Origin of the sequence: Thermorhabdus hydrogeniformans, from assembly GCF_049310025.1 — a bacterium.
Taxonomy (GTDB): Bacteria; Bacillota; Thermosediminibacteria; order Thermosediminibacterales; family Tepidanaerobacteraceae; genus JBJYKD01.
In genome coordinates this window covers 57672-115342 of sequence record NZ_JBJYKD010000005.1, presented here as the reverse complement: position 1 = coordinate 115342, position 57671 = coordinate 57672, and the positions used below count along the sequence as shown (strand labels likewise).

Annotated in this window: 56 protein-coding genes (1 of these 56 only partly in view); 42 read left to right on the top strand and 14 right to left on the bottom strand. The window is 44.4% G+C overall.

The window, feature by feature from the left end; genetic code table 11:
• The 9 genes from ACKX14_RS04000 to ACKX14_RS03960 all read left to right on the top strand — a co-directional run.
• On the top strand, window positions 1-283 hold the 3' end of the coding sequence (locus ACKX14_RS04000) for a CpaE/TadZ family protein (protein ID WP_422444887.1). It extends 797 nt beyond the left edge of the window; the window shows 283 of its 1080 coding nt (coding positions 798-1080); its start codon lies off the left edge, out of view; the stop codon is at window positions 281-283.
• 12 nt (window positions 284-295) lie between these two features.
• Complete coding sequence (locus ACKX14_RS03995; RefSeq protein ID WP_422444885.1) at window positions 296-427, top strand: hypothetical protein; 132 nt, start codon at window positions 296-298, stop codon at window positions 425-427.
• 17 nt (window positions 428-444) lie between these two features.
• Complete coding sequence (locus ACKX14_RS03990) at window positions 445-1806, top strand: TadA family conjugal transfer-associated ATPase (RefSeq protein ID WP_422444883.1); 1362 nt, start codon at window positions 445-447, stop codon at window positions 1804-1806.
• A gap of 13 nt (window positions 1807-1819) precedes the next feature.
• Entirely contained in the window at window positions 1820-2779 is a 960-nt protein-coding gene (locus tag ACKX14_RS03985; RefSeq protein WP_422444881.1) for a type II secretion system F family protein, read from the top strand.
• A 13-nt stretch (window positions 2780-2792) separates the two neighbouring features.
• Window positions 2793-3716: a type II secretion system F family protein gene (locus ACKX14_RS03980; protein ID WP_422444879.1), complete on the top strand. Its 924-nt coding sequence runs from the start codon at window positions 2793-2795 to the stop codon at window positions 3714-3716.
• 12 nt (window positions 3717-3728) lie between these two features.
• Entirely contained in the window at window positions 3729-4079 is a 351-nt protein-coding gene (locus ACKX14_RS03975) for a DUF192 domain-containing protein (protein WP_422444877.1), read from the top strand.
• Window positions 4080-4086: 7 nt separating this feature from the next.
• Window positions 4087-5064 carry a HAMP domain-containing protein gene (locus ACKX14_RS03970; protein WP_422444875.1) on the top strand — a complete coding sequence of 326 codons (978 nt, stop codon included), beginning with the start codon at window positions 4087-4089 and terminating at the stop codon, window positions 5062-5064.
• A 62-nt stretch (window positions 5065-5126) separates the two neighbouring features.
• Window positions 5127-6314 (top strand): sensor histidine kinase, encoded by a 1188-nt coding sequence (locus tag ACKX14_RS03965; RefSeq protein WP_422444873.1) that lies wholly within the window; start codon window positions 5127-5129, stop codon window positions 6312-6314.
• The gene (locus ACKX14_RS03960; RefSeq protein WP_422444871.1) at window positions 6298-6969 is read left to right on the top strand and encodes a response regulator; all 672 of its coding nucleotides are present in this window, start codon (window positions 6298-6300) and stop codon (window positions 6967-6969) included. Before ACKX14_RS03965 ends, ACKX14_RS03960 begins: the two co-directional genes overlap by 17 nt.
• A gap of 81 nt (window positions 6970-7050) precedes the next feature.
• Here ACKX14_RS03960 and ACKX14_RS03955 read toward each other — a convergent pair whose 3' ends face one another.
• Both ACKX14_RS03955 and ACKX14_RS03950 read right to left on the bottom strand, forming a co-directional pair.
• The gene (locus tag ACKX14_RS03955) at window positions 7051-7443 is read right to left on the bottom strand and encodes a type II toxin-antitoxin system VapC family toxin (RefSeq protein ID WP_422444869.1); all 393 of its coding nucleotides are present in this window, start codon (window positions 7441-7443) and stop codon (window positions 7051-7053) included.
• 7 nt (window positions 7444-7450) lie between these two features.
• Complete coding sequence (locus ACKX14_RS03950) at window positions 7451-7741, bottom strand: YlcI/YnfO family protein (protein ID WP_422444867.1); 291 nt, start codon at window positions 7739-7741, stop codon at window positions 7451-7453.
• Between the two features lie 437 nt (window positions 7742-8178).
• On the opposite strand from ACKX14_RS03950, the gene mntA reads away from it, so the two are divergent.
• The gene (mntA, locus tag ACKX14_RS03945; RefSeq protein WP_422444865.1) at window positions 8179-8625 is read left to right on the top strand and encodes a type VII toxin-antitoxin system MntA family adenylyltransferase antitoxin; all 447 of its coding nucleotides are present in this window, start codon (window positions 8179-8181) and stop codon (window positions 8623-8625) included.
• Window positions 8622-9059: a type VII toxin-antitoxin system HepT family RNase toxin gene (gene hepT / locus ACKX14_RS03940; protein WP_422444863.1), complete on the top strand. Its 438-nt coding sequence runs from the start codon at window positions 8622-8624 to the stop codon at window positions 9057-9059. Before mntA ends, hepT begins: the two co-directional genes overlap by 4 nt.
• Window positions 9060-9116: 57 nt before the next feature.
• Here hepT and ACKX14_RS03935 read toward each other — a convergent pair whose 3' ends face one another.
• Window positions 9117-10106 (bottom strand): D-alanine--D-alanine ligase family protein, encoded by a 990-nt coding sequence (locus ACKX14_RS03935; protein WP_422444861.1) that lies wholly within the window; start codon window positions 10104-10106, stop codon window positions 9117-9119.
• 211 nt (window positions 10107-10317) lie between these two features.
• Here ACKX14_RS03935 and ACKX14_RS03930 point away from each other — a divergent pair, with 211 nt between their 5' ends.
• Window positions 10318-11253 carry a prenyltransferase gene (locus ACKX14_RS03930; RefSeq protein WP_422444859.1) on the top strand — a complete coding sequence of 312 codons (936 nt, stop codon included), beginning with the start codon at window positions 10318-10320 and terminating at the stop codon, window positions 11251-11253.
• Window positions 11254-11431: 178 nt separating this feature from the next.
• On the top strand, window positions 11432-12043 hold the full coding sequence (locus ACKX14_RS03925) for a TetR/AcrR family transcriptional regulator (RefSeq protein ID WP_422444857.1): 612 nt from the start codon (window positions 11432-11434) through the stop codon (window positions 12041-12043).
• Here the strand turns inward: ACKX14_RS03925 and ACKX14_RS03920 are convergent.
• Complete coding sequence (locus tag ACKX14_RS03920; RefSeq protein WP_422444855.1) at window positions 12040-12288, bottom strand: hypothetical protein; 249 nt, start codon at window positions 12286-12288, stop codon at window positions 12040-12042. The genes ACKX14_RS03925 and ACKX14_RS03920 overlap by 4 nt on opposite strands.
• A gap of 428 nt (window positions 12289-12716) precedes the next feature.
• On the opposite strand from ACKX14_RS03920, the gene ACKX14_RS03915 reads away from it, so the two are divergent.
• From ACKX14_RS03915 to ACKX14_RS03885, 7 genes are all read left to right on the top strand, one after another.
• Window positions 12717-16562 (top strand): S-layer homology domain-containing protein, encoded by a 3846-nt coding sequence (locus ACKX14_RS03915; protein ID WP_422444854.1) that lies wholly within the window; start codon window positions 12717-12719, stop codon window positions 16560-16562.
• 676 nt (window positions 16563-17238) lie between these two features.
• Entirely contained in the window at window positions 17239-17505 is a 267-nt protein-coding gene (locus ACKX14_RS03910) for a DUF4160 domain-containing protein (protein ID WP_422444852.1), read from the top strand.
• 13 nt (window positions 17506-17518) lie between these two features.
• Window positions 17519-17758 (top strand): DUF2442 domain-containing protein, encoded by a 240-nt coding sequence (locus tag ACKX14_RS03905; protein ID WP_422444850.1) that lies wholly within the window; start codon window positions 17519-17521, stop codon window positions 17756-17758.
• A gap of 664 nt (window positions 17759-18422) precedes the next feature.
• The gene (locus tag ACKX14_RS03900) at window positions 18423-19670 is read left to right on the top strand and encodes an efflux RND transporter periplasmic adaptor subunit (protein ID WP_422444848.1); all 1248 of its coding nucleotides are present in this window, start codon (window positions 18423-18425) and stop codon (window positions 19668-19670) included.
• A gap of 20 nt (window positions 19671-19690) precedes the next feature.
• The gene (locus tag ACKX14_RS03895) at window positions 19691-22813 is read left to right on the top strand and encodes an efflux RND transporter permease subunit (protein ID WP_422444846.1); all 3123 of its coding nucleotides are present in this window, start codon (window positions 19691-19693) and stop codon (window positions 22811-22813) included.
• Between the two features lie 76 nt (window positions 22814-22889).
• Window positions 22890-24089: a TolC family protein gene (locus ACKX14_RS03890; protein ID WP_422444844.1), complete on the top strand. Its 1200-nt coding sequence runs from the start codon at window positions 22890-22892 to the stop codon at window positions 24087-24089.
• A gap of 27 nt (window positions 24090-24116) precedes the next feature.
• Window positions 24117-24704: a TetR/AcrR family transcriptional regulator gene (locus tag ACKX14_RS03885; protein WP_422444842.1), complete on the top strand. Its 588-nt coding sequence runs from the start codon at window positions 24117-24119 to the stop codon at window positions 24702-24704.
• A 76-nt stretch (window positions 24705-24780) separates the two neighbouring features.
• Here ACKX14_RS03885 and ACKX14_RS03880 read toward each other — a convergent pair whose 3' ends face one another.
• The 3 genes from ACKX14_RS03880 to ACKX14_RS03870 all read right to left on the bottom strand — a co-directional run bounded on the left by ACKX14_RS03880 (window position 24781) and on the right by ACKX14_RS03870 (window position 26315).
• Window positions 24781-25209 carry a HEPN domain-containing protein gene (locus ACKX14_RS03880; protein ID WP_422444840.1) on the bottom strand — a complete coding sequence of 143 codons (429 nt, stop codon included), beginning with the start codon at window positions 25207-25209 and terminating at the stop codon, window positions 24781-24783.
• Window positions 25206-25862, bottom strand: a complete 657-nt coding sequence (locus tag ACKX14_RS03875) for a nucleotidyltransferase domain-containing protein (protein ID WP_422444838.1) — start codon at window positions 25860-25862, stop codon at window positions 25206-25208. Before ACKX14_RS03875 ends, ACKX14_RS03880 begins: the two co-directional genes overlap by 4 nt.
• 123 nt (window positions 25863-25985) lie before the next feature.
• Window positions 25986-26315 (bottom strand): cupin domain-containing protein, encoded by a 330-nt coding sequence (locus tag ACKX14_RS03870; RefSeq protein ID WP_422444836.1) that lies wholly within the window; start codon window positions 26313-26315, stop codon window positions 25986-25988.
• 167 nt (window positions 26316-26482) lie between these two features.
• On the opposite strand from ACKX14_RS03870, the gene ACKX14_RS03865 reads away from it, so the two are divergent.
• The 5 genes from ACKX14_RS03865 to ACKX14_RS03845 all read left to right on the top strand — a co-directional run bounded on the left by ACKX14_RS03865 (window position 26483) and on the right by ACKX14_RS03845 (window position 31517).
• Window positions 26483-27706 (top strand): HlyD family secretion protein, encoded by a 1224-nt coding sequence (locus ACKX14_RS03865; RefSeq protein ID WP_422444834.1) that lies wholly within the window; start codon window positions 26483-26485, stop codon window positions 27704-27706.
• 9 nt (window positions 27707-27715) lie between these two features.
• Entirely contained in the window at window positions 27716-28666 is a 951-nt protein-coding gene (locus ACKX14_RS03860) for an ABC transporter ATP-binding protein (RefSeq protein WP_422444832.1), read from the top strand.
• On the top strand, window positions 28659-29612 hold the full coding sequence (locus ACKX14_RS03855; protein ID WP_422444830.1) for an ABC transporter ATP-binding protein: 954 nt from the start codon (window positions 28659-28661) through the stop codon (window positions 29610-29612). Before ACKX14_RS03860 ends, ACKX14_RS03855 begins: the two co-directional genes overlap by 8 nt.
• Before the next feature lie 24 nt (window positions 29613-29636).
• Window positions 29637-30776, top strand: coding sequence for an ABC transporter permease (locus ACKX14_RS03850; protein ID WP_422444828.1), 1140 nt, complete (start codon window positions 29637-29639; stop codon window positions 30774-30776).
• A 144-nt stretch (window positions 30777-30920) separates the two neighbouring features.
• Entirely contained in the window at window positions 30921-31517 is a 597-nt protein-coding gene (locus tag ACKX14_RS03845; RefSeq protein WP_422444826.1) for a TetR/AcrR family transcriptional regulator, read from the top strand.
• A gap of 245 nt (window positions 31518-31762) precedes the next feature.
• Here the strand turns inward: ACKX14_RS03845 and ACKX14_RS03840 are convergent, their stop codons facing one another.
• Window positions 31763-31939, bottom strand: coding sequence for a SelT/SelW/SelH family protein (locus ACKX14_RS03840; protein WP_422444921.1), 177 nt, complete (start codon window positions 31937-31939; stop codon window positions 31763-31765).
• A 386-nt stretch (window positions 31940-32325) separates the two neighbouring features.
• On the opposite strand from ACKX14_RS03840, the gene ACKX14_RS03835 reads away from it, so the two are divergent.
• The 14 genes from ACKX14_RS03835 (at window position 32326) to ACKX14_RS03770 (ending at window position 49398) form a co-directional block, all read left to right on the top strand.
• Complete coding sequence (locus ACKX14_RS03835) at window positions 32326-34206, top strand: sigma 54-interacting transcriptional regulator (RefSeq protein ID WP_422444824.1); 1881 nt, start codon at window positions 32326-32328, stop codon at window positions 34204-34206.
• Between the two features lie 216 nt (window positions 34207-34422).
• On the top strand, window positions 34423-35436 hold the full coding sequence (locus tag ACKX14_RS03830; RefSeq protein ID WP_422444822.1) for a zinc-dependent alcohol dehydrogenase: 1014 nt from the start codon (window positions 34423-34425) through the stop codon (window positions 35434-35436).
• A gap of 147 nt (window positions 35437-35583) precedes the next feature.
• The gene (locus ACKX14_RS03825; protein WP_422444820.1) at window positions 35584-36627 is read left to right on the top strand and encodes a DctP family TRAP transporter solute-binding subunit; all 1044 of its coding nucleotides are present in this window, start codon (window positions 35584-35586) and stop codon (window positions 36625-36627) included.
• A 79-nt stretch (window positions 36628-36706) separates the two neighbouring features.
• Window positions 36707-37204, top strand: a complete 498-nt coding sequence (locus tag ACKX14_RS03820) for a TRAP transporter small permease (RefSeq protein WP_422444818.1) — start codon at window positions 36707-36709, stop codon at window positions 37202-37204.
• Window positions 37205-37206: 2 nt separating this feature from the next.
• Window positions 37207-38496, top strand: coding sequence for a TRAP transporter large permease (locus tag ACKX14_RS03815; protein WP_422444816.1), 1290 nt, complete (start codon window positions 37207-37209; stop codon window positions 38494-38496).
• Between the two features lie 482 nt (window positions 38497-38978).
• On the top strand, window positions 38979-40580 hold the full coding sequence (gene murJ, locus ACKX14_RS03810) for a murein biosynthesis integral membrane protein MurJ (protein ID WP_422444814.1): 1602 nt from the start codon (window positions 38979-38981) through the stop codon (window positions 40578-40580).
• 29 nt (window positions 40581-40609) lie between these two features.
• A complete protein-coding gene (locus tag ACKX14_RS03805) occupies window positions 40610-41017 on the top strand; it encodes a putative ABC transporter permease (RefSeq protein WP_422444812.1) in 408 nt (135 codons plus the stop codon).
• A 251-nt stretch (window positions 41018-41268) separates the two neighbouring features.
• Complete coding sequence (locus ACKX14_RS03800; RefSeq protein WP_422444810.1) at window positions 41269-44205, top strand: sigma 54-interacting transcriptional regulator; 2937 nt, start codon at window positions 41269-41271, stop codon at window positions 44203-44205.
• Window positions 44206-44296: 91 nt separating this feature from the next.
• Window positions 44297-44743, top strand: coding sequence for a PTS sugar transporter subunit IIA (locus tag ACKX14_RS03795; RefSeq protein WP_422444919.1), 447 nt, complete (start codon window positions 44297-44299; stop codon window positions 44741-44743).
• Between the two features lie 55 nt (window positions 44744-44798).
• Window positions 44799-45098 carry a PTS sugar transporter subunit IIB gene (locus ACKX14_RS03790; protein ID WP_422444808.1) on the top strand — a complete coding sequence of 100 codons (300 nt, stop codon included), beginning with the start codon at window positions 44799-44801 and terminating at the stop codon, window positions 45096-45098.
• Window positions 45099-45130: 32 nt separating this feature from the next.
• On the top strand, window positions 45131-46555 hold the full coding sequence (locus ACKX14_RS03785; protein ID WP_422444806.1) for a PTS galactitol transporter subunit IIC: 1425 nt from the start codon (window positions 45131-45133) through the stop codon (window positions 46553-46555).
• Window positions 46556-46618: 63 nt separating this feature from the next.
• A complete protein-coding gene (locus ACKX14_RS03780; RefSeq protein WP_422444804.1) occupies window positions 46619-47668 on the top strand; it encodes a 2-hydroxyacid dehydrogenase in 1050 nt (349 codons plus the stop codon).
• A gap of 22 nt (window positions 47669-47690) precedes the next feature.
• Window positions 47691-48380 carry an L-fuculose-phosphate aldolase gene (locus tag ACKX14_RS03775; protein WP_422444802.1) on the top strand — a complete coding sequence of 230 codons (690 nt, stop codon included), beginning with the start codon at window positions 47691-47693 and terminating at the stop codon, window positions 48378-48380.
• Complete coding sequence (locus ACKX14_RS03770; RefSeq protein ID WP_422444800.1) at window positions 48352-49398, top strand: zinc-binding dehydrogenase; 1047 nt, start codon at window positions 48352-48354, stop codon at window positions 49396-49398. Before ACKX14_RS03775 ends, ACKX14_RS03770 begins: the two co-directional genes overlap by 29 nt.
• A 153-nt stretch (window positions 49399-49551) precedes the next feature.
• Here ACKX14_RS03770 and ACKX14_RS03765 read toward each other — a convergent pair whose 3' ends face one another.
• The gene (locus ACKX14_RS03765; RefSeq protein WP_422444798.1) at window positions 49552-49710 is read right to left on the bottom strand and encodes a helix-turn-helix domain-containing protein; all 159 of its coding nucleotides are present in this window, start codon (window positions 49708-49710) and stop codon (window positions 49552-49554) included.
• A 292-nt stretch (window positions 49711-50002) separates the two neighbouring features.
• Between ACKX14_RS03765 and ACKX14_RS03760 the strand changes: the two genes are divergently transcribed.
• On the top strand, window positions 50003-50641 hold the full coding sequence (locus tag ACKX14_RS03760) for a phosphoribosyltransferase (protein WP_422444796.1): 639 nt from the start codon (window positions 50003-50005) through the stop codon (window positions 50639-50641).
• Between the two features lie 34 nt (window positions 50642-50675).
• Window positions 50676-51758: a mannose-1-phosphate guanylyltransferase gene (locus ACKX14_RS03755; protein ID WP_422444794.1), complete on the top strand. Its 1083-nt coding sequence runs from the start codon at window positions 50676-50678 to the stop codon at window positions 51756-51758.
• A 36-nt stretch (window positions 51759-51794) separates the two neighbouring features.
• Here ACKX14_RS03755 and ACKX14_RS03750 read toward each other — a convergent pair whose 3' ends face one another.
• Window positions 51795-51971, bottom strand: a complete 177-nt coding sequence (locus tag ACKX14_RS03750; RefSeq protein ID WP_422444792.1) for a hypothetical protein — start codon at window positions 51969-51971, stop codon at window positions 51795-51797.
• A gap of 394 nt (window positions 51972-52365) precedes the next feature.
• Between ACKX14_RS03750 and ACKX14_RS03745 the strand changes: the two genes are divergently transcribed.
• Entirely contained in the window at window positions 52366-53802 is a 1437-nt protein-coding gene (locus ACKX14_RS03745) for an MFS transporter (protein WP_422444790.1), read from the top strand.
• Window positions 53803-53841: 39 nt separating this feature from the next.
• On the opposite strand, the gene ACKX14_RS03740 is transcribed toward ACKX14_RS03745, so the two are convergent.
• The 4 genes from ACKX14_RS03740 to ACKX14_RS03725 form a co-directional block, all read right to left on the bottom strand.
• Window positions 53842-55020, bottom strand: coding sequence for a dicarboxylate/amino acid:cation symporter (locus ACKX14_RS03740; protein ID WP_422444788.1), 1179 nt, complete (start codon window positions 55018-55020; stop codon window positions 53842-53844).
• A gap of 52 nt (window positions 55021-55072) precedes the next feature.
• Window positions 55073-56281, bottom strand: coding sequence for a threonine ammonia-lyase (ilvA, locus tag ACKX14_RS03735; RefSeq protein ID WP_422444786.1), 1209 nt, complete (start codon window positions 56279-56281; stop codon window positions 55073-55075).
• A 59-nt stretch (window positions 56282-56340) separates the two neighbouring features.
• Window positions 56341-56718, bottom strand: coding sequence for a RidA family protein (locus tag ACKX14_RS03730; protein WP_422444784.1), 378 nt, complete (start codon window positions 56716-56718; stop codon window positions 56341-56343).
• An 82-nt stretch (window positions 56719-56800) separates the two neighbouring features.
• Window positions 56801-57478, bottom strand: a complete 678-nt coding sequence (locus ACKX14_RS03725; protein WP_422444782.1) for a helix-turn-helix transcriptional regulator — start codon at window positions 57476-57478, stop codon at window positions 56801-56803.
• Window positions 57479-57671 lie beyond the last annotated feature (193 nt).

The following is a 57671-nucleotide window of genomic DNA, read 5'->3' as shown; positions in this document are numbered from 1 at the left end:
CGTGGATACTGCCCCGCTTTACAGCGACATAAACCTGGGAGTCCTGGAAGCTAGTGACAGGATAGTGCTGGTTTTGAACCAGGATTTAACTACGTTAAAACACGTCAAAACCGCCCTGGACATCATGAAAGCCCTGAACTGCGAATCAAAGGTGAGGTTAATCTTAAACCAGCAAAACAACGAAGGCATCAAAGTCAGGGAACTGGAAAAAACGCTGAACACCTCCATTACGGCATCGGTGCCCGATGACGGCAAAACGGTTAGAAACTCCATAAATAAGTGAGTGCCTTTCGTAATGGGTCAGCCTTTCTCGAAAGTTTCATCAGCCGTAAAAAATTTGATCGACCTGCTGGACCTGGCCAAAGAAAATGAGACCCGGGAAACGACTTCCGTAAAATCTTTTGTAACGAGAATTCTAAGTTTTTAAATCCGGAGTGATACAGCGTGTCTTTACTCAAAAAGCTCGAAAGCAAAAAGGTGCCGGAAGATTTGAACCGCGAAGAACGAAAGATGCCGCAAAACCACTTGAGATGTGACCCTTACGCCGACTTGAAGGTCAGCCTGCACAAAAAGGTGGTGGACGAACTTAAAGACTTACAATCCCCGGAAAAACAGGAAAGCGAATTCATGGCAAAGCGAATTGAACAGCTGATCGAACAGTACTTAACATCTGACGGCGACAACCGGATCCCCCGCGTGGATAGACTCAAAATAGCAGCTGAAATAGTTGATGAAATTCTCGGTTACGGCCCCATAACTCCACTCCTCAATGACCCGGATATAAGCGAAATAATGGTAAACGGTCCCAATCAGGTGTATGTGGAAAAAAACGGCAGGCTGGAACTTACGGAAGTGGTTTTCAGGGATAATGACCATGTTATGAATATAATCGACAGAATTGTTTCACCCATCGGAAGGCGTATTGACGAAAGCATGCCGATGGTGGATGCAAGGCTTCCGGACGGTTCCCGCGTAAATGCAATCATACCTCCCCTTTCTTTAAACGGACCGGTTATAACAATCCGGAAGTTCTCCCGGGACCCCTTTACGGTGGAAGACCTGATTAACTTCGGAACGCTTACACCGCAAATGGCTGAGTTCCTGGAGGCCTGCGTCAGGGCAAGGCTGAATATCGTGGTCTCCGGCGGGACCGGCAGCGGCAAGACAACCACGCTCAACGTTCTGTCTTCATTTATTCCCCCTACGGAAAGAATAATCACCATCGAAGATGCTGCGGAACTGCAGCTTCGCCAGCCTCATGTAATAACACTGGAAAGCCGCCCCCCGAACATTGAGGGCAAAGGGGCCGTAACCATCCGGGACCTGGTTCGAAATGCGCTTCGCATGAGGCCGGACAGAATTATAGTCGGTGAGGTGCGCAGCGGCGAAGCGCTGGACATGCTGCAGGCGATGAACACGGGCCACGACGGATCTCTCACCACGGGCCATGCCAATTCCCCCAGAGATATGCTGTCGCGCCTGGAGACTATGGTTCTGATGGCCGGGATGGATCTGCCGGTACGGGCCATACGGGAGCAGATATCGTCGGCTATTGATTTGATCATACAGCAGAGCCGCCTGCGGGATGGTTCCCGCCGCATTACGCACATCACCGAAGTGCTGGGGATGGAAGGTGATGTAATTGTCCTGCAGGATTTATATACTTTCCGCCAGACCGGCGTGGACCAGGACGGCACGGTAAAGGGGTATTTTGCGGCCAGCGGCATCCGACCCAAATTCATGGACCGCATTGAAGCCAGCGGGATAAAGCTCTCGCCCGGTATATTTAAACCGGAGGCCTTTTGAGGGGGTGAAAGGCATGCAAACCCTGTACATATTGATATTTACAGCGGTATTTTTGACGGTGCTGGGGGTCGGCGAACTGAAATCTTCGGACATGCAGAGAGTGATAACCCGCATAAAAAAGATTGCGGCTCAGGATGTAAGAGATAAGATAACGACCAAAGGTTCGGAGCACGGGGAATTGCTACGCAGGTTGCTGACAAGGGCGGGGAATTTTTCCATGACCCGGCGCCTGGGAAGGTTCGTGGATAAAAAACTGGAAGAAGCGGATGTGCTGCTGCGCGGCGGGGAGTTTATTGTAATAGTGCTATCCTGCGCCCTGGGCGCATCACTGTTTGCACTTGCAATTACTTTAAATCCTGCCGCAATTCTACTTTTGGGACTTGCGGCGGGGGCTGTCCCTTTTGTGATGCTGAACGCCGCTCGGGCAAAAAGGCTTTCCAGTTTCAATTCCCAGATCGGAGACGCCCTGACCATCATGGCCAATTGTCTCCGCTCAGGCTTCAGTTTCCTGCAGAGCATGGACATGGTGAGGAAGGAACTGCCGGACCCTATAAAAAAGGAATTTACCAGAACCATCAAGGAAATAAACCTGGGCACATCCACCGAAGAGGCCCTTGAAAACATGGCAAAACGCGTGAACAGCGACGACCTGGACCTGGTGGTCACGGCGGTGCTTATCCAGCGGCAGGTGGGGGGTAATCTTTCGGAGGTCCTGGACAATATTGCCGGGACCATCCGGGACCGCATCCGCATCAAGCGGGAAATAAGGACCCTTACAGCCCAGGGCCGAATCTCGGGTCTCATTATCGGCCTTTTGCCCTTGCTTCTTGGAAGTTTTATGCTGGTGGCAAGACCTTCTTATATTATGGAACTTTTTTCATCCAGGCTGGGTCTTCTCATGCTCCTCTTTGCCGTTGCGGGTGAGATTACAGGCATGCTGATTATAAAAAAGATTGTGGACATAAAGTTTTAAGGAGGCCGTGTGAGTGGCAGTGGTTCTGATTTTAACGGGCGTTTTCGGCGGAGTATTTACATGCACGCTGCTGATATACCTGTGGATTTTCGGTGAAAGCATAAAAATGAGCAGGCGGGTGACGGCCGTGGTAGGGGCGGCCCCGATTCCCATACGGCAGCAGGAATTGTCCTCGCCCTTATTTCAAAGGTTTATAAGGCCCATACTGGCGGGCCTGGCAGGGGTATTTGCACGCTATGTTCCGGCCGCAAGGGAAGAGATTTTGGAAAAGAGAGTGATAGAAGCGGGCAGGCCGTTCAACCTTTCACCACGTGAATTTATGGTGATAAAATACATGCTTGCCGGCCTTTCCGCCCTCGCACTGAAAACATTGTGGCAGTTTACAGGGCAGACAACCGTACAGTCCGCCGTCATGGCCGTTGCCGGAGGTGCCTTCGGCTGGCTGCTGCCTGATGCGGGGATAAACTCAAAAATAAGGCGGCGAAAGGAACAGGTGGAAAAGCAGCTGCCCGATATCCTGGACCTCATCACCGTCTGCGTGGAAGCGGGCCTTGGTTTTGACGCAGCACTTATGAAGGTGACAGAGAAATATAAAGGCGTGCTGGCCGAAGAGCTGTCGCTGGTGCTGCAGGAAGTGAGAATGGGTAAGCCAAGGAGAGAAGCCCTCCGGGAAATGGCCGAAAGGCTGGCGGTTGACGACCTGTCAAACTTTGTAGGGTCGATTATCATGGCGGAACAGCTGGGGATCGGCATAGGAAAAGTGCTGCGCTTGCAGTCGAAAGAATCACGTCAAAAACGCCGCCAAAGGGTAGAAGAAATGGCCATGAAGGCACCGGTAAAAATGCTGATACCCATGGTGATGTTTATATTTCCCGCAGTGTTCATCGTCCTGCTGGGGCCGGCGGTCATCCAGATAATGCGGGCTTTTGGTTTTTAGGGAGGAGAAATTATGAAGGCGATTAACTCCACCAGGAAAACGGTCCTGGCCGATAGAGTTGAAACGGCGTTCGATTTTGCAAAAAGGCTGGTGGGCTTGATTTTAACACCGGATTTTAAAACCGGCATGGCCCTGCTTATCATGCCGTGTTCATCTATACATACCTGGTTCATGAGATATCCCATCGATGTGATTTTCCTGGACGGCGACAACAGGGTCTTGAAGGTGGCGCAATCCATCCCGCCGTTCCGGTTTGGACCGGTGGTAAGAAAGGCCGTAAAAGCTCTGGAACTGCCCGCCGGGGTGTGCAGGGCCACCGGCACGGAAATTGGCGATGTGATTGAATTTACTTTCGAGGAGTGATAAAAGTATGGCAAAAAGCTCGTACAAAGGCGGAGGTTTTTCTCTTACCTTCCGGCTGAGCCTTGGCTTTACGCTGCTCATCACCCTTTTAATGGGGGCGGTGGGTTTTTCCACATATATGAGGGAGCGCAATGTCCTCATAAAATGGGTTGTAGACCGGGGGTGGGCCACGGTGCGCCTTCTCAATACGGTGGCGTTCGAGGCGGCAAGGTCCGGAAATTATGCCGTGCTTGATGAGGTAATGAAGGATTTGCATGCCGACGGCTCTATCATGGAAGCTGTAATTCTAAATGAAAACGGCGATGTCATGGCATCCTGCGGCATTGCGAGCGAAGTTTCGGCCAAAGCAAAGGCCGAATATATGGCAGCCGGGGCGGACGGCAAAAAGCTTACTCCGGTAAGAGACGGCAACGGGAAGGTGACCGCCGTCGCTTTTACATCGCCCATCTTGGACGGCGGCGGCAAATCCGTCGGCCGTATTTACATCACGACGGATTTCAGGTTTATTGAAAATTACCTCCAACAGACGGCCTATAACATTATTTTTAATTTTGTTCTGGCGATACTGGCCGGGCTCCTGCTGGCCCGCCTGATAATCATCAGGGCCGTGGGCCGCCCGATAAAAGAGCTGCTCCTGGCCACCGAAAAGGTTGCCGTCGGCGATTTTTCATATAAGCTGCCCGTTGCCACGGGGGATGAACTGGGGCGTCTGGCCGGGGCTTTTAATGCCATGAGCGGGCAGCTGGGAGTGCTGTTTAACTCTATAAAAAACATTGTGGGCGACATGTGCTCCACCTCAAACCTTATAGCAAAGCGCTCGGAATTATTTGAAAATGGCGCCGGAAAAATGGACGCCGCCCGGCAGTCCGAATTGATGAAGGAAATTGGCTCAAGCGCCAGGCGCCTTGCGCGCATGAGCGACCAGCTCAACTCCCTCGCACTGCAGTTTAAAACGGAAGGCTACACATTCGCAGATTTATATTAAAATATTTATTATAGAAGAATTTTTGCCGATTAAAATAATTTGGTTTAGAAGGATGAACAGCCTTGGTCAATATAGCCAACCTCGAGAGGATAATACAAAAGACGCGAAAGGTTGTCGAAAAGAGCAAAGAAGAACTCTACCAGCTGGGCGAAAGCGCGAGGCTGGAGTATGAGAGGACAAAGCAGGAGCTCGAATCGGTAAAAAAGGAGATTGCGAGTATTATCAAAGAGGTTGACGACCTGGAGAAGACTTACACCCAGTCGAGAATTCATTTGATGGAAGTCAGCCGGGATTTTAAACGCTACACCGAAGAACAGATTAAAGAAGCTTACGAAGAAGCCAATAAAAGACAGATAGAGCTTTTGAGCAAGCGAGAAAAGGAAAAATTGCTCCGGCTGCAGAGGGATCACCTGGAGCGCAATCTAAAAAATTTAGAAGTCACCATAAGGCGTTCGGAAGAATTGATTGCAAACGTGGGAATGGTGCTAAAGATATTAAGCAATGATCTTGAGACCATCAGCAATCAGATAGGCGAGATGCAGCAGATGCAGGCCCTGGGCCTTTCGGTGATTATGGCCCAGGAAGAGGAGCGCAAGCGGGTGGCGAGGGAGATTCACGACGGGCCCGCCCAGAGCCTGGCAAATATAGTAATGAGGGCCGAATTTTGTTTGAAGCTGATGGAGGTTAATCCGGCGATGTTAAAGGAAGAACTTTACGGTTTGATGGATCTGGTGCGCAGGAGCCTCCAGGACGTGCGGAAAATAATTTTCGACCTGCGCCCCATGGCCCTCGACGATCTGGGCCTTGTGCCCGCCCTCAAGCGCTACGTTGAACAGTATATGAACGACTACGGTATCTATGTCGAGATAATAGTAATGGGCAAGGAATACGAGCTTTCTTCTTCCCTCGTGGTGGCCATTTTCCGGGTTATCCAGGAATCCATGACAAATATAAGGAAATATGCCAGGGCCACGGAAGTGCTGATAAAAATAGAATTCTTGAAAAACAGGATAAATGTGGTTGTCCGGGACAACGGCTGCGGTTTCGACGTGGAAAAAGTAATGGCCGAAAAGAGCGGCATGGCCTTCGGGCTTATCGGAATGAGGGAGCGCATACAGTTATTAAAGGGCAAATTTGAAGTAAAATCTTCACCGGGCCAGGGAACGGAAGTGATTTTAAGCGTGCCGACGGCCCATGAGGAAAATGGCCTGGCCGGAGTACGGAGGGGTGAGCATGTCACAGGCCGGTAAAAAACAAATTAAAGTAATTATTGCCGATGACCATGCCCTTCTTCGGGAAGGCATAATAAAAATCCTTTCGCTGGAACCGGATATTACTGTGGTGGGGGAGGCCGAAGACGGCGATCAGGTGATAGAACTGGCCAGAAATACCGATGCCGACATCATACTGATGGACATCAATATGCCCAATGTTAACGGTATAAAAGCCACGCAAATAATAAAAGCGGAAAAGCCGGGGATAAATATAATAGCCCTCACAATCCACGATCAGGAAGAGTATTTGTTCGAGCTTATAAGGAGCGGCATTTCCGGCTATGTTTTAAAGGACATCAGACCCCACGAGCTAGTGAAGACCATCCGGTGCGTTGCGGAAGGGCAGGCTTTTATCCCTCCTTCACTTACCCCAAAAGTTTTCAAAGAGCTCAACCGGCTGTCTAAAAAAAGGGAAGAGGAGTCCCGATATCATTTTGATCTGACAGAGAGAGAACTGGAGGTGCTGCAGCAGATTTCCATGGGGCTTTCCAACAGGGAGATAGCGGAAAAACTTTTTATAAGCGAAAAGACGGTTAAAAATCACCTGACGAATATATTCCAAAAGCTGGGTGTAAGCGACCGGACCCAGGCGGTGCTGTTTGCAATCAAGCACAATCTGGTGGAAACCTGATGCCGCACAATTTTTGAACCACTACATTATAGATGAGGAAGACCCGCTAGAATACGGATTTTCTTTGAGATAAGTGAAGGTTCAGTGCTTATAAATCTGATTCTGTTCCAGCATTGGATAATGTTTTACATTAGCAGTGACAAGTATGCATTTATTAATATATGCCGTAGCGCCTATTAGAGCATCAAAACCGCTAATCGTAATGCCTTTTTTCCGGTAGCACATAGTCCAATCACCGGCTAGTTTTGCGATGGATGGGGTTAAATTGCAACATGAAAAACCTTCAAAAAAAGCTTTGACGCCATTTTCTTCCCCTTCCCGCATGCCGCTATATACCTCATAAACTGATAATATCGAATAGTGTATATTATTACCTTCGTCAAGCCAGCGCTCAATGAGTTTTTTTATGTTTTTATTTCCCCGCAGTATTTCAATAATAGCGGTGGTGTCAAGAAGATAGTTTTTATACAGCATAATTAAATTATTCTCCTTTGGTATTCCGCAAATAATCATAAGTAGTTCTTTTTTCCGCCACCCATTTGGCAATCGCATCGGAGTCCTTTAGGTCGGGGTGGTTTTCATCGCTCCATGTTCCGAAAGATTTTTCCAGTGCCATCTTTGCGTTTATACGCTTTAGCTCGTTTTCAGTAGCCGAAATGATAAAATCGCTCCTGCAACCATTTTCCACCAGAGCATCTATCTTTTTAAGCAGCGCCAGAGGGAATCTTATCGAGATCAATTTAGTCTTGTTATCATCCCGATTTACATACATATTTCATCAACACCTCCAGTTTATAATCATTAGATTGTAATACATTATTGTATATATATTGTAATACATTATTGTATATATATCAACACTTTTTTTTTACTCATTTTCGGCATTAAACAAAATCCTATCCCTAAAGAACTCGAAATGAAAAAATAATACCATATTTAAGACAACGTTATGTGGAATTGAAACCCATAAAACTGCCAAATCAAACCCTGTATAAAGAAAGACAAAAAATCAAGAAGTTAAAGCAAGCAGCATTAGAGACCATAGCTAATCTGCCCGTATTATCGATCAGGCATGAAGGGCGGTTTGATTTTATTTCCAGGCCGTGCTATAATTTAATGGAATTAAAGTTTCTGATTTTAAAAAAAATATGCCAATTAAAAAACAGGCTTATCATTAACTATAAATTACCGGATTTGGGAGATTTTTTTATGATAAAATTTGGTTCAAAATTGCCCAAAGACATTCTGGTAAAGGCTGTCGAAAAGCTCCCGGAGGTTTTTGAAAAAAGACCCGATATTGTGGCAGGATATATTTACGGTTCTCACGCCACGGGTAAGACTACCGATTTAAGCGACATAGATATAGCTGTGTTATTGCAAGGCGAAACTTCCTTTGAGGCGGAACTTGAACTCATCGGAGACATATCCGAAGCCCTTCACACCGATGATTTCGACCTGGTCATACTTAACAATTGCCCTCCATATTTGCAGTATGAGGTCATTTCATCGGGCAGATTAATTTATGAAAAAGATCGGGAATTAAGATGCGACTTCCAGGTCAAAGCTTTACAGCGTTATTTCGATGTCAAACATATATACGACGAATACAATTATTATCTGAAAAAAAGGATAAGAGAGGGCAGGATGATAAATTGAACGAAGAAAAGATATTACGCCAGCTAGGCCTTCTGAATAATTATTTGAGTCGATTGAACAAACTTAAAAATATTTCAATAGATGAGTTTAAAAAGGATTCTATAAGTCAAGCGGCGACTGAAAGATTACTCCAGGTGGCGATAGAAACTACCCTGAATATCGGAAATCATATAATTGCCAGCAGGGGATACAGGAGCCCTAAAGACTATGCGGATGTCTTTAAAGTCCTTGAAGAAGAAAAAATTATACCCCCCGAATTTTCAAGCGAGTTGCAGCAGATGGCTAAATTCAGAAACAGGTTGGTCCATATATACTGGGATATTGATATAGATATGTTATACGATATACTTCAAAATAAATTAAGCGACTTTGAAAAATTTGCTCAGGTTGTCCTGCTGGAAATGGAAAAAAGTAAAGCTAAAGAAGAACAATAAATATCTCAGTATGGATAATATTTTTCAGCAAAGAGCACCCCATGAGGGGTGCTTTTTTCATGATATCATCATGTTTTTCTCACTCAAGGGCAGCCGGTATCTCTTTAAAGCGCTGTCGATAATGGAACCTATGAATTTTGCCGCATTCATGCCGGCTGCTTCCGCCATATAGCCCATGTAGCCGTGATGGGCTTTGCCCGACGACATGGTGAGGCCGGCAAAGGTGTTGAGCTCCAGGAAGTAGGGTGTGCCGTCTTCGCTCAAAATCATGTCTATCCTGCCGTAATCCCTGGCGTTGAGTATCGTGTATATTTTTTTTGCCGCGTCTTTTATCCTGCTTTCTTCCTCCGGTGAAAGTTTTGCCGGGCAGTGGATAATCTCGTTGTCCAGCATCTTGTGCTCGAAAGTATTGGTGGCCGCGGAGTTGTATTCTATTTCCAGAACCGGCAGGACCCGTGGGTCTTCATATCCGATGAGGCCCACCGTGATCTCCCGGCCTTTAATGTACTCCTCCACCAGCGCCGGCTGTCCGATTTTTTCGGTTATCTTGGCCACCACCTTCGGAAGGTCTTCAGGGCGCCGCACTATGTTTTCCTCGCTGATGCCGGCGCTGCCCCTGCCCCTGAGCGGCTTTACAAAAAGGGGATATTTTAACCGGTGCTCCGGAATCCTGTCAGGGCCGTAAGCCACGAAGAAGCTGGGTGTAGGCAGCCGGTGGTAAGCTACGATTTTTTTGCGTGTGGCTTTGCTGGTGGCCACCAGGTCCAGCCCCGAACCCACGAAGGGGATGCCGAAAGTCTCCAGGAACGCCACCTCCTGCAGGGATGAGGCGTTAAAAACAATATCCACCTTCTCGCTCGTGAGATTTTGGAGGGTTTCTCTGGGGTCCTTTTTCCACTCCACCAGGACAGCGTCAAATCCCGCTTCCCTGATGGCGGTGTAATGCTGGAAGGCCTCATCGTAAGCGTCATCGAAGATTTTATCCTGTGTGAGCTTTCTCTGGAGCTCCACATTTCTGAATCTCCTCCATAATACTCCTACCTTCAACGCAATTCCCCCTTTATTAAATTTTTAATTTTTTCGCGGCTTAAAAATAACGGACTGAGAATTATTAGAATTGCCGCATAATAATTATACAATATAATGATAATGTGTTGCAACAATGTACTGGACAACACTTGCCGGCTTTTAAAATTGCCATTTGCTGCCGCGTCTGATAAAATTAAATTAAAAAAGAGTTTTCAAGGAGGAACATTTCATGACGGGGGATTTTGCAAGATTGTGGAGAGGATTCTGGCAGCTGGCGGACCCCAAAATCTGGATCGCCTCCACGATTCCCATGGTGGTGGGGGCCGCCCTGGCTTACGGATTAGAGGGCGTTTTTAACCTGTACTGGTTCATATGCAGTCTTGTCGGCGTTTACCTTATCGAGATCGGGAAAAACGCCATCAACGAATTTGTGGATTATGAATCCGGCGTGGACCGTTTTGTGACACCGGACAGAAGGACGCCCTTCAGCGGCGGGAAAAAAACCATAGTTGACGGGCTTTTGACCGTAAAAGAGACACGGGCGATAGCCGTCTTCACCATGCTTGGAGGAGCCGCGGTAGGCCTTTATATAACTTTTTTCCGTGAACATATAGTATTCTGGTTGGGGATTGCGGGTTTTTTGCTGGCAACCTTTTACAGCCTTCCGCCATTCAAATTTTGCTACAGGGGCCTTGGAGAATTTGTGGTGGGCTTAGCTTTCGGCCCGCTGATCCTGTCGGGGAGTTACCTGGTACAGGCCCACAAACTGAAAACCGAGGCCGTTATAGCTTCCATGGCCATAGGTTTTCTGATAACCAATGTGCTCTGGATAAACCAGTATCCCGACTATGAAGCGGACAGTCTTGGAAACAAAAAGAACTGGGTAGTGAGACTTGGAAGAAAAAGCGGGGTCAGAGTTTACACCCTGCTGTATGTCCTGGCCTATCTGTCGCTGGCGGTTTTAATCATTTTCACGCGAAATCCGCTGTGGTTACTGGCATGTTTGGGCGTCCCCTTTGCCCGCCGGTCCGTGGCCGTAGCAAGGCGGTACTACGATGATATACCCAGGCTGGTGGAGGCCAATGCAAAAACAGTCCAGGTCTACCAGCTGACGGGTCTCGGTCTGGCTGCGGCGGCAGTTTTATCTAAAGTGACCCTTGTATGAATCTTTTTTTGACAAATTGTGTAAAGCCGGAATAGTAGAGACCCCGAAGGGGGTTTACCCTCTCGGGGCCTTTTTTACACTCTGATGGTATTTACCTGGCGTTTGGAGCTGATTTGACCCGTTTGAAATAATATTTTATAATGTAAAATAGTGAAACTATTGAAAAGGAGCGGGAAAAGTGAGAAGGAAGAAAAGAAGGAAAAGTGAGGACTTAATCGATAAACGTAGACATCAGATACTGGAAGCCGCTGTAAAAGTATTTTCAGAAAAAGGATTTGAAGGTTCTACCACAAAGGAAATCGCCAAAAAGGCCCGGGTCTCGGAAGGAACAATTTTCAGATATTTTAAAACAAAAAAAGACATACTCCTGAATTTGATAAACATCCTGACTGAAAAATCGCTGTTTCAGTTCATAGAAGATGTAGAACAGGGACTCGATACGAGACAAGCATTGAAAAATTTATTAAAGCTGCACTACAGGCTGATAATACAGAACTTCGAACTTTTAAAAATCATTTTTTATGAGATACAGTTTCACAAAGAGTTAAGGGAAGAATTTTATAAAAACGTGGTATCCAGGGTGCTGTCCATACTTGAGAAAAACATTGCCGAACAGAAGATAAGAACCGATGTAGACCCGCAACTGGCAGCACAGACGCTCCTGGGAATATTTATCGGGATAATCATGGTGCGAACAATGGTAGAAGAGCACGAAGGTCGGCAGGACGAGGATAAAATTATATCCAATATTTTAGACATCCTGTTCAACGGCATAAAGAAGCGGGATTAAGATTTGAATTCATTAAAAAGAAAATCCACCATGCCGTCGATTTCACTTTCTCCTGCTTTAAAATCTTTTACATTTCCAGAAAGCAGCGCCCTGAACAATGTACTGAAGTATGACAGTGCCAGCAAATTGGACAATATTTCAGGCTTTACTTTAAAATTTTCGCCTTTTTTTTCCTTTCTTTTAAGGCATATCCTGATGCTCCTTTCAACCTGTCTGTACTGTTCCTCAACAAAATTGCTCTTCATTTTATAACCCCCTTGATGAGTGATTAATCACTATCAATAAAATTATACCATATATAATTAAGAACCGATATTAAATTTTAAATGTAAAAATAAAAAGTGATTAAATACTCAAAATATAATTATGTGGTGATTCCCGCAGACCGCTTATAAACGAGGGTTAAAGATTTATTACAATTTTATTACAAACACAAATTATGTGTTGACAAAACAAACCGCCGTCTCTATACTATAAATGTAAGCAATCACTCATTTATATTGACCTCTCTCAAAGAGAGGTATACTCAAATCCTCTTTTTGATTTACCCTCCCTTCATCTTTTGCCGAAGGGAGGGGTTTTAGAAAAATTACCTATATCATGGCCAGGAGGTGGGATAAAAAGTTTTTTTAAAATCAAATTAAAATAAATTAATTTAAAAGGGGGTTTATAAATGTACAATCTAAAGCGCATGAAGAAACTGTTTGCCATCCTCACGGTATTGGTATTTCTGGCGGGGATAGCAAGCACCGGCTTGCCGAAGACCGCATTGGCGGCGAGCAATGACAATGAGGCAGGTACGGTCGATGTAAAGAAGCTGACATCCGACATAACCGACAAAGACGTAAAAGATGCAGTGTTAAGGCTTGCTGCATTCGGAATAGTAAACGGCATGGAAGACGGCAAGTACCATCCGGATGAAGTTGTGACGAGAGAACAGTTTGCAAAAATCCTTGTCACTTCACTGAAGATGGATGCCGCCGCAAAAGCAGCCATGGGCCGCAGCAGCTTTAAAGATGTGGAGGCCAGCAGGTGGTCCGCGGGATACATAAACGTAGCTGCAGGCCAGGGTCTCGTCAAGGGCTATCCAGATGGGACCTTCAAGCCCGATGCCAAGGTGAGCTACGCCGAGGCCATCACCATGCTGGTAAGGGCACTGGGCTATAAAGATTCCTTCTTACCGGGAGCCTGGCCGGGCAATTACCTGGCGAAAGCCGCTGAAAAGGAAATTACAAAGTACGTCAAATTCAGCGACCCCACAGGAGGAGCCACCAGGGGCGATGTGGCCATCCTTGTGAACAATACTCTTGACGCCAAAGTGGTTAAAGTCGATACCTATGAGGCAGGCGGCACGAAGTATTATGAGTCTGACAAGACCCTCCTGGAGGATAAGCTGAACATAACGAAATACGAAGATGTAAGGATTATCGCCAACAGGAGAATCGACGACGGCCTTGACGAAGAGGAGGTCAGAGTAAAATTCCTGAAGGATTCCGAAGACGACAAATACGATGAAGGCGAAGAAAAAGAATTTGACATGATCTACGGTCTGAACGTCGAAAATGTCCTGGGCGAGGAAGTGACCATTTACCTCAATGACGATGATGAAGTCGTATACGCCGAAAGAGAATATGACGACAAGCCCTACTTCGACTACATCGAAGGCGTGGTCTTTAAGAGCGATAAGAAGACCGTCGACAAGCTCAGCCTTGTAAAGGCCGATGATGATTACGCCTTTGAAAAGGATGCTGTAATCTATGTGATGGACGGTGATGAGTACAAGACCGTTGAATACGACGAAGTCACCGATGCCAGCAAGCTGGTAGGCAAAGTCGGTAAGTTTGTTCTGAAGAACCGCAAGATCGTGTGGGCAGAAATCATGTCTTCCGGAGAGACACAGCCCTGGATGATCGTAACCAAGAATGATAACGGGATGCTGTATGGTATAGTTGCCGACGATGACGAATATGATATTGACCTCAGGGAAGGCGAGGATTACGACGGAGTTATAGTCCTTGACCTGGAAGGCAATATACTCAGTGTTGACGACATCGAAGAAGGCAACCTCGTATACATTCAGAAACAGGATATCGGCGGCGACGACTATGCTGTAGTAAGGGTAGTAAAGGACAACATCGTTGAAGGTAAACTCTCCAGCGTAAAGGACGACAGGATCAAAATAGACGACAAAGAGATCAAGGTAGTTAAATATAACCTAGATGGCACGACCTATGAAGCCTACTACAGTGTAAACGACGGCGAAGACATCTATCAGTATATCCTGGAGAACTCGGATGTATCCGATGACATGGAAGACGCCGATGAGGAAACTATCGTTGCCTATACAGACGCGGTTGGCAGAATCGCCTACTTCGTGACCAAAGCCGAAGCCACTTCTGGATACATGTACGGTATAGTTACGAAAGTATATGCTGATGGCGACAAATTGAAGATATTCACTGTTACTAACGATGGAACCGGCGACGAGATAACCTATAATATGGAAGACGACGACAATTTAACTGAAAATGGTGCTTTCGCCCTCAATCAATATGGGCAGAAGACAAAAGATAAGGCTACTGTTGTAGAAGGTGCTATCGTCAAATTCAAACTCAACAAAGACGGCGAAATTGCCGAAGATGAAATCTATGTAATGGATCCCAAGAATGTATGGAGGATTAACTCTACTAACGATTTTGGAAAAGATTACTTACCAAAAGCACAAAGATACGAAGCCTATACGTATGATAAAGATGATCCTTCCGGAGCGAACATTAAACCCTCGGGCACTGCAAAAGAGACCTATACTTTCTCCGTCGATGACAATGTAAAAATAATCGACGCAGAAGGATATGTATTTAACACTACCGGCAAAAAGTATAAGATCGCAGATAATATATGTGCATATTGGGACGATACTGACGACTTCTCCGAAGCCAAATGGGAAGATCTAAAGGATGCCAATGGTATTGACGGCTATTTCTACGTATTCACCGATGATGACAACAAGACAGAGGCCAAAGGAGTAATATTCATCGGTAAAGGTTCTGGTGCCGCTGCAAATGATGAGATGGGCATCTATGTCATCGACACCTGGATGAAGGGCGGCGACAGGTATGTTGAATACCAGTCTTACGATGGCGATGTGGAAGAAAGAAAACTCGACGACGAAGACATGCTCTATGCCAATGATGAACATCCATACATCGGCAAAGTAAAATCCGACGGTACACTTGAGATAATCGAACCGGGTAAATCAGAAGACGAGTTCGATATCTACTACGGCAAGGTTATCGACAGAGACGCTTCCAGCCTTGAAGTAGGACCTGTAGTCAAGGTAGCCGGTCTTGACAGCAATGACAATTTCATAGCGGGTGAAAAATCCAATGATACCACGTTTAGAATATCCAGCAAGACAATAGTTTACGAAGAAGATAACAAGAAATCCACATCTAACATCAGAAAAGGTGACGTAATAATCTTCGTAGTAGAAAAAGGCTCCAATGTCAGGGTGATTGAGAGGCTCATCGACAGCGAAAAGGCCGAGTTTGATAAGAAGCTAGAAGAAACTACAGGAACTACACCTGAAGAAGAAACAACAACAACAGACATAGTAACTTATATTAATACTACAGTTAAAGCAGGAACTGACAAGATAGTTAAAATTACATTACCCGCAGATAACACAGATGTATACAAAGTTGTAGCATTTAAGGCTGATGGATCACCAGCAAATAGTGGAGTATCAACATTAGTAAGCAAAGAAATAACAGCAACTGAACTTGGAATAGCTAATCCAGGTGCAGAAGAAGCAACATATGTAGTAAGAGTATACAAACTTGTTGGTGCTAACGAGGTTGAAATCTCAAGTAAAGTTGTTAAGAATACAGATGTTACAAAGCCAGATGTAATTTCTGCTCAATTAACCCAACCTAATGTAGTAGGTGCCACTGCAACTGCAACTATAAATAATCAAATAGAAGTTGTTGCCGTTCAAGCAGGAACTGCTGGAAACAATTATACAGTAGAGTTAGTTAATGACAGTGCTAGTCAGAGCCTTTCTGTAGCATTTAACAGTGGTACAAAGACTGTTACAGTTAAATTAGCTACAGATGAAGGTAATATTACATCAACATTGGAAGATGTAGTAGATGCAGTAAATGCTGACCCATTCGCAAGCACGGTAGTTAAATTGTCAGTTAGCGAAGGAGTAGACGCATCAAAAATAGCAAATGTAGGAACCGGTACAACTAGCGGTGGCCAAGATGCTAAAGATGCAAAAATAACTTTAGTATTTAGCGAAACTATGAAAGCTGACACTACAGCGACGATAAAAATAGAAGGTAAAACATACATTGGTAGTGTATCATGGTCATCAGATTCTAAAACAGCTGTAATAACAATTTCAGCAGATCAATTTAATACTGCATTAACTAGTGGTGATGAAGTAGAATCTATTAGCTTAACTGACTTAGCAGGAAATATAGTAAATTTAACAACACCCGTTGAATTACAATAAGCTTAAAATGAAAATTCATTGAGAACCCACAAAGTTCTCAACTAAAAAAGGACCCCGGCGGAGAAATCCAAAGGGGTTCTTTTTTACCCTTACGGCCTTGGGAGCAATCCTGAGTGCCAGGGATCTTTTTTTCTATGCAGGGAAAACAAGGGGGACGGTTATTATGGTTGACAAGGGTGCAAAAAGAGAAAGCACTGGAAACCAATATAAAGAAACAGTAAGAATAAATTTTGAAAAATTTTTTTTAGAAGTAGACGGAGCAATATCTCGCTCTGATAAGTAATCCACGGAGTAATACCAGGATGGTGCTTTGCTCAGGGAATGACCACATATTTATGCAAACGACATAAAAATATTTGATTATCCCCGGTTTGAAAAACCATTAATAAACTAATCAGGGAAAATGCAGAAAAAATAGCAAAAGAAAATGGCCTGCAGATTGAATTTATCTGAAAGGCGGGTGCCTTTGGCATACTCAAGGCAGCCAACCGAAGGTATCTGAAGTTTTATTTCTACATTTGACGATCCAGGTGAGGACCTGAATGAGAACGAGAGGAACGGTTTTTGTGGTTTATGGGGACATAATTTCCATTATCGGAATGAAGCAAGCTATTCTGGATTTCTGAGACTCATATGGTATAATAGAAGTGTAAAAAAGAGATTAACAGGTGATAAAATGCCGACGATTAGTATGTTTTTTGGAATAATTATTAGAATGTATTGCGCGCCAGATGAACATAACCCACCACACTTTCATGCCTACTACCAAGATTACAAAGCGGTTATCGATATCAACTCTTGTGAGGTCAGGGAGGGCAATTTGCCTAAGAAGCAGCTCAAATTAGTGCTAGCCTGGGCAGAGTTAAGAAAGGAAGAATTATTAGCCAACTGGAGATTGGTCATGAATGGTGAGCCGCCGTTTAAAATTGAACCATTAAAATAGGGGGTGATAATCTATGTACTTATCCGTTATTGACGTAAAACCTTTACAGGATTATAAGCTTCTTCTGACTTTTGAAAACGGGGAAAAGAGAGTATTTGATATGAAGCCTTATCTGGATAAAGGCATTTTTCAAGAATTAAAGGATGAGAAAATCTTCAGATCAGTACGGGTCAGTTTTGATAGCATTGAATGGAGCAATCAGGCAGACGTTGATCCAGAGGTGCTTTATGAAAAAAGCAAGGTTTATCAGTAAAACAAACCATAGGACACAAAAAAACAAAAACAGAAACAAGTACGTATTATAGCCAAACAAAAGCCCCACAGGGTATAAGCTAATCATCAAGCCTCCCTGCGGGGCTTTTTTTGTGGTGTGAGAAGAATATGGCCGACAACGAGGAAAGTTTCTTGTGGTTGACAAGGTTAAAACAAGAGGGACGGTTCTTATGGTTGACAGTGTGGCGTAAAGAGAAACCACCGGAAACCAATATGAAGAGGCAGTAAGAACAACTTTTGAAAAATTTTCTTTTAGAAATAGAAAGGGTAGGCTATCAAAAAGTACAGATTATTGACACGCTTCTTCTAAATGATTATTATATTAAGTGAGCACTCACTAAAATTAAAGGTTATAATATATTTTCTTAATCTCCTCTCGAAGCGATTTATAAATAATGAGGCAAGCCGGGGGTGTATATCCCCTCGGTCCATTTTTGCAATAATAATTAATTTATTATTTATTTATTATTTATGCAACCAAAGGGGGGATATTTTTTACAAGGTCAAAGTGACCGAACGGTCGGTACTATTATAGAGTTTTCATTCTCTATAAATAAGGAGATGAATTGCGGTCGATAAATGATCAGTTATGTGGGTGGTAGTTTCCCAATATCAATTACAGCAAGGTAAAAGGGGTGTATTTTATGGAGTTTTGCAGAAAAAACAAAATAACAGCTTCGCTATTGCTGTTCTTCTTTATAGCATCAATATTCTTTCTTGCCGGATGTTCCAAAAAAAAGCAGGAGGAAATAAAAAAAGAATCTGCGGTGCCGGTAAAAGTGATGGAAACAAAAAGGGATAGAATCGAGGATGTGGGGATTTATACCGGCCAGATTGATGCGGAGGATGAAGTAAAAGTCGTAAGCAAGCTGTCGGGAAGAGTAAAGGAAGTAAATTTTGAGGTGGGGGATTATGTAAAAAAAGGAGATGCTCTGGTAATACTCGAAACTGACGAATTATACGACCAGCTCTCCCAGGCGGAGGCGACTTTGGCGCTGGCCAGGGCCAATCTCGCCGCCAATGAGTCGGGGACGCTGCCTCAGCAGCTGGAGCAGGCAAAGTCGGCATTTGAGCAGGCGGAAGATAATTATTTGAATACAAAGGCAGACTACGAGAGGATGAAGGCTCTGTATGAAGCTAATGCGATTTCCAGGCAGTCCTTTGATGGCATGGAACTAAAGTACAGAGTAGCAAAGAGCCAGTATGAAAGCGCGAAGGAACAATTGAGGCTGACCCAGGAGCGCCTGCCCAAAAATATTGAAGCACTGAGGGCTCAGGTGGCTCAGGCCCAGGCTCAGGTAGAGCTGATAAAGACAAGTATAGAAAATTCGGTGGTGAGGGCGCCGGTATCGGGCAAGATTTCATCAAAACAGATAAATCCGGGAGAGATGTGCCAGGCAGGAATGCCGCTGGGGACAATAGTTAATATAGACAGGGTCAAAGCCGTTATAGAAGTGCCGGAAGAGGATATTAACAGGTTAAATATAGGACGGGAAGCCACAGTGAGTGTAGATGCTCTCGGTAATAAAGGTGCCATCAAAGGCAAAATAAGTGTCATATCACCCGCATCGGGGGCCAACGGGCTGTTTCGGGTGGAAATTGAGATAGAAAATAAGGATTACGGGTTAAAGCCCGGAATGTTTGCAAAAGTGAATGTGGTCAGAGGCGTAAAAGAAAATGTGATTACCGTGCCCAAGGACGCCGTACTTATTAAGAAAAACGGTTATACAGTGTATGTTGTGAAGCAGGGCAAAGCGGAAGAACGCCTTGTCAGGATCGGGATCACAAACGGAGACAGGGTGGAGATTACGGAAGGTCTGAAGGAAGGAGAGACTGTCGTCACAAGCGGCCAGAACATGCTTACGGAAGGGTCTGCGGTGAAAATTCTGTGAAGCTATAGCGGGGTGAAATCATGAAAATTATAGATGGGGTGTTAAAAAGGCCCGTAGCCACATTCATGGCAGTGCTCGTCATCCTTATCCTCGGCTTTGTTTCGCTGAGCAGGATGCAGGTGGACTTGCTGCCCGATATACAGCTTCCGACGGCTGTTATCATAACCACCTACCCCGGGGCAAGCTCCGAAGAAATAGAGACAATGGTGACAAAGCCGATAGAAAAAGAAATAGCGGGTGTGGAAAATATAAAGAGCATATCTTCATCCAGTGAATCCAATGTTTCCATGATTACAGTGAGTTTCAACTGGGGGACGGACCTTGACACCGCTACAACGGATATAAGAGAAAAAATAGATATGGTTAAAGGTACTCTGCCGGATGATGCAGACGATCCCATGGTAATTAAATATGACCCGTCCATGTTGCCTGTGCTCATTTACGGCATGACCGGCGACAGAGACCCGCTTTTAATGAAGCAGATAGCTGAGGATTTGATAGAAAAAAGGCTTGAGAGGGTAGAGGGCGTGGCAGGCGTTCAGGTGGTGGGCGGGCTGGACCGCCAGATAAGGGTCTTGCTCTCACCTCATAAGATGAATGGGTACGGAGTAAGTATCGGTCAGGTTATGCAGGCTCTTGCAGCCAATAACCTGAACGTGCCCGGCGGGACGGTGGACTACGGCAGCAGAGAGTTTATAGTGAGGACAACGGGCGAATTTGAAAGCATTGATGAAATAAAAGACCTTGTGGTGGCCAACAGGCAGGGAGCCATAGTTAAGCTGAGCGATATAGCCGAGATTAAGGATGCTACGGAAGACAAAAAGACGTATTCCAGAATAAACGACCGTGAAGGCCTGAGGATCCTTATACAGAAATCCAGTGATGCCAACACGGTGGCGGTGGCAGATGGAGTAAAAAAAGAGCTTGAAGCCATCAAAAAAGATCTGCCCACTGGGATAAAACTTTATCAGATCATGGACCAGTCGGACTTTATAAAAAGGTCCATAAGCAATGTGATATCAAACGCCATACAGGGCGGTTTGCTGGCGGTAATAGTTCTTTATCTTTTTTTACATAATTTCAGGTCGACACTGGTTATCGCCATTTCTATTCCCATTTCAATTATAACCACATTTGTCGTTATGTACTTCAGCGGCATTACGCTGAATCTCATATCCCTCGGCGGCCTTGCCATGGGAGTAGGTATGCTGGTGGACAACTCCATAGTCGTGCTTGAGAATATATATTATCACCGACAGCAGGGTATGAATGGCATGGAAGCAGCTTCCGCGGGCGCCGGTGAGGTCATGCTTGCTATAGCGGCGTCGACGCTGACCACGGTGGCGGTGTTTTTGCCGATTGTTTTTGTAAAAGGTCTTGCGGGAATAGTTTTCAAGGAAATGAGCCTCACCATCACATTCTCTCTTTTGTCTTCCCTGCTAGTCGCAATTACAATAGTGCCATTGCTGAGCTCGCGTCTGGTCAAAGTCACCGGTGTAAGCGAGAAAAAACGGGGCTTTCTTGCCGGAATATTCGATGGAATGGACAGATTTTACCAGAGTATTGAGGAAAAATACGGGAAGCTCCTTGCGTGGGCCCTTAGCCATAGAATGACTGTAATATTTACCATCGTCGTTCTTCTTATCATCAGCGTGGCAGCTGTGCCTCTTGTGGGTACAGAATTTTTCCCGGAGACCGATGAAGGCAGGATATCAATCAATGTGGAATACCCTCTTGGCACAAAAGTGGAAAAGACCGATGAACTGGTTAAATCCATAGAGCGCATAGTGGCTTCGATACCGGAAGTTCAAATGTATTCATCACAGGTTGGGACAAACACAATGAAGAGCTTCCTCGGAGCAGGAGGGAGCGGCGAAATAGCCAGCATGGATGTGCGCCTGGTTCCGGTTAGTGAGAGGAAGAGATCTACAAAGGACGTGGTGGAAGAAATCAGGCAAAGAATTGGAGAGGTCCCGGGAGCAAAAATCGAGTTAAATAGCTCCACCACCATGAGCATGGCAAGCTCTGCTGCGTCAGGAAGCAATAAGCCGGTTCAGGTGGCCATAAAGGGGGACGACTTTGCCACCCTTGAGAATCTTGCCAAAAAAATTGAGGCTGTGGTCAAAAAAGTGCCGGGCACCCGGGATGTGGAAACGTCTATGGATGAAGGAAGACCCGAGGTCCAGATAAAGGTAGATAAGGACAGGGCTTCGTACTACGGGCTGGATGCCAGCCAGGTGGCACAGGCTGTAAGGATTGCAATAAACGGTGCTGAGGCGACCAAATACAGGGTGGCCGGAACGGAAGTGGAAGTGAACGTTCAGCTCAATGAGCTTTCAAGGAAAACCCTTGAGGACCTTGAGGGGATGACATTGATGTCACCGTCGGGCGTCAGCGTGCCGCTCAGAAATATAGCCAGATTTAAAATCACTGCAGGCCCAAATACAATCAATCGTGAAGATCAGCAGCGAGTGGTGTATGTGACGTCCGATATTTATAAAAGGAGCCTGGGAGAGGTGATAAACGACATCAGGTCAGCGATTTCTACGGTCAATTTACCTGAAGGCTACAGCGTGAGTTTCGAAGGTCAGAACAAAGAAATGGAAGAATCGTTTGCGGACCTGTTCCAGGCGATGCTACTGGCGGTGTTCCTTGTCTATGCGGTGATGGCGGCGCAGTTTGAATCGCTGCTTCATCCCTTCACCATAATGTTTGCAATTCCGTTCTGCACTACGGGCGTCGTTTTTGGACTCCTGCTGAGCGGAAGGGCTTTCAGTGTGCCCGCATACATCGGCATAATAATGCTGGCGGGCATTGCGGTCAACAACGCCATTGTGCTGGTGGATTACATTAACCAGTTGCGGGCAAAGGGTAAGACGGTCAGAGAAGCGATAGTTGAAGCCGGTCCAAGGAGGCTCAGGCCCATCATGATGACCACCCTCACCACGGTTCTCGGCCTTTTACCCCTTGCCCTCGGTATCGGCGAAGGCGGTGAAATTCAGGCGCCCCTTGCTGTTACAGTCATGGGGGGATTGACTGTCTCAACCCTTTTGACACTCGTGGTTGTGCCTGTCCTTTACTCCATATTTGAAGATATTTATGCAGGGGTGATGGGGAGAATAAGGATTAAAAAATGCGCTTGACGCGGTATAAGGCCCATTATATAATAAAAACAAATAAAAATATGAGTGAATACTCACTCATATAGGAGGTAAGAAAGTGCAATATAGAAAAATTATATCCTTCCTGGTGGTTTCTATGTGTGTTTTAATGCCGCTGGCGGTTTTTGCGGAATCCACAGCTGCGGGAGATGTTTCCGCTGATACGGCCGAAATCGCAAACAGTGTGTCTGCAAGTCCTGACGCTGAAGAAAAAACAAGCTTTTCACTTGAAGAAAGCGTAAATACCGCTCTTCAAAACAATGTAAGCTTAAAAATTTCACGGCAGGAATACGAAAAAGCAAAGGTGGAACGGGAAGAAGCCAAATACGAGTCAAAGCAGATGGAGGAGATTCGAGACGACAAAATACTTAGAGATTATGTGCCGCAGGCCTTTAGTTTTGAGGGAGCGCAGGTCAAAGACCTGTCCCCCAGGCTTAAAGAAGCCAATGAACTGATAGCTAAAAAGAGCCTTGCGCTTGATGAGCAGAACCTGAGGATAGAGGTGGAAAAAGCCTATTTCAATGTGCTGAAAGCTCAGGACAACCTTAAAAATGCAGAAATCCAGCTTCAACGTGCCAACGAACAGTTAAAGAACGCTCAGGTGAGTTATAAACACGGCGTTGTTGCAAAAGATTCGGTGCTGATGGCGGAATCCGCCGTGGCCGGCGCCGAAGCGAGCAGGGTCTCCGCTGAAAACAATCTAAAACTGGCCAAAATGAATCTCAATAAAATTATGGGCCGCAGCCTTACGGCTCCTCTGGAACTCACTACATCTTTCACCTACACGCCTGAAGAGCTTCCCGATGTGGAGGAAATGGTCAAAAGCGCCCTGGCGCTCAGGCCGGAGGTTATAAGCGTGAGGGAAATGAAGGAAGTGGCGGAGCTCAACTGCAGGCTCGCCCTGAAATACTATGCGGAAAATACTTTTACATACCGGAAGGCGAAGATAGATCTGGAGAAAGCCGTTTTGGGAGTGAAAGAAGCGGAAGATCAGGTCTCCCTTGCTGTAAGGTCGGCGCATTACGCGGTGATAGAGGCTGCGGAAAAACTAAAGTCAGCGGAAAAGGCTAAGGAGACGGCGCAGGAAGTGTACAGGACAACGGAGCTGAAGTATAAATCCCAGGTGGCCACCATGGCAGACGTGCTTTCCGCCATGGAAAACTTGAGGCAGGCCGAGCTTGCATATACATCCGCGGTGTTCGATTACAATGTGGCAAGGGCGCAGCTCGACAACTGGGCGGGCAAAGGCCTGGAATAGGCCTGCATTTTGCTGGGGTGAAGTCCTTTGAATAAAGATAAACAGATGGAAAAGCGTTCGTCAATACTTGAGGCCGCCGTTTCCATATTTTCGCGCGAAGGCTATCCCAATGCCAGGATGCAGGAGATTGCGACAAAGGCCGGAATAGGCAAGGGCACCATTTACCAGTATTTTAAAAGCAAGAAGCACCTTTTCCAGCAGATTATAAAGGAAGGAATAGACCTTTACGCAATTAGCCTGAAAAACGAGATAAAAGGTTATGCCGGGCTTGAAGAAATTCTGAAAAAAATTGTGAGATTCAGCTTTTCATTTATGGAAAAGCACGGCGATGTCTTGAGGATGATAGCAAGCCACCGCATCCTGGTTGACGAAAGCATGATGAAATGGATATATGACAGGAAAAACAAAGTGATAAACCTGCTTTCGAAAATAATCGATGAAAACACTGAAAAAACCCCCCGAAACTTCCAGGATACAAATCTTGCAGCCCATTGTTTTTTCGGAATGATGATTTCCGTGATTCAGGAGAAGGTGTTCCACAACAGGGAATTCAATGTGGAAGAGGTCTCGGACCGGCTCGTCAGCATATTTCTGCATGGTTATGAGCAGTTATGAAAATTTTCCTGACTGTCGACAAAATTAGTTCGACAGTCTTTTTTTAATAACCTCCATTTCTACCCTTCCATTAATGTCAAAACTGGGAATCTTTACTGCTTTTAAATATTTCTTCAACGGTTTTTAAAATAAATTCCGCATCTTTAATGGCCATTTCTGCGTCTTCGGGGCCGTATTCTTCGGTAGGTATAAAATCTTCGGCACCGTAAAAGCTCAGTTCTCTTTCCTTGCGCAGACGCTTTGAAATCATTTTAATTTTATCAATGCGCTCTCGCAGGATGGGAGGGAGAGATTCCTTATGCTTTTCCAGCACGCGACCCACGTCGTGTATTTTAGGCACTTCCACACCTATAGCTCGCAGCACGGCCTTTAATAATAATTCTACCATTTCTTGAGCTTCTCTGACTACATCGGAATAAGAACAGTGTTCATTATAAAAACCCAGTGCCTTAAATCGAATTCTAGCTTTTTCCAGATAAGCTAAACTTAAGGCATCAATTTTCACAGTTGAGTACCCCCTAAAAATTCTCCTTTTTCCGTTTCCCACTCCCAGAAGTTGCCGTATTCAACCTTTTTTGCACCATTCCGGACCATTAAATTCTTTGTGGATTCAATAATATGAGATATTATACCTTCCGGGTCATACACAACTTTGTTGTACTCAACCAAATCAAAATAAATGGGGTGAAATTTTAGTGATTCTTCTTTTGAGAGAATATAAGGGGAAAGCTCGCACAGGATGTCCTCTTCTTCGTATAATTTTTGGGCTAAAGATTCGAGTTCGAGTTCTACATTGTCGACAAATTCCCGGATGCGCTGGCTGAAACCCGGGACTTTTTTCAAAATAATCAACAGGTCCAGGTCTGAATTTTTCCGGTTTTCTCTCCGAGCATAGGAACCAAAAATTGAAAGGCCCAGGAGCAAATCTCCATAATACTCATGTATACGCTTTAAAACACCATTTAGATACTGCCGATGGAGTGACGAGAAGGTATTAAGCTGGGAAACGCATTCTTCAATATTTTTATTGTATACCATGTAATCACCATCATTTATATTAATCTCGTTTTTATTATACCAATCAAAAAAACACAGAGCAACTTTTAATGGGCCGATACCGCCCAGCCACTCCTGCACCTCACCAACCTGGCCTACCATTCACTACTCCTCCTAATAGAGCTTTACCTGGACTTCACCTTTTTGGTCCTGGCTATGCCACAGGTTAGGATGTGCCCCGGTAAATCGAAAAGTTTACCGGGGCGCACATATATACTGCGTAAATTATTGATTTAAACTCTGGGGGTTGGGGGCCTTCAACACCAGAACGGCAGCCCTGTCGCCGGAACGGTTCATGATGGCGTGGGGGATATTTGCCGGGCTTAGAACGATGTTGCCGGCGGCCACTTCTCTTGTCTCTTCACCTATAGTGATCTCGACTGCACCTTTTACTACCTCGAAGAATACGTCCACCGGGGTTTTATGCGCAGGCACTCCCTGCCCCGGCTCGAAGGCCAGCAATACCACCTGCACTTCCTTTTTTTCGATGAGCTTGCTGGGGGAGAATTTTTCGGCTGAGAAATTTGCGCTTTTTTCCAGATTGATAATATCCATTTGTTTTCACCCTCCGAATTTTTTGTTAATTTTATTATACAAGATGAGGGGAAACAGTCTGTGATTATAGTCACTTTTTACTATCACGTTCAACTTGACAATGCGTAAGGATCAGTATAAAATTATTCATAAATGAATGAGCATTCACTCACATAGGAGGGTAGAAAATGAAATTTCTTATGCCAGGACCGAAAAAAATTAAAAATCTCATCCTGCCGATTATTATCCTTATTTTATTTTTTTCGCTTCTCTATGTAAACCTCTTCGGCAAAGAAGAGACTTCCATAAAGCGTACGGCGGAGGGAACTTTTCTCGAGGCTTCAGGTATTGTGGAGAACAACACAGTGGTGGTGAGCAGCGAGGTTCCGGGCATTTTGGCCAAGCTTTATGTTAAAGAAGGAGACAGGGTGGTAAAAGGGCAGATCATAGCTAAAATCGACGATACAGTGCTTCAAAAGCAGTACCTCCAGGCGCAGGACAACGTAAAGCTTGCTGAAACGAAATTAAATGCCGTAAAAGTGGCCATTGAAAATTTGAAAGTACAGAATCAAAACCAGATAAGTCAGGCATATAACGCCTATATAGCGGCAAAAGCCCAGTATGAAAAAATAGAATCCGGCCCGAGGCCCCAGGAAATCCGGCAGGCCGAAGAAGCGGTGGCTCAGGCGGAAACGGTTTTTGAAAACGCCCGTGAAAATCTCACCAGAATGGAGAATTTGCTGAACGAAGGAGCGGTGGCAAGACAGAAGTATGATGAGGTCAAGACGGCCTATGATGTGGCAAAAGCCCAGCTGGAAGCGGCTAAGGAAAAATTGAGCCTGCTTAAAGAAGGAGCTTCCATTGAAGAAAGGGATGTGGCCCGTGCCCAGGCGTCATCCGCCGAGGCGGCTTACCACCTGACGGTATCCTCCGCGGAGGCCCAGATGGACGCAAAGGAGAAAGAGTTGGAGATGGCAAAAACACAGCTGGAGCAGGCGGTGACTGCCATGCAGCAGGCCAGTGCCCAGTTGGAAAAGACTGTAATTAAATCCCCGGTGGACGGAGTGGTCTATGTAAAATCTCTAAACGAGGGAGAGATGGCGCCTGTCGGCGCACCCATAGTGGAACTCCTCGATACAAGCGACACCCGCCTTGACGTATATGTGGCGGAATCGGATATAGGGCTTGTCAAACTTCATCAGAAAGCCAGGATTTACGTAGACTCTTTTCCAGATAAAGTCTTTGAGGGCGAAGTAATCGAAATAAGTTCCAGGGCCGAATTTACACCAAAAAACATCCAGACCAAAAAAGAAAGGGTAAATACTGTGTTTAAAGTCACGATCAAAATAGCGGACACATCGGGTGCCATAAAGCCAGGGATGCCGGCGGATGCGCAGATAAAAATAAAATGAGGTGATAGCATGGATGAAGCCATAAGGACTTCTAGGCTGACGAAGCGTTTCGGGGACGTTACGGCAGTTAGAGGTATGAACCTTTCGGTAAAAAAAGGGACCATTTTCGGGCTGGTGGGCCCGGACGGGGCGGGCAAGACCACCACTATCAGGATGCTGTGCGGCATCCTTTTACCGGACGAAGGGGAAGCCTTTGTAGGAGGATACAATACTGCTGCGCAGGGGGAACAGCTTAAAGAATATATAGGTTACATGCCTCAGCGTTTCAGCCTTTACGGAGACCTTACAGTCATGGAAAACCTGGAGTTTTACGCCGAAATATATCAGGTGCCGCGGCGGGAGAGGAGGGAGAGGATAAAAGAGCTCCTGGCCTTCAGCAATTTGACGGAGCATGTCGGGAAACTGGCGGACCAGCTTTCAGGCGGCATGAAACAGAAACTGGCGCTTTCCTGCAATCTAATTCATACCCCGGAATACCTTTTCCTGGACGAACCCACGACGGGGGTGGACCCGGTGGCCCGGCGGGAGTTCTGGAAAATCCTGTTTGGCCTGAAAAACCAGGGCACCACCATATTTGTGAGTACACCTTACATGGATGAAGCGGAAAGGTGCGACGAGGTGGGGCTCATGTATAACGGAGACATAATCCGGCTGGATAAGCCTGAAAACATGATAAAGGGTTTTGAAAGAGAATTGCTTTCGGTATCCGTTGACAACATTTTTAAAGCCAGGGATTATGCAGGCGAGCTGCCGTACGTCGAAGATGTTTACATATACGGCGAGGAACTTCACATAATCGTAAGCGATTTTAATTACGCCAGAGACAGACTGGCACTGGATTTTGGAGATAAAAATATAAAAACGCTTGACATAAAAAAGATTAGCCCCAGCCTCGAAGACGTTTTTATAACAAGTGTCAGGGAAATGAAAAAAGATATGGAGGTGAGGCGGGGTGCCTAATGCAGTAGAGATAAGGAATCTCACAAAAAAGTTCGGGAATTTTACGGCGGTCAACAATGTGAGTTTTGACATAAGGGAAGGCGAGATTTTCGGATTTCTGGGCCCTAACGGCTCGGGCAAGACGACGGTAATCCGGATGCTTATCGGTTTGATTGCTCCCACTTCGGGTTCGGGTAAGGTGCTGGGCTACGACATTGTGAAAGATTCGGAAAAGATAAGGTTGAACGTAGGCTACATGTCCCAAAAATTCAGCCTCTATGAGGAACTGACGGTGGAAGAAAACCTGGATTTTTACGCCGGGGTATATCTTGTGCCGAAGGATGTCTTGAGGCAAAGAAAAAAGGAAATCCTTGAAATGGCGGACCTGGTGGGCAGGGAGGATTACATAACCTCCACATTATCCGGTGGCTGGAAACAGAGGCTGGCCCTTGGGTGCGCCATTATCCACAACCCCCGATTTTTATTCCTGGACGAACCCACCGGAGGAGTAGATCCCGTGGCCCGGAGGCAGTTCTGGGACCTGATATACAGGCTGTCGGAAAAGGGCGTGACAATTATGGTGACAACGCACTACATGGACGAGGCGGAGCACTGCAATACCATAGGGTTCATACATTACGGCAATCTCCTGGCGCTGGATACGCCCGGCAATCTGAAAAGAAAGAAAATGAAGGGCCACATTGTAGAGATAAAATGCGACAGGCTCATGGATTCCCTTGAGTTGTTAAAATCGGCCCCTTTTGTAATTGATGCGGCCGTATACGGTGCCGGACTTCATGCGGTGGTGGAAGACGCGAGGCGTTATCTGGGGGACATAAGACGGCTGCTGGAAGGCGCCGGTATAAATGTGCACAGCGCCGAACACGTGACACCTTCACTGGAGGATGTGTTTGTCTTCCTGGTGGAGGAAAAGAGCCGGGATAAGGTGTCAACAGAGATAAAATAATAGCGGATGGAAGGGAGTATTACAATGAAACTCAATGCCAGAAGAATACTGGCCATTATTAATAAAGAATTCATCCAGATACGCCGCGACCCGAGGACGGTGGCCTTAATACTTCTAATGCCGATAATGCAGCTTTTGCTTTTCGGCTATGGGGTTTCCAGCAATGTAGACCATGTGTCCACAGCGGTGTTGAACCTGGACATCGGCAGGCAAAGCCGTGAGTTGCTGGAAAGATTCTCCAACTCTCAGTATTTCGATCTGAACTATTTTGCAAAGAGCATAGACGAAGTTAGAATGCTTGTCGATAAGGGAAGCGCAAAGGCGGGTATTATCATCCCGCCCGACTACTCCAAGAACATCAGCAAGGGCAAGACTGCTCAAATACAGCTGGTGGTGGACGGCACGGACCCTACCACGGCCCAGGTGATATTGTCAAGCGCCGGTTCTGTGGCCCAGATGTTTTCAACGGAAATTGCCTCGGAGCGTATCATGAAGATGACGCAGGGCAGAAATATGCCGGGCGTGCTTGACTTGAGACCCAGAGTATGGTATAACCCGGATATGGACAGCGTCTGGTTCAACATACCGGGGCTGATAGGGATAATACTCCAGAACATCACGCTTATGCTCACATCGTTTGCTCTGGTGAGAGAAAGGGAAAGAGGCACCCTTGAACAGCTGATTGTCACACCCATCACCAGAATGGAGCTGATGGTGGGCAAGATTATTCCCTATGTTATCATCGGCTTTGTAGACCTCATACTGGCGGTGGGCATGGGGACCCTCTGGTTTAAAGTCCCGATAAAAGGCAATATCCTGCTGCTTTTTGGTATTTCCGTCATGTTTCTTTTAGGAGCGCTTGGAATAGGGCTTTTCATATCCACCATCTCCCATACACAGCTGCAGGCCATGCAGCTTTCGATGTTCCTTATAATGCCGAATATACTTTTGTCCGGCTTTATGTTTCCACGGGATGCCATGCCGAAATTTGTATATCTTATCAGCAATTTTATTCCTCTCACGTACTTTTTGAAAGTACTCAGAGGCATAATACTTAAAGGCATAGGCCTGCGCTATTTGCTGACGGAGTCCATGATTCTGGCACTCTTTGGAATGGGTTTGCTGGTGCTGGCTGCAAATAAATTCCAGAAGCGCATCGGGTAAAAAGAAAGATTAGAGCGAGAAAGAAGCGCCAGCCGGAAAACGTTCCGGGAAAGGAGAAAATGGAGCGTATTGATGAGGAATTTCTTTGAACATACCGGAAATCTGTAAACGTTTCAGTGGATTGTTAAAATTTGCCGGGAAGAGGTGGTTAAAATTAAGAAAGAATTGATCAGGAAAGCCGCCATAGACGTGATAGCGGAAAACGGTTTTTTCAACGCTACAGTGGACAGGATCGCCGCCAGGGCCGGGGTGGCGGTAGGTACCGTATACAACTATTTTGAAAAAAAAGAAGACATACTTGACTACATTTTTCAGGTAGAGTATGAAAAGAGGGTGAGTTTTCTTGAAGATTTGAAAAAAAGAGACACAGGTCCGGTGGAAAAGATTCGGGAAATCATGAATATGCATTTTTCGGAGATGAAGAAAAATCCAAACCTGGCAAAAGTCCTTTTGAACGAGCGGGGTTTTGCGGAGCATGACAGGATGGTCCATGTGAAAAAATTTGAAGAGCTTCCGGCACGCATTAAAGACATCATACAGGAAGGCGTTGATAAAGGGTTTATAAGAAAGTGCAACCCGGAAATTCTTTCGGTGATCATTTTCGGCGCTGTGGAGGCTTTGATGACAAAATTTATTCTTGAAAGTAAAAGCGGTGGAATACCTGACATCTTTGATGCAGCCCTGGAAGAAATGTCAAACCTCCTGGAAAAGGGTTTGGTCCAGAGCCCCGGTGAATCCTGATATAAATCTCAAGTTGACACTACAGATCCAGCTTCCTGAACAGCAGTACTCCTCACCTAAAGCCATGGCCCGGGTTCAGGGAATTTCAATGGCGGAGCTAATCAGGAAAAGCATATATCAGGAAAAACATATATAACATGATAAATTCATCAGTTAAAAAAAGACAGAATTACAAGAGCCATGAATGCTGCCGGGCGGTTCCGTTCCGGTTTAAAAGCTTCACCCGGTTCGGGAAATCTACCTGTCTATTTGTTGGAAAAAATCAGTTTCCCGTCCAATGTTACCTCAAAAACGCCGCCGCTGGAGGGAATAAGCTCCAGCGACTTAACATCGTTTTTAAACCGTTTAAGTATGCCTTCCGTCAGACTGACGGCTTTGGGAAGGTACCCTCATGCCGTGCAATATTCAATGGAGATTCTCATGTCCTTGGCCATTTTAAAAACCCCTTTCGCAAAAATGTTTGTTTAAATAATGTGCCTCTTTTCACGGCCTAATAAGTCCATCAGCATCAATCGGGCCCGGGGGGCGACCGTAGATAAGAGGCCATATATTAACGGAGTCTCAGGCGTTTATTGTCATATTTGGTTATGAATAACTTGATAAGATCCGGAGTTAATGAAGCTCCCGTCAAAAATTGGGGGCTTTTAGAATCTATAATAAAGTATATAAGGGTTTTTCAGGAACTAGAGTGATGGCTTCGTTTATGAAGGATTTTCATAAAGTTTGTCAAATTATTTCGTGTGTTAATTTCTTCAATAGTAATAAAAAAATTACTGAAAAACGAAGATGATGGTCGAGGGTGATATTTATGAGCAAAATATTGCTGGTGGCACCGTACAAAAATATCGCTGAATCAGCTTATAAAGTGGCCAAAAATATGGGTATCAATACACCGATAATTATCGAAATCGGAAATATGGAAGAAGGGCTGAAAGCTGTCAAAAAGCATCAGGGTATTGACGTAGTTATAAGCAGAGGCGGTACAGCCGAGATGATAAGCAGCAGCTTTCAAGAAATATCAGTTGTAGAAATTAAGGTTTCTATTAATGATTTCATGAAGGCCATTTCTAATGTCGCAAAAAGAGGGGTTAATAAAATAGGCGTAGTGAACAGGGCTAACATATTAATTGAAAAAAACATTAATTACGAAATGTTTGGAGTCAAAATATACATGCGTCCGTGTGAAAATGTAAAGAAAATATCCGATGAAATAAAAAATTTGTATAATCAAGGTATCCAGGCTGTGGTGGGCGATAAACTGGCGGTGGATTTTGCCGAAAGGTACAACCTTGTTACCGAATTGCTGGATTCAGGAGAAATATCAATTATGACGGCTATCAAAGAGGCCGTGAATATAGTAAAGGCTAAAGAACATGAGCGCCTAAGATCGGCACAGCTAAATGCTATTATTGATAACATCGAGGAAGGCGTAATTTCAATTACAAATGATAAACGAATAAATTTTTGCAATAGAGTTGCAAAAGCGATTTATAATCAAAAACAAAACTTAGGATATAGTGATATAGAAACATTAATTAATACAGACAGAAGTGAAATGATTACGGATATAAATGGTATAGAAATTTTTGCTAAAGTTATTCCCGTTTATTCTGGAGAAAAGCATGAAGGAAATATTATTACTTTACAAAAAGTCAGCAATATACAGGATTTTGAAAGGAAAATAAGATCATCACTATATAAAAAAGGCCTTTATGCTAAACACCATTTTGAGGATATTATAGGGGAGTCTGAAAGTATTAAGTCAATAATTGATAAAGCTAAAAAGTATGCGTGCACAAATTCAAATGTACTCATAGTTGGTGAAACAGGCACAGGAAAAGAAATATTTGCTCAAAGTATGCATAATTACAGTGAAAGGAAAAGTGGTCCTTTTGTGTCCATTAATTGTGCCTCGCTTCCTCCAAGTATAATCGAAAGCGAATTGTTCGGCTATGCGGAGGGGGCTTTTACAGGCGCTCGAAAAGGTGGGAAACCGGGTCTTTTTGAGTTAGCTCATCAGGGGACCCTTTTTTTGGATGAAATCGGCGAGCTGCCTTTAGAAATTCAGGGAAGATTGCTAAGAGTCCTTCAAGAAAAAGAAATTATGAGACTTGGAGACGATAAAATTATACCCATCGATGTCCGAATAATATGCGCTACAAACAGGAATCTGTTGGAAATGGTCAAACAGGGAAAATTCAGAGAAGACCTTTACTATCGTATCAATGTATTAAAATTAAATCTGCCTCCCCTGCGAGAGAGAGTAAAAGATATATTGCCTATTTTGAAATATTATATTAAAAAATACAGTAAAAAAAAGAACGGAGAAATTATTTTTAAAGACGAAGCAGTACATATTCTTGAAAACTATAAATGGCCCGGGAATATAAGAGAATTGAGGAATTTTGCCGAAAAGCTGGTAGTGCTTTGCGAAGATTCTATTGTAGATTCAAATCTGGTATCATCTTTACTAAATGAAGAGGCTGCCACATTCGAACCAAAAAAAATCATCGAAATAATAGAAATAAATAAAATAAAAAGTTTAAAGGAAATTGAAGCACAGATAATAAGACAGCTGAGCGAACATTATACACCTGATGAGCTGTGCAGTAAGTTAGGTATCAGCAGGGTTACATTATGGAGGAAATTAAATTATTACAAAAATGAAAAGAAAGAAATTCATAATTGAAATAAATAGCAATTATTTTGTTAAGAATTGCGTGTTTTCAATTGGCATGATTATTGCTTGTAAAATATTAATGAAGTTACAGAATAATAATTTTGTTTTCAAAATCACTTGTATACCTGGTAAAAAGCGGAAATGCCTTTTAACAAGCATGCTTGTTTAAGGAGAAATCCCAGAGGTATCTGTCTTAAAACGAAGCTCTATATCGAGGTGAATAAAATGAAGGCATTGGTATTAAAAAAACCAAGGTATCTTACTATTGAACAATGTGAAATTCCGGAGTACAAAGACAAGGCACTGATTAAAATTGTTTCAGCAGGAATTTGCGGATCTGATTTATCTGCTTACAAAGGAACTTCGCCTTTGGGGGTATATCCAAGAATACTCGGCCATGAAGCCGCAGGGACGATAGTGAATATACCGGATAACGAATACGGGCTGAAAGTTGGAGACACTGTAGCCATTGAACCATATCGCTACTGTGGTCAATGTTATCCCTGCTCAATCGGTAGAACAAACTGCTGTGAAAATCTCAGCGTTCTCGGTGTCCATCAAAATGGTGCGTTTGCTGAATATTTAGTCCATGATATTCATCTTTTACACAAAGTTCCGGAGAATATGACATGGGAGCAAATAGTCATGGTTGAGCCCCTTACCATATCGATGCATGGGGTTCAGAGAGCAAATATCAAGGAGAATAAATATGTAGTGGTTACCGGGGCCGGCACTATCGGGATACTGGCTGCACTGTATATAAGATATCTAAAAGCTATACCGATTTTAGTGGATCCGATTGATAGCAGGTTAAAAATTGCAAAGAAGTTAGGAATAGATTATGTGATCAATCCAACAACCTGTGATGCTAATGAAGCTATAAAATCCATCACAAACGGGAGAATGGCTGAGGTAATTGTTGAAGCATCCGGATCCGAGAAGGCGGTTAGAAGCATTATTGATTACGCAGGATACACTGCCAGAATTTCTCTTGTAGGTTATCCTCATGAGGAGGTACCGCTGCCCACTTTTACAATTACAAAAAAGGAATTGGTTATTAAGGGATCAAGAAATAGTGCTAAACTTTTCCCGGAAGCAATTGAGCTTATTTCAAAGGGTCATATTAATGTAGATCCTATTATATCGGCCGTTATCGACTTTGATCAGCTGCCTGAATACTTCGAGCGTATTGTCAATAACCCCGTTAATTATTTAAAAGTGATTGCGTCAGTTAATTAGCAATAAGCGGAATGCAGCAAGATTAATCAACGGCATTTCTCTAATTGTAGATGGAGGGGCATTGATAGGATTTCTGATATTGATCAGAGCCTTAAATTGTGCCGATGGCACAGTTCAATTAAAATTTAAAATATGGGGGGAAAAACTATGAAAAAATTTATCGCCGTTTTGCTGGTGAGCTTAATTGCACTGTCTTTACTTACTGCATGCGGATCTTCTTCAACATCAAAAGAAAATAACCAATCGGGGACATCTCAGTCTGCAGAAGAAACTAAACCGGTGGTTATTCAGATAGGTTATGAAAATAACCCTGGTGAGCCGGTGGACCTTGCATGTAAAGAGTGGAAAAGGTTATTGGAAGAAAAAAGTAATGGAAGTATTAAAGTCGAACTGTTCCCTTCAAGCCAGCTTGGGTCCAAAAATGATCTTATAGACCAAATGCTGGCAGGTTCTTCAGTTATTACACTGGCTGACGGAGCATTCTATGCCGACCGTGGGGTGCCGGATTTCGGTATTACGTTTGGGCCATATCTTTTCGATAGCTGGGAGCAGTGCTGGAAATTGGTGAATAGTGATTGGTGGAAAGGGCAATCTACCATCCTTGAAAGAAAGGGTCTGAAGCTGCTGACGGCTAACTGGATTTACGGGGAACGCCACTTGCTTACAAAAAAGCCTGTAAAAACCGTAGCAGACCTTAAAGGCATGAAGATTCGTGTTCCTAACAATACAATTCAAATTAAAGGTTTTGAAGTATTAGGTGCCACGCCGACCCCCATGCCGCTGGGTGAAGTTTATACAGCTCTTCAACAGGGTACAATTGATGGATTGGAAAATCCGTTACCGGTTCTTTATAACGGTAAATTCCATGAAGTTGCTAAATATTTGACATTAACTGGACATGTTAAAAACTTTACTACCTGGATTTGCGGGGTCAAATTCTTTGATTCACTCTCGCCAGAACAGCAAAAGCTTTTAATTGAAACGGGCAATGAGGCGGGTGTGTATAACAATAAGATTCAAGAAGAGGTAACACAGGAAACATTGGAAAAGCTGAAAGCTGAAGGCGTCAAAGTTATAGAGCCTGATATATCAGAGTTCAAAGAGGCTGCAAGAGCTTTTTATTCTCTCCCAGAGTTTACATCAATATGGTCCCCGGGACTGTACGATACTGTAAAAGATGCAATGAAGTAATTATATTGAAAAAGTGGGTTATCAGTATCCGGAGGCGGCAGGTGCCTCCGGATTATATATAAAAGGGGTGAATATGAGGGTGAGAAAAAACAAACTTATATATTTATTAAATATAGATCTTTTAATTTCCGGGTTATCATTAATTACGCTTATTATTATCACGTTTTTAGGTGTTTTAATGCGCTATTTTTTTAACAGGCCTTTTGTATGGGAGGAAGAAGTTCAGCTTTGGTGTTTTGTATGGTTAGTTTTTTTCGGAACCAGTGCCGCATTTCGAAGCGGTAGTCATGTTGCTATCGAATTTGTGGTGGATCGTCTGCCGCCATATTTAAAAAAGATAATAGAGGTACTGGGATATTTTGTAGTTATGTTTGTGCTCATTTACTTAATGATTCACGGAGCAAAGCTTGCAGAACAGTTATTTTATACAAAAAGGACAACAAATGTATTGGATATCCCATATTCAATAATCTATGCAGCGCTTCCTATAGGCTGTGTATTGATGATGATCAACTACACTTTAATCGTAGTAATGACAATATTATCAAAGAAATACGATTTTGAGGGCGGTGTGTAATCTTGAATATTAGTGTTATCGGCCTTGCGGCTGTAATTATGCTCGTACTATTATTTTTAAAAGTTCCGGTTTTTGCTTCAATTCTAGCCGGTTCAGTCGTGTATTTTGCTCTTACACCGAATATCCCAACGCAAATTATCGCGCAACGCGTAATCGCGGGTATTGAGAGTATACCTCTCCTTGCTGTTCCGTTTTTTATTTGCGCCGGTGTATTCATGAATTATACCGGAGTTACCAAGAGAATTATGGACTTTTGTGAGGTGGTTACGGGCAACATGACAGGGGGCCTTGCCCAGGTGAATGTATTGTTATCAACTCTAATGGGTGGACTTTCGGGATCTAATCTTGCGGATGCCGCGATGGAAGCAAAAATGTTGGTGCCGGAGATGGAGAAAAAAGGCTTCTCAAAGGAGTTTTCATCGGTTGTTACTGCTACTTCTGCCATTATTACACCGCTAATACCACCGGGTATTGCAATGATTATTTATGGATCTATAACAAATGTTTCCATAGGGAAATTATTCATAGCCGGTATAGGCCCGGGACTTTTGCTATGTGTTTCTATGATGGTACTTGTAGCGATTATTTCTAAAAAACGTGGATACGGAACTGTTCGTCAAACGGAGATAACATTTAATAATGTCCTTCGCACGTTGGGAAATGCTGCATTACCGCTTTTTTTACCTGTTGTAATCATAGGGGGTATAAGACTTGGTATATTTACACCAACGGAAGCGGGGTCCGTTGCAATCGTATATTCTCTATTGCTCGGTATGATATACCGTGAAATGAAGTTTGCAGATATTATAAATGGTATAAAAGAAACCATCACCGGGACCGCTTCCATAATGCTTATCGTCGGCGCAGCGTCTGCTTTTGCATGGATACTAACCAAGGAACGCGTTCCTCAACAAGTTACGGAATGGATCGTTAACATGATTTCTAATAAGTATATATTTCTTATCGCAGTGAATACATTTTTAATTATCGTCGGCATGTTTATCGAAGGTAATGCGGCAATGATCGTATTGGCTCCATTATTGGCACCTGTTGCGGCGGCATACGGCATCAATGAAATTCACTTTGCTATGATATTTATATTTAACTTGGCTATTGGTTGCTTAACTCCACCGATGGGAACACTTATGTTCGTAACATGCGGAATTACAAAATGCAAAATCAAAGACTTTATCAAAGAGGCAATTCCATTCTATCTACTTTTATTATTGTGTTTAATACTAATAACATTTGTTCCGGTATTATCGACCGGTCTTGTTGAACTGTTTTACTAAAAAGGTAACGTTTATGTTAAATTATGAAATTTTAATCTGGATTTTTATAGGGTCATCGTCCGTCCTTCCGATGAGTATTTGTTTTTTTCAACTTAATTTTATTGGAGGATGATGACCTTTTAAGTTTTTCAAGAAGCCTTCCTCTTTAGTATGGAATTCTATACATTGCCATAGCTAAATGGGTTTTAAAAGCCTTTTTAGTTGTTACTTTGACATCAGGTAACCGCACCTCGTTCTTCATAGTGAAACTTTATCAAGATAGTCTATAAGTGACGGCATCAATAAAATAAACATATAGTTTATAAAAAATTAAACTTGCTAAGTATGAAATAAAATAATACAATAAGAAACGTAAGATTCGCACCCTTTCGTAAAGCAGAAATTCCAGAGCGAGGGCGATAAAACCAAGGCGGAAGCTTTCTTAAAGAGATCGGCGAGACAGTGGGGTCACAAAGCTAACTTGCTAAAAGGAGTCGGTCTGGTTGATAAAGGAAGGCTTTAAGACAGAAGGCGTGGAGGCAACCGGAATTGAATACAGTGCAAACAGGGCGGCCAGAGCGGCCGCCATTGTAATGCTGGGGACGCTTGTCTCCAAAGTCCTGGGTTTTTTCCGCGAGCTTTTGATAGGCATGAAATTCGGGGCCACCCACGTATCCGACGCGTATTATGTGTCGCTGACAGTACCGGCGGTGGTGTTTGCCACGGTGGCGGGGGCTCTTTCCACTACATTTATACCGGTCTATTCCGACATCGAGACAAGGAATGGTGAAAGAAAAGCGGCGGAATTTGCCGCCAATCTTTTTAACGTGGTCCTGGTCATATCGGCTGTAGTAAGTCTTTTGGGGGCGATATTTGCAAGACCGCTGGTCAAGCTGGTGGCCATGGGCTTTACCGGCGAGACCCTGGCGCTGGCGGCGTCTCTTACACGCATTACCATGTTTATCTGCGTGTTTGTGGGCCTGTCCAATATACTCACCGGCTTTTTGCAGTCCCGCCGGGAGTTTGCCACACCGGCCCTCATAGGCATTCCGTATAACTTCATCATTATAGGCGCCCTTCTGGCAAGTTCCATTGTCGGGGTCCGGGGTCTTGTGGTGGCGTCGGTGGCGGCCGCTTTTGCGCAGGCGGCCGTGCAACTGCCTGCGGCGGTAAAAAAGGGATTCCGGCTGTTGCTCAAGCTGGATTTTACAGATGGGGACTTAATTCACATGGGAGTGCTGGTGATACCCGTGGTGGTGGGCACCGGCGTGGGTCAGTTGAATACCCTGGTGGACAGGATACTGGCGTCGGGCCTGGCCGAAGGCAGTATCGCCGCCCTCAACTTCGCCAGCAGGCTCAATGCCTTTGCCTTCGGGCTTTTTTCCGTGTCCGTAGCCACGGTGGTTTATCCCGCCCTCTCAAAACTTTCGGCAAAGCAGGATATGGAGGGCTTTAAAAATGCCCTGGGGCGGGCCGTGGGTTTTGTCGCAGCCGTCATCATGCCCATGACGGTAGGGGCCGTGGTGCTGAGGGTGCCCATCGTAAGATTTCTCTTCGAGAGGGGAGCCTTTGACGAAAGGGCCACATTTATGACTGCCACGGCGCTTATGTATTACTCGGTGGGTATGGTGGGGTTTGGCCTGAGGGACGTCCTGAGCCGCGGCTTTTATTCGCTCCAGGACACAAAGACCCCGATGATAAACGGGGCTTTGGCCATGGCCGTAAACATTATTTTAAACCTGATACTGGTGAGGTTTATGGGCATGGGGGGCCTGGCTCTTGCCACCAGCATTTCAGCCATAGTTGGGACACTCCTGCTTTTTTACAGCCTGAGGAAAAAGATAGGGAATATAGGCGGAAGGAGAATTCTGACGGGTTTCATCAAGTCGGCGGCGGCATGTGCGGTTATGGGAGTTTCGGTTTATTTTATATATTCATACATGAGTTCCATCTTTGTGCCGCAGGATATGTTATTTCAGGCCCTGGACCTGGGAACCGCCATTCTGGCGGGGGCTACTGTCTATGTGCTGGTGGGCTTTTTGCTGAAAATGGATGAACTGTCATGGGCGGTAAGGGTGTTAAGAAATTTACAGCGCCATAAGTAATGCAGGCTTTGTGCGGGAAAACTAGTTTCATGAGACAAAAGCTGTACCATTTTCTGATATACGGTTTTGCCGGATGGATGATTGAAATAATATTTACAGGAACGGGCTCCATCTTAAGGGGCGATCCAACGCTTGTGGCATGGACGTATCTATGGATGTTTCCCATTTACGGAATGGCGGTGTTTCTGGAGCCCGTCCATGACAGGATAAGGTCGGTGCCGTGGTGGATAAGGGGTATCGTGTGGACGGGATTTATTTTCATACTGGAGTATTTCAGCGGGCTGACGTTGCGGACTCTCACTGGTCTCTGTCCCTGGGATTACGGCCACAGACTTTTCAGCATGGACGGCTTAATTCGGCTTGATTACGCCCCATTCTGGTTTTTTGCGGGCCTTGGTTTTGAGAGGCTGCACGATTTAATGGAACGGCTTTTTTAAATAAACAAAATGTGTATTTACCATACCTTTAATAGAGATAGGGAAAACAGAAAACCTATCTTTTTTTGTATTTACGGAACTAGCCTGACATGTTTTCGTATTGGTTTGGTTGATGTAGGAATTTGTTTGTTCGTTTAAGAAATGATCAGTCTGGCAGGAAATTTGCTTAATTTAAATACAAAACAGGCCACATATCCCAACACAATGTTATAATTAATAAAACATGACATGCAGTGTGTGAGGTGGTTGTTTTGCTGGACAGGCTTTTAAAAATCATTGCGGAAGAAGACAAGAAAAACCCTTTAACAGATAAAGAAATTGCTGAAAGATTGAAAGTGAAGAGAGAAGTAGTTACTCAGCTAAGACTGGAACACAATATCCCGGATTCCCGTGAAAGAAGAAGACCTTTTATCATAAGGGACATAGAAAATATACGTGCAGTCCACGATAATGCCTCAATAAGGCAGATAACTAAAAAACTAAAGGACAAGGGATATAGGGTTTCAAGATATGTAGTAGAAGAAATTTTAAAAGAAGGGTCTGCTACAGGAAAAGTTTCAGAAAATGTATCATGGAATGTAAGCCTCTATGCAGATGGGGAAAAGAATAAGAATTTAAACCGGTTGTCATTTGAAGAGATAATTGGATATGACGGCAGTCTGAGAACTCAAATCAGCCAGGCAAAAGCGGCTATTCTGTATCCCCCAAATGGCCTGCACACCCTGATTTTGGGGCCATCCGGAACCGGCAAAACCCAATTGGCGGAAGCAATGTACAAATTCGGTATCCAGTCGGGCAGGTTTAAAAATAATACTCCTTTTGTTGTCTTTAATTGTGCTGATTACGCTGATAATCCACAGCTCTTGTTGGCCCAGCTTTTTGGATATGAAAAAGGAGCTTTTACCGGGGCGGAGAAAGAAAAGCAGGGCCTCGTAGAAAAAGCAGATGGAGGCATTTTGTTTCTCGATGAGATACACAGGTTGCCCGGAGAGGGCCAGGAAATTCTGTTTTTTCTTCTTGACAGAGGTCGTTTCAGGCGACTGGGAGATACTGAAAACGAGAGAAACGCAAGGATCATGTTAATAGCGGCTACAACAGAAAATCCCGAGTCATCACTGCTAATCACTTTCAGGCGGAGAATCCCAATGGTTATAGAACTCCCGTCATTGGATGAAAGGCCGCTTTCTGAACGCTTCAAATTGATCAATCATTTCTTTGCAAAAGAAGCGTCCAGGGTGAACAAAACCGTAATTGTCTCCCCGGACGCAGTGAAAGCGTTAATGGTTTACAATTGTCCGGGAAATATTGGACAGCTTAGGAGTGATATTCAGGTAGCGTGTGCCAGGGGATTTTTAAACTCTATGGGCGAAAAAAGTGAGATCATACGAATAAGGGTTTCAGAACTGCCTCATTATGTAAGCATAGAACTTAAAAAGACGGACAATTTCATTTACGATTTTGAAGAATATATCACCCATGAGCTTATAGTTACTCCAGATGCTTCAAACAAAGTGAATATTATACAGGATAGATATACTTTACCTGAGCAGATTTACGAATACATTGAAGAAAAGTTTATAGAGTTAAAGAGAAGAGGATTGGCCACGGATGAAATATACCAAATAATCGGAAGCAAAGTGGAGACGCAGCTCAATAAATTTGCAAACAGAATTAAATCAAAGTCATACCTTTCAAAGGCAGACCTAGGCAAAATCATCGGCAAAGAATTTGCGGAGATTATTGACAGGGTTTTCAAGATAGCAAAGGATTATTTCGAAAATATACAGGACGAACTTTATTACTGCCTGGCGATACACCTTAATACGACCTATGAGAGAATAAAAGAGGGCAAAAAGATAATTAATCCACAGCTTGACAAAGTCAAGAAGGATTATCCTCTGGAATACAAAGTGGCGGCAGTCATGGCTGAAGAAATAAATAAAAGCCTTGATATTAAACTTCCCGAAGATGAGATTGGTTTTATGGCAACTTATCTCAGATTGTTTTCCAGAGAAAAGGATATGAGAAAAAACAAAATCAAAGTCGTAATTTTAAGCCATGGTCATGTGGCCACAGCACTGGCCGATGTAGCAAACAAATTGTTGGGCGTAAATCACGCCGTTGGTATAGATATGGATTTAAATGAAAGCCCTGAGTCGATACTGGACAGGACGGTTGATATTATAAGGAAGATAGACGAGGGCAGGGGTTGTATTCTACTGGTGGATATGGGTTCGCTGGTAACATTCGGAGACATCATAACAAAAAGGACAGGAATCCCGGTAAAAACCGTTGCCAGAGTCGACATAGTCATGGTTTTGGAGGCGGTAAGAAGAGCCATACTTCCGGATGCCACACTAGATGAAATCGTTTCAGCCCTAGAGCAGAGCAAAATGTATAATTTTAAAACTTATAAAACCGTGCAAGATTCGAGTATTCCAAAAGCCGTTGTTACTGTGTGCATTACGGGCAGAGGTACGGCTTTGCGATTGAAAAACCATATTGAGGATTTTCTCAAGAAGGAAGTGTCAGAAAATATAGAAGTTATTCCGGTTGGCGTAATATCTTCTGAAGAAATGGATAGCCAAATATCCAGAATAAAGAAGCATAAGCAAATTATTGCTTATGTGGGGACAATAAACCCCATGGATGGAGATATCCCATATATTTCCTTGGAAGAAATCTTTACGGTAGAAGGTATGAACAGGCTTAAAAATATAATCTGGGGTTCATTTAAACAGTCGACATATTCAATTGAAGAGCTTGTTAAAGAAGAGTTGATAGTAAACGATCTTGATGTATATACAAAAAATGACGTCATTGATATGCTGGTTGATTTGTTGCAGAAGTACGGCTATGTAGAAAAAGAGTTTCTCCTTGATGTATACAAAAGAGAGGCAATGGGTGAAACGGTATCGAAAGGTGGTATAGCAATACCTCACGGTCTACCAAACCATGTTACAAAACCGGCCATCGCCATTGCAAAGTTAAAAAGGGCTGTAATTTGGGAAGCTGATCATAAGGTTGATCTGGTATTTATGATAGCGTATAAATCGGATTCAAGCGATTACTTTAAGAGCTTGTATAAAGTTTTGTTAAACCAGGAAGTGTTAAATTCCATAAAAAAAGCCTCAAATTCCCGAGAAATCAGGGATTTAATAGTTCTGAATGCTGGCCAGATAATGTAATTGGCATATAAATTGCTTAATAAGTTGACCAAGCAAAAAAGCACAATGCAATGGATTTTTGATGACAATGAGGTGATAGTTCTTGAAAATTATGGACAAAGATTTAATCGTGCTAAATCTTAAAGCTGAATCAAGGAGTGATGTTATAAGTCAGCTGGGGAATTTAATGAAGAAAAAAGGGTATGTCAAAGAGACATATAAAGATGCTGTTCTTAAAAGAGAAGAAAAGTATCCGACGGGTCTTCCAAGTGAAGGTATCTATGTTGCAATACCTCATACCGATGGAAGTCATGTAAACAATTCGGCCATAGCTGTGGCCACCCTAAAAACGCCCGTAGTTTTCAAAATGATGGGGAACCCCGAAAACGAGGTGAATGTGGAAATAGTAATTATGCTTGCCATAAAGAACCCCGATGACCAAATTCAGTTGTTAAAGAAATTGATGTCAGTTTTTCAGAATAGAGAATTGTTATTAAAGTTAAAAACATCCAGAAACCGTGAAGAAGTAGTAGACCTTCTCAGATTTCTGGATGAATGATCAATTTAACAAATTATAAAAACTTAAATAACAAATACAGAAAGGATGGATATTAATGAAAACAGTAAAAATTTTAACAGTATGCGGTTCCGGTACAGTCAGTTCCTCGATGATAGCTACAAAACTAAAAGAAGTGCTGGGGGGAAAAGGTTATAATGTAATTACAACTGAAGTAAATCCAGGAGGGGTTGAAAGTGCATTGAGTACGGGAGATTATGATTTTATTGCCTATACCAGCCCAATTCACGGGAATATCGATATTCCTGCCATCAATGCGGTTGGATTTCTGACGGGTTTTGGTGAAGAAGAGTTTTTGGAAGAGGTTTTTAAGGTTCTTAAAAATTTGGGGAAATAAAAGTTATAATATGAAATCTAAGGAGAGGTGTTATGATGTTACAGGCAATGAAAAATATTTTTGACACTTTTGGGGCCGCCATTTTTGTTCCGGTTATCCTTTATATTGTTGCTCTTGTACTTAAGGTTAAGCCAAAAAAAGCGTTCGATCTTGCTCTTTTTGCCGGCATTGGTCTTATGGGCTTTACCATGCTGATAAACGCATATATTCCCGTAATAGTTCCTACGGTGCAGCGAATGGTGGAGAACACAGGCGTAAAGCTGCCTGTTCTGGATATAGGTTGGCAGACTACTTCAGTGGTAGCATACTCTACTCAGGTGGGAATGATTTTTGTAGGCCTTGCGCTCCTGATCCAAATATTTTTATTTCTGGTTGGCTGGACTAACATCTTTATGCCTGGAGATCTGTGGAACAATTACTCGTTCATGGTATGGGGTTCAATGATATATCTTCTGACCAAAAACATGGCTTTCTCTATTCTGACAATGGTAGTCATGAATCTTTATATATTGCTTTTTGCAGAGATGCTTGAAAAAAGATGGTCTACCTACTACAATTATCCTCACTGTACCATGACAGCTCCGCATCATATAGGTTGTGTACCTTACGCCATTGGTATGGATTGGATTTTAAACAAACTTGGAGTATACAGGATAAACCTTAGACCGGAAGCACTGCAAAAGAAAATGGGTTTTTTAGGTGAGCCCACTTCTCTTGGCCTTCTGCTGGGATTATTCCTGGGGATAATGGGCAATGTCGGGAAATTGAATACCCTTGCGGCCTGGGGAGAAATCACCAAAGTGGGAATTACAACGGCTGCGGTTATGGCCATTTTCCCAAAGGTGGCTGGTATTTTTGCCTCGGCGTTTACTCCCTTGACAGAAGCTTCAAAAAAAGCTGCAAAATCAGGAGGAAAATCGAGAGACTGGTATCTTGCAGTAAACGACGCGGCTGGTTATGGAGAAACGGCCACTCTTATAACCGGCATTATGCTAATACCGATAATGGTGTTGATGGCTCTTATATTGCCGGGCAATAAGACTCTTCCTATGGTCGACTTAATAGCACTGCCGTTCATGGTAGAAGTGATAATTTGCATCTCAAATGGCAACATATTCAAGGCGTTAATTTCCAGCACTATATGGTTCAGTTTGGGACTTTATATGTGTTCATATACTGCGCCCATGTTTACCCAGGTAGCACAACAGGTAGGTGTTACAATACCGAGTGCAGCTATGTTAATAACAAGCTTCGGCATACTGTCAAATCCTATGATGGGTCTATTGTTCCTGGCATTTCTTTCCCAGAACATGTTTGTAATTGGCTGCGTTATATTGCTCTATTTTATCCTTTATTTCTGGTTTAAGAAAAACAGGGACAAAGTGGCAAATTATCTGGAAAATAGTGCAAATATAGGGGTATTACCATTAACAGAGTCTAAAAGTTTTACAATATAAAATTTGGAGATTTTATCCAGAGCCTACTCTAACCCCGGTTTTAGGTTTAAAGAGGTGATATTAGTGAAAATAGTTGTAGTTGGGGATATACACGTAACAGCTGATAATTTTTCAAAAAGCGCACAGGGGATAAAAGTTAATGATAAGACGATAGTCCCGGTTGAATGGCGGGTTAAAGACAAGGAAGAATTTCAAAAGAAAGCCCTTAACATAGAAAAAAATGGTCCTGAGGCCGAACCGACGGCGTCAGGTCTGCTGGAAGAAATCGAAGATGCAGAGCTTTTACTTGTTCATTTCGCACCGGTACCCCGGGCTGTAATAGAAAAAGCAAAAAGGCTAAAATTAATCGGCACGTGCAGGGGAGGTCTTGAACACATTGATGTAGAAGCGGCGACAGACAAGAATATTCCCGTCATGCATATCATCAGAAACGCCGAACCTGTCGCTGATTTTACAATCGGATTGATGATAGCTGAGACACGAAATATAGCGCGCAGCCACCATGCAATAATGCAGGGAAAATGGGAAAAAGAATTTCCCAACAGCGGCATAACAACCACATTCAAGGAACTGAAGGTGGGCTTGGTCGGCCTGGGCCATATCGGATGCCTTGTGGCCAGAAAACTTTGCGCTCTGGGTGTCGAAGTTTTAGGATATGATCCTTTTGTAACTCCCGATTCTCTTTTGAAAAAAGGGATAAATATTAAAATGACAACTATAGAAGACCTTTTCAAAGAATCGGACATAATTTCCTTGCATCTCAGGCTTACTGATGATACCCAAAATATTATTGACAAAAAATTGATTTCCCTGATGAAGCCCACGGCTTACTTGGTCAATACATCAAGGGCCGGGGTGCTGGAAGAAGAAGCCATAGTGGAGGCCCTTGAGAAAAAGAAAATCGCCGGTGCGGCTCTTGATGTGTTCTGGGAGGAGCCAATACCGGCCGGCCATCCTCTATTAAAACTTGATAATGTTACGCTGACGGCGCACCTGGCTGGAGATACCGTTGATGCCATACCCAGGTCGCCCAAACTTCTAGTAGAAGAAATAAACAAATATCTGGAAAAGGGATTCAGTGAACTTATAGTGAATCAAAATGGTATAAAATAATTTTTTGGCAGGAGGAACTTATATGCTTTTACAAAAAGAGAGGGAATTGATCGTGGAATATGGCAAAAAACTAATCACACACAGATTGACAAGGGGGACCGGAGGGAATATCAGTATTTTTAACCGTGAGAAGGGATTACTGGCCATCAGCCCCAGTGGGATGGATTATTTTGAAACAAAACCGGAAGATGTCGTTATATTAGATCTGAATGGGAAGATAGTGGACGGCAATAGAAAGCCTTCAAGCGAGTATGATATGCACAAAATTTTTTATGAAAAGAGAGGAGATATAAACGCTGTAGTCCATACCCACTCCGTTTATGCTACCACAATAGCGTGTTTAAATTGGGATTTACCGCCTCTTCACTATCTTATTGGCTTTGCCGGAAAGACCGTAAGATGCACGAAATATACAACTTTTGGTACAAGAGAACTGGCCGAAACGGCGTTTGAAGGCATGAAAGACAGATTTGCGGTGCTGCTTGGAAATCATGGATTGCTGGCTGGTGGAAATGATATTGAATATGCGTTTAATACTGCGGAAGAAATTGAATTCTGCTGTGAAGTGTTTTACAGAACAAAATGCATAGGAGAACCGGTAATACTGACTGATGCGGAGATGGATATAGTGTTGGAAAAGTTCAAAACTTACGGGCAAAAAAATTTTCAGAGGAGAGAAAGAGATGAAAACGGCATTGTTTTACGGCCCTGAAGATGTCAGAATTGAGGAAGTGGAAATTCCCAAACCCGGTTACGGCGAAATAGTTGTAAAAAACAGGGTGGCATTGACGTGTGGAACAGACGTAAAAACGTATCTAAGAGGTTATCCTTTGTGGAAACCGCCATATCCATTCGGGCATGAAGCCGCAGGAGAAGTGGCATATGTAGGTGAAGGAGTGAATGGATTTAAGGTCGGCGATAGAGTTGTTGCTCATAATTCGGCGCCGTGTAATAGGTGTTATTTTTGCAAACATGGCCAGCATTCCCTGTGCGAAAATATAAAATTTAATCTTGGAGCTTTTTCAGAGTATCAGCGAATTCCACAGGAGATAGTGGATCAAAACACTTTTAAACTGCCGGAAGGATTGTCTTTTAAAGATGCTGCGCTTATGGAGCCTTTTTCCTGTGCAGTTTACGGCATAGAAGAAGCGGACATCCACCCGGGCGAGGTGGTGGTAATCAATGGAGCGGGCCCTATAGGTTTGATGTTTACAAAACTGGCACACCTAAAAGGTGCAAAAGTTATTACTGTGGACTTACACGATGAAAGACTTAAAAAGGCCGAGAAGCTGGGAGCGGACATAGTCTTAAACGCTTCAAAATTAAACGATCAAATTGAGGCTGTAAAAAAAGTTACCGAAAACCAACGCGGTGTGGACGTAGCCATAGAAGCCGTCGGGCTCCCGGAAACGTGGCAGAAAACTATAATGATGGCCCGCAAAGGTGGCAAAGTGCTTCTTTTTGGCGGAGCAAAAGCCGGGACGACGGTATCTATAGATACCAGAGTTATTCATTATTCACAATTGACAATTAAGGGAGTTTTCCATACAACACCAAAGCATGTAATGGTGGCATTTGAATTACTAAAGAGAAAAGTGATAAGTTCTGAAGACTTCGTAGAAAATGAATATGATATTCGAGACATTAAAAAAGCGTTAATCGAGCACAAAGAAGGCAGGGTGATTAAAAACTGCATCGTCTTCGATTTGGTGTCGGGCACTCACTATTAACTTAAATAAATGCGATGCGGGTTGATTAGGCGAAGATACCGCAATGTCCGAAACACCTTTTGTGAAGAATGTGGAGAGATAACTTTCATGTTATCTCTTTTTTTGGAGCATTCAGACATCCATACCCACAGCGCCTGCTTCTTGCTTGAATATCTATTTGAATAATTCCAAACCATATAACTGGAAGTAAACCTCCATTTTTATTGCGTCTTTGAAATTCCTCAGATCAAGGCCGGTGTGAGAAGCGATTTTGTCCAGCCGGTACATCGGGGTGTTGCGGTGAATATAGAGCCGCCGGGCGGCTTGAGCCATGTTGAGGTGGCTTCTTTTATTCTTTCAGGAGGGTTTTTTGGAGATAAATCACCAGAAATATAATATATTATCTTTGATGTATTGATGTAAAGGAAAGATTTTTGTTCAATAGCCTTTTAAATACGACGGGATTAAAAAGGATATCTTTTCTGATAACGCTTAAAATGCATCATATCTTGAAATGCATCAGATAATAATATAAAATTTTTTTCAGAAACAACCCTCAGAAAGTGCGCATCTATAATGGTCGCGTAGAGGCGGGCATGTCGGGCTTGTGATAAGGATGATGTTTATGTTCAGGAACAGGCGCGATGCGGCGGAGAAACTTGCCGGAGCCCTTGAAAAGTATAAAAACGATAAAGGCGCCGTGGTTTTCGCCATACCCCGGGGCGGGGTGGTCATTGCAGATGTAATCTGCGACCGCCTAAATCTGCCGATGGATATAGTGGTGGCAAGAAAGATCGGGGCGCCCTTTAACGAGGAACTGGCCATAGGGGCAGTGGGCCCTACCGGGAGCGTGATTGTGGACGAAAGGGCCGTAAAAATGTTTAATGTGAGTAGTGATTATATAGAGAGGGAAGCCCGGCGTAAGATGGAGGAGATCAATCGAAGGCTCAAAAAATATAGAGGGAAGGCCGAATATCACAGTCTGGCCGGCAAAAAAGCCCTGCTGGTGGACGACGGTATAGCCACGGGCTATACGGTCAGGGCCGCCGTAAAGTTTTTGAAAGACCTCGGGGCGGAAAAGATTATACTGGCCTCGCCCGTGATAGCCCCGGATACCCTTGCAGAACTCGAGCCCCAGGTAAATGAAGTGGTATATCTTTGTTCGGAGGAGCCCTTTTTTGCGGTGGGGCAGTTTTATGAAGAGTTTCCGCAGGTATCCGATGAAGAAGTCATGAAAATTTTTCCCGTATTGCGGGAAAAATAAATTAGATTCCTTTTACTTTAAGGGGGGTAGTTTTATGGAGACATACGGAGTCATAATGGCCGGAGGCGGCGGCACGCGTTTCTGGCCTTTAAGCCGTGTATCCACTCCCAAACAGTTTTTAAACATTACCGGCGAGGACAGCATGATTAACGATACCATAAAGAGGATAAAGGATATTATTCCGCCGGAGAGAATACTGATAGTCACCAACAAGGTGCAGGAAAAGATGCTTCAACAGGTGGTCTCGGATGAAATACCCGCCGAAAATGTACTGGTGGAACCGGTGGGGAGAAATACCGCCGCCTGTATCGCATACGCAGCTTTTGTAATTAAAAAGAGAATCGGTGACGCCGTGATGGGGGTTTTCCCGTCGGACCACTACATAAAAAACACCCAGGAATTCCAGAGGGTTTTGAAGGCGTCGTGCTGTATTGCGGAGCGCGAAGGCAAGCTGGTCACCATGGGCATAACTCCCACTTTCCCTTCCACCGGGTACGGCTATATAAAATTTGACCGGGACAAAACCCTGACAGCCGAAGACAAGACCGCCTATGAAGTGCTGGAATTTGTGGAAAAACCCGACGTACCCAAGGCCAAGACCTACCTTGAAAGCGGCAACTACCTCTGGAACAGCGGTATGTTCGTATGGAAGACGTCGGTCATACTTTCCAATTTTGAAAGGTTTTTGCCCAGGCTGTACTACAAAATGGCGCAAATAGAGCCATATCTGGGGACGCCGGAAGAAATGCGGTATGTGGAAGAGATTTATCCCACCCTGCCGGACATTTCCATAGACTACGGCATCATGGAAAGAGCCCAGGAAGTGGTGGTTATACCTGGAGATTTCGGCTGGAACGACCTCGGTAGCTGGGATTCGCTGGGCAGCGTTTTTCCGCCCGACGAGAACGGAAATATCGCCAGGGGCGATTTTGTAGAGATCGAAACAAGGAATTCCATCATATACTCCAACAGCCGGCTGGTGGCGGCGGTGGGGCTGGAAGACATGATCGTGGTGGAAACCAGCGACGCGCTGCTGGTGTGCCCGAAAAAAAAGGCTCAGGATGTAAAAAAAGTGGTGGAAAAATTAAAAAAGATGGGAAGGGAAGAGCTGCTATAACAAAAATGGGGCGGAAAAATCACAATCCAGCCCCTTTCACATTATGATATGATGCTCTTTTTCACAGGTTTCTTTTACGGCATCGCTGCATGGCGCCTTATTGCCCCAGGCCTCGAGATCGCAGTAGCAGATGGGCCCGTAGCAGGTGTCTTCACACTTTAAAAATTCACACCCGGCAATTTCCGTATAGTTCACTTTTTTGGGAGCTGGCATAAGGGTCACCCTTTCACTTGTTTTACCCGCGGCACCCGCACCGGACGGTTTCCCCGCCGCAGGTGGACCGCCGCCGGTTGATTAGTGATTATATTTTACCATAGCCTTATTGAAATTTCAAGAAAATTCACATAAAAAGGAAAATGTTCTTTTTCACAATTAATAGCGTTTCCACCTTTCTAAAGTTGAATAATTTCACGGTTTCCGGGAATGGTTGAAAAAACTGGTTGTTTATAATAAAATAAAAAAAGCCCTTGATATAATGCTCTGGGATGCGTGTTCATGTTATGATACGCCGGATGAATCAGATTTGCAGCTTTTGAAAGGAATCAGAGTAAGCCGAAAAATAGAGAATTTATATTTCTTAATGACTTAGCGGGGGAGATGGAGTTCGATGGCCAGAAGTTACGGAATAGAGGATAATATGAACAGGTACAAAGTTTTGCTGGCGGTCCTCATAGGCAGTGCCATGGGCCCCCTCGACGGCAGTGTGGTGAACGTGGCCATGCCGACTCTCTCGAAGGTATTCAATGTGGGGATGTCGACGGTCAGCTGGGTTTCCATGTCTTACCTTCTGGTCCTGAGCAGCCTTTTGCTTACATATGGAAGGTTGGGTGATATGCTGGGGTACAGGAAGCTCTTTTTGTGGGGCATGCTGGTATTTACAGTAGCCTCGGCTTTGTGCGGCCTTTCCCCGGTTATCGGTGTTTTGATCCTGGCCCGGGCCATACAGGCGGCAGGGGCTGGAATGATGATGGCCGTGGCGCCGGCCATAATTACCGGCACCTTCCCTCCCTCCGAACGGGGCAAAGCCCTGGGGTTTAACGCCATGGCCGTGGCGGTGGGGCTTGCCGTTGGGCCTTCTCTTGGCGGATTTCTGCTTTACAGCCTTGGCTGGAGTTACATATTCTTCATAAACCTCCCCATAGGCATAGGCGGTTTTCTGTGGGCAAGAAAGATTCTTCCCGATGACGGCAGGCTCAAACCGGAAAAGTTTGATCCTCCGGGCGCTGTGCTTGGCTTTATTTTTTTAGCTTCGCTCCTCTTATATATCAGCAAGGGCCAGGAAATCGGCTGGAGTTCCGGCACGGGATACATGCTGTTAATCGTCTTCATTTTGGCGTTCACGGCATTTATAATCCAAGAAAAAAGAGCGGAAGAACCCATGCTGGACCTTTCGCTTTTTAGAAACCGCATGTTTTCGGCCGGCAACCTGAGCTGCCTTTTTAATTTTATCGCCCAGAATTCAATGATATTTTTGACGCCTTTTTTTCTAACGCAGGCGGGCTTTTCGACGAATCAAATAGGCCTTATAATGACCGCTTTTCCAATCACCGTACTGATGGTGGCCCCTGTCAGCGGGGTGCTTTCGGATAAAATGGGGCCGCTTTTTTTGAGCACCGGCGGCGCATTATTAAGTGCGGTGGCTTTGTATCTCATGAGTACCCTTACTCTCGATGTAAATGCTTTCGACGTGGTCTGGCGGCTGGTTTTATTCGGCCTTGGAAACGGTCTTTTCCAGACGCCCAACAACAGTTCGGTCATGGGCAGCGCACCGAAAAACAGGCAGGGCATTGCTTCGGGGGTGTTGGCCACCATGAGGAATACGGGCATGGTTCTGGGGGTCGCCCTGGGCAGCGGCATATTTACCCTCCGCCACTCATATTATCTGAGGATTTTACCTCTGACGGGAAAAGCCCTCGAAGATGCGGCGTTCATGTACGGTTTGAGGGATGCGTATATCATGGCTGCAGTAGTCGACATCCTTTGCATGCTGGCATCCTCGGTGAGGGGAAAGAGAATTGAAGAGCCGGAGAAAAATGTCGTATAATCATAAACATTAAAAAAGCCCCCGTAAAGGGGGCTTTTTTCAGGTGGTTTTAAGCTTTCCGTGCGGTCCAGCTATTTTATCGACGATAAGTGCAATCGCATTGTCACCGGAAACGTTGCAGGCAGTGCCGAAGCTGTCCTGGGTGAGGTAGAGGGCTATCATCAGTGCGAGCTGGGCATCGTTGAACCCTAGCATACTTTGAAGGATTCCCAGTGCCGCCATAACCGCACCGCCGGGTACACCGGGGGCCGCCACCATGGTAATGCCCAGCATGAATATAAAACCCGCCATTCCCGCCAGGGTAACCGGCATTCCGTTGAGCATCATAACGGAGATGGCGCAGGTTGTAAGGGTTATGGTGCTCCCGGAAAGGTGAACAGTAGCACAGAGCGGAATTACAAACTCACGGATACCCGGTGATACCCCGTTTTTTTTGGCGCACTCCATGTTGACTGGAATGGTGGCAGCGGATGACTGGGTACCCAGAGCTGTAATATATCCGGGTATTTGATTTTTCAGAGCCTGAATCATGCTTCTTCCACTGTAAACGCTTGCTACGAAAAACTGGAACAGAATAATGACCAAGTGTAATGAGATGATTATAATGAAGACCTTTCCAAAGACTGATAGAATCCTTACCACTTCACCGGCATAGGTCATGTTGGCAAAAATACCGGCTATATGGTAAGGCAAAAGGGGAATAACGACTTTTTCTATTACGATCTGGACTATTTTCTGGAACTCGCACATAAAATTATACATGTTTTTTTCTTTCAGCGTAGCCATACCGATGCCGATGATAAAGGCAATGAGTAAGGCTGACATAACGCCGAAGATGGGTGGCATGTCCACGGTGAAAAAGGGTTTGAGCAACTTCTCTTCCGGATTGGTGACCGCAAAATTTTGGCTAGTAAAATTAATGATTTTTGGCAACAGGTTGGTGGCTACGGTAAAAGCAAAAAAACCACTTATGAGGGTGGAAATATAGGCCAGAGTAGTAGTTATCCCCAGGAGTTTTCCCGCCCCGCTACCGAGCTCTGCGATTCCTGGAGCCACAAATCCTATTATAATCAGAGGTATCACGAATCCTAGAAAATTTCCAAAAAGGGAATTGAAAGTGGCCAGAATCCGGACAACGACTGCCGGAGCAATGCTTCCTATTATTATACCAAGCACGATTGCAATAATAAGTCTGGGAAGCAAACCCAACTTCTTCATATTTCTACCTCCGTCATTTATACAATTTTTTAAAATTTAAAACCCTTTTTGACTATAGAATTACAAAATTATAGCCCTTTTCGGTAAGAACACTTTTTATTTTCTCCACGTGTTCTTCATTGACGGTTTCCAGTTCCAGCTCCACTTTGGCGTAACCTATGGCTACGTCGCGGGTGGAGCGGTTGTGGGTTACCGACAGCACATTGGCGCCGGTTTCGGCCACCAGATTCAAAAGCCTCCAGAGGGTGCCGGGCCTGTCCGGGATGAGGGTGTCCAGGAATATCTTTCTGCCGCCTTTTACAAGGCCTTTGTCTATGATCCTGGAGAGCATGTTGACATCTATGTTGCCGCCGCTTACCAGGGCCACGATTTTCATACCCCTGAAATCCTCCATGCGGTTCAATATGGCCGCTACGGGCGCGGCGCCGGCCCCTTCGGCTATCACTTTGGCCCTTTCCAGAAGCAGCAGAATGGCGTTGGCAATTTCATCCTCGTCGACTGTTATGATGTCATCCACGTATTTTTGAATGATGCTGAAAGTGAGTTCGCCGGGGGTCTTTACGGCGATGCCGTCGGCTATGGTGGGCATGCCGTCGACGGTGGTTATTTTTTTATTTTCCACGGATTCGGCCATGGATGGCATGTTTTTGGACTGTACCCCAATGATTTTTATACCGGGCTTTATGCTCTTGGCGGCGATGGATACCCCGGAAATCAGACCTCCCCCGCCGATGGGCACCACTATGGCGTCGACATCAGGCAGGTCTTCGAGGATTTCTAGCCCGATGGTGCCCTGGCCGGCAATTACGTGAGGGTCGTCAAAGGGGTGTATGAAGGTGGCGCCGGTTTCTTTTTGCAGGCGCTTGGCTTCTGCGTAAGCCTCATCATATACGTTGCCGAAAAGCACCACATCGGCGCCGTAGTTTTTTGTCGCCGAAATTTTGGAAAGCGGCGCGTGTTTTGGCATGACGATGGTTGACTTTATACCGTAGAAAGTGGCTCCCATGGCTACGCCCTGGGCGTGGTTTCCCGCCGAGGAGGCGATAACGCCGTGTCTTTTCTCTTCTTCTGTAAGGTGGGCTATTTTGTTAAAAGCGCCTCTGAGCTTAAAAGAACCGGTTTTCTGGAGGTTTTCCATCTTCAGGTATACAGAGTTGCCGCTCATTTCGCTGAAAGTTGTGTTGTGGACAACGCCGGTTTTGTAAGCCACATTTTTTAAAATCTCCCGCGCCTCTCGAATATTTTGCAAAGTGACCTGCATACGGTTCATCTCCTGCTCCTATTGACTTTTGAACTGAGTCTCCCGCTTTGTTTTTTATATTACTTATGGGCTATTACTTCAATCTCGATCAAAGCGCCTTTCGGCAGGCGGCTTACTTCCACACAGGAACGGGCGGGCGGTTCTTCGCCGAAATACTTTCCGTATATTTCATTGACCAGTGAAAAGTTGTTCATATCGGTCAAAAATATGGTGGTTTTGACGACATGGGAAAAATCCATACCGGCCGCCGCCAGCAGGTTCTTGATGTTTTCCATGACCTGTGTGGCCTGGGCCTCAATCCCTCCCTCCACCAGTTCGCCCTTCTTCGGGTCGATAGCTATTTGGCCCGACGCAAAAAGAAAATCTCCCATCATGATAGCCTGCGAATAGGGCCCGATGGCTTTTGGCGCAAGATCGGTTTTGATTACCTTCTTCATTTATTTTTCCCCCTCATCAAAATATGTTTTTATAAAATTCTTTTACAGATAACATTGTTTACTTCCATCACGGGATTTGAAGTTAATCCTTTTTGTTCAGGTACCTGTAAATCGTGTTTTCCGACACCTTCAGGTGCTTGGCCACTTCCGATACGGCACCTTTTAACAAAAACACCCCTTTTTCATTTAACTGCTGAACTATATTCATTTTTTCTTCCGGAGAAAGCCTCTCGGGCGGCAAATTTAAATCGTTAATGGTTTTTTCTATAATGGTGTATACAAGTTCTTCGATGGAACTGCTGAAGTGTTCGGGCAAGTGGTGCGGTGTCAGGTCCGGCGCTGACGGCTCCATCCCGACGGCTTCACTCCGCCCGCCGGTTATGTAATTTTCAATAAATTTTCTTGCCGAAATGGCGGCGGTAAGATCGATGTTTATGCAGAGCATGCCTGTGAGCCTGCCGCTCGAATCTTTTATGAAAAAGGTAGATGAACGCAGCGGCTTTCCATCCCTGGTCTTGCTGGGATAGTTCAGAAGATAGTCCTGGTTTTCATAAGCACCTTCTTTCAATATCTTCAGGCCCAGGTCCGTCAGCGGCCCGCCCACCTGCCTGCCGCTAATGTGGTTGTTTTTTATGGCAACGATGGAATGCTCCGGGTTAGACGTATCGTGGAGCACCACTTCACAATCCGGCCCCATGATTCCGGCGATAAAATCCACCATGGGGATATAGGCTTTTAACCGGTTCTCCTTTGCCTCCATAACACCCCTCCTTAACATATGTTATATTCTACACCAAAGCAAAAAATCCTTCTAATGATAAAAAATTTTTTTTATGAAGATAAATAATTATCATTTTAATGAAAAGCGGTCAGGCGCCGGGGCGTCACTGCCGGGAAATGAAATACCCCCGTTATGGCGAGAATTTGGTGGTAACCGGCATAGAAATGAAAAT

Coding starts and splice junctions, on each gene's coding strand:
- ACKX14_RS03850 (WP_422444828.1), top strand. CDS start 29,637: ATGAAACTCAATGCCAGAAGAATACTGGCCATTATTAATAAAGAATTC.
- ACKX14_RS03750 (WP_422444792.1), bottom strand. CDS start 51,971: ATGCCAGCTCCCAAAAAAGTGAACTATACGGAAATTGCCGGGTGTGAA.
- ACKX14_RS03950 (WP_422444867.1), bottom strand. CDS start 7,741: ATGTATGTAAATCGGGATGATAACAAGACTAAATTGATCTCGATAAGA.
- ACKX14_RS03900 (WP_422444848.1), top strand. CDS start 18,423: ATGGAGTTTTGCAGAAAAAACAAAATAACAGCTTCGCTATTGCTGTTC.
- ACKX14_RS03955 (WP_422444869.1), bottom strand. CDS start 7,443: ATGCTGTATAAAAACTATCTTCTTGACACCACCGCTATTATTGAAATA.
- ACKX14_RS03775 (WP_422444802.1), top strand. CDS start 47,691: ATGCTTTTACAAAAAGAGAGGGAATTGATCGTGGAATATGGCAAAAAA.
- ACKX14_RS03930 (WP_422444859.1), top strand. CDS start 10,318: ATGACGGGGGATTTTGCAAGATTGTGGAGAGGATTCTGGCAGCTGGCG.
- ACKX14_RS03745 (WP_422444790.1), top strand. CDS start 52,366: ATGGCCAGAAGTTACGGAATAGAGGATAATATGAACAGGTACAAAGTT.
- ACKX14_RS03760 (WP_422444796.1), top strand. CDS start 50,003: ATGTTCAGGAACAGGCGCGATGCGGCGGAGAAACTTGCCGGAGCCCTT.
- ACKX14_RS03830 (WP_422444822.1), top strand. CDS start 34,423: ATGAAGGCATTGGTATTAAAAAAACCAAGGTATCTTACTATTGAACAA.
- ACKX14_RS03790 (WP_422444808.1), top strand. CDS start 44,799: ATGAAAACAGTAAAAATTTTAACAGTATGCGGTTCCGGTACAGTCAGT.
- ilvA (WP_422444786.1), bottom strand. CDS start 56,281: ATGCAGGTCACTTTGCAAAATATTCGAGAGGCGCGGGAGATTTTAAAA.
- ACKX14_RS03995 (WP_422444885.1), top strand. CDS start 296: ATGGGTCAGCCTTTCTCGAAAGTTTCATCAGCCGTAAAAAATTTGATC.
- ACKX14_RS03805 (WP_422444812.1), top strand. CDS start 40,610: ATGAGACAAAAGCTGTACCATTTTCTGATATACGGTTTTGCCGGATGG.
- ACKX14_RS03860 (WP_422444832.1), top strand. CDS start 27,716: ATGGATGAAGCCATAAGGACTTCTAGGCTGACGAAGCGTTTCGGGGAC.
- ACKX14_RS03795 (WP_422444919.1), top strand. CDS start 44,297: ATGGACAAAGATTTAATCGTGCTAAATCTTAAAGCTGAATCAAGGAGT.
- ACKX14_RS03870 (WP_422444836.1), bottom strand. CDS start 26,315: ATGGATATTATCAATCTGGAAAAAAGCGCAAATTTCTCAGCCGAAAAA.
- ACKX14_RS03960 (WP_422444871.1), top strand. CDS start 6,298: ATGTCACAGGCCGGTAAAAAACAAATTAAAGTAATTATTGCCGATGAC.
- ACKX14_RS03865 (WP_422444834.1), top strand. CDS start 26,483: ATGAAATTTCTTATGCCAGGACCGAAAAAAATTAAAAATCTCATCCTG.
- ACKX14_RS03825 (WP_422444820.1), top strand. CDS start 35,584: ATGAAAAAATTTATCGCCGTTTTGCTGGTGAGCTTAATTGCACTGTCT.
- ACKX14_RS03895 (WP_422444846.1), top strand. CDS start 19,691: ATGAAAATTATAGATGGGGTGTTAAAAAGGCCCGTAGCCACATTCATG.
- ACKX14_RS03875 (WP_422444838.1), bottom strand. CDS start 25,862: ATGGTAGGCCAGGTTGGTGAGGTGCAGGAGTGGCTGGGCGGTATCGGC.
- ACKX14_RS03835 (WP_422444824.1), top strand. CDS start 32,326: ATGAGCAAAATATTGCTGGTGGCACCGTACAAAAATATCGCTGAATCA.
- ACKX14_RS03985 (WP_422444881.1), top strand. CDS start 1,820: ATGCAAACCCTGTACATATTGATATTTACAGCGGTATTTTTGACGGTG.
- ACKX14_RS03910 (WP_422444852.1), top strand. CDS start 17,239: ATGCCGACGATTAGTATGTTTTTTGGAATAATTATTAGAATGTATTGC.
- ACKX14_RS03755 (WP_422444794.1), top strand. CDS start 50,676: ATGGAGACATACGGAGTCATAATGGCCGGAGGCGGCGGCACGCGTTTC.
- ACKX14_RS03725 (WP_422444782.1), bottom strand. CDS start 57,478: ATGGAGGCAAAGGAGAACCGGTTAAAAGCCTATATCCCCATGGTGGAT.
- ACKX14_RS03765 (WP_422444798.1), bottom strand. CDS start 49,710: ATGGCTCAAGCCGCCCGGCGGCTCTATATTCACCGCAACACCCCGATG.
- ACKX14_RS03905 (WP_422444850.1), top strand. CDS start 17,519: ATGTACTTATCCGTTATTGACGTAAAACCTTTACAGGATTATAAGCTT.
- ACKX14_RS03975 (WP_422444877.1), top strand. CDS start 3,729: ATGAAGGCGATTAACTCCACCAGGAAAACGGTCCTGGCCGATAGAGTT.
- ACKX14_RS03785 (WP_422444806.1), top strand. CDS start 45,131: ATGATGTTACAGGCAATGAAAAATATTTTTGACACTTTTGGGGCCGCC.
- ACKX14_RS03770 (WP_422444800.1), top strand. CDS start 48,352: ATGAAAACGGCATTGTTTTACGGCCCTGAAGATGTCAGAATTGAGGAA.
- ACKX14_RS03920 (WP_422444855.1), bottom strand. CDS start 12,288: ATGAAGAGCAATTTTGTTGAGGAACAGTACAGACAGGTTGAAAGGAGC.
- ACKX14_RS03915 (WP_422444854.1), top strand. CDS start 12,717: ATGTACAATCTAAAGCGCATGAAGAAACTGTTTGCCATCCTCACGGTA.
- mntA (WP_422444865.1), top strand. CDS start 8,179: ATGATAAAATTTGGTTCAAAATTGCCCAAAGACATTCTGGTAAAGGCT.
- ACKX14_RS03740 (WP_422444788.1), bottom strand. CDS start 55,020: ATGAAGAAGTTGGGTTTGCTTCCCAGACTTATTATTGCAATCGTGCTT.
- ACKX14_RS03970 (WP_422444875.1), top strand. CDS start 4,087: ATGGCAAAAAGCTCGTACAAAGGCGGAGGTTTTTCTCTTACCTTCCGG.
- ACKX14_RS03730 (WP_422444784.1), bottom strand. CDS start 56,718: ATGAAGAAGGTAATCAAAACCGATCTTGCGCCAAAAGCCATCGGGCCC.